Source organism: Cryobacterium sp. M25, from assembly GCF_002929635.1.
Lineage (GTDB): Bacteria > Actinomycetota > Actinomycetes > Actinomycetales > Microbacteriaceae > Cryobacterium > Cryobacterium sandaracinum.
The window spans coordinates 1-55,817 of sequence record NZ_PJJU01000040.1; the positions used below are offsets into that span (position 1 = coordinate 1).

Genomic DNA, 55,817 nt, shown 5'->3' on the forward strand with positions numbered 1-55,817 from the left:
TCGGGCGGCCCGCGACGGCCGGCGTGGCCGCCGCCCTGGCCGGCCTCGGCGCGGCCGAGCTGACGGCCGCCCTGCTCGCCCCGGTGGGCAGCCCGATCTTCGCCGTCGGCGCGCTGGTCATCGACCGCGCCCCGGCCTGGTTGAAGGAACTCGTCATCGCCCTGTTCGGCACGGCCGACAAGGTCGTACTGGTGTTCTGCGTCGCGCTCGGTGCCGTGGTGCTGGCCGCCGCCGCCGGGGTGCTGGAGTTCCGGTGGCCGCCGATCGGCCGGGTCCTCGTGGCCCTGGCCGGCGCGCTGGCCGTCTTCGCGGTGCTGTCCCGGGAGAACACCGCCGCCTTCGACGCGATGCCCGCAGTGCTGGCGATGGTCGTTTCGGCCGTGCTCCTCACGGTGATGGTCGCCCAGCTGCGCCGCACGCCCGCAGGCGCCGAGGCATCCGCCCCGGACCGCCGTCGGTTCCTGGTCTGGGCCGGGGCCAGCGCCGGCCTGGGCGTGCTCGCCGCGGCCGGCGGGCAGCTGATCTCGGCCGGTATCCGGGCGACGGATGCCGCGCGCGCGCGCTTCACACTGCCGGCCGCGGCCGTTCCCGGTGCCCCGATCCCAGACGGTGCCGCGCTGGACATCCCCGGCCTCACTCCGCTGATCACCCCGAACGCCGACTTCTACCGCATCGACACCGCCCTGCAGGTGCCCCGGATCGACCCGGGAACCTGGACGCTGACGGTCACCGGGATGGTCGAGAGGGAGATCGAGATCGACTTCGCCGAGCTCCTCGCCCTGCCCCTCGAGGAGAGCACGACCACTCTCGCCTGCGTCTCCAACGCCGTCGGCGGCGACCTGATCGGCAACGCGACCTGGCTGGGCTACCCGATCCGCCTGTTGCTGGCGCGGGCCCGGCCTCTCGCCGGGGCCGACATGGTGCTCTCCCGCAGCGAGGACGGCTGGACCGCGGGCACCCCGCTGGAGGTTCTCACCGACGACCGCAACGCGATCCTCGCGGTGGGGATGAACGGGGAGCCGCTCCCCCTCGAGCACGGCTACCCGGTGCGCATGGTCGTGCCCGGGCTCTACGGTTACGTGTCGGCCACGAAATGGGTGGTCGAGTTGAACGTGACCCGCTTCGACCGGGAGACCGCCTATTGGACGACGCGCGGCTGGACCGCCCGAGGACCGGTCAAGCTCTCCTCCCGGATCGATGTGCCGAGCCGTAACGCCGACATCGCGGCCGGACCGGTGATCGTGGCGGGTGTGGCCTGGTCGCAGTACGTGGGCATCCGCGGCGTGCAGGTGCAAGTTGACGACGGAGCCTGGAACGACGCGACCCTGGCCGACGCGATCTCGGCCGACACTTGGCGGCAGTGGAGCTGGGTCTGGCCGGCATCGGCCGGGCGGCACACCCTGCGGGTGCGGGCGACGGATGCCGCGGGCCTGGTGCAGACTTCTGTGCGCCGGGACGTGATCCCCGATGGGGCCACCGGCCTGCACGATATCCCGGTCACGGTCGCCTGAAGCGACCCCTCGCAGCCCCGCGACAGCCGGCCGGCGCGGGCGTATCTTCAACAGCGAAAACCACGCAGCGTGCCGGCGCATTGCCGTGCCCAGCTTGAGAGGACGGGAATCATGCACCGGAATGACGGATCGACAGTGCGCGCCGGCGGCTCACGTCGCCCCCCGGCAGCGGAGTAGACGCTTATGCCCACCCGGACGAAACTGACCCCCGCCGACCTGCGGCACTTCGAGAAGCTGCTCCGCCATCAGCGCCGCGACCTCGACATCGCGCTCGGCCGGATCGGCACCACCCTCGACGGTGTGATCGAGGCCAGAAACGCCGGCACCGCCGACGACGAGCACGATCCCGAAGGACCCACCCTGACCATGGAGTGGTCGCGCATCTCGGGTGTGCACAGCGACCTGGCGGCGCAGTCCGCGGCGATCGACCAAGCCTTGGCGCGCATCGCGGACGGCAGCTACGGGTTCTGCACCCGCCGGGGCGAACCGATCGGCCGGGAACGACTCGAGGCCCGGCCGTCCGCGGAGCTGTGCATCGACTGCGCGCGCGAGTTGGAGGCGCACCGCCGGGCCTGACCGAACCAATTCGACGGAGATTCTGGTCTCCAGAGCGGTTTTTGGTCATTCTGGGGCCGCTTTGGGCAAAATCTCCGTCGAATTCGTTCCGGAGGGAGCACCTGTGGCTCGGTCTCGGAGACAGCTCCTAGATCTCGTCGGCGACCGCCGCCGCGAACTGGGCGGTGTAGAGGGCGTGGTACGCGCCATTCGTTGCCAGCAGTTCCTCGTGCGTGCCCTGCTCGACGATCCGGCCGGCCTCCATCACCAGGATCAGGTCGGCGTCCCAAATCGTGGAGAGCCGGTGCGCGATCACGAAGCTGGTGCGGTCGGCGCGGAGGGCGCGCATCGCTTTCTGCACGAGCACCTCGGTGCGCGTGTCGACAGAGCTGGTCGCCTCGTCCAGGATCAGCACGCTGGGCTTGGCGAGGAACGCGCGGGCGATGGTGAGCAGCTGCTTCTCGCCGGCGCTGACGTTGCTGCCCTCGTCGTCGAGTACGGTGTTGTAGCCGTCGGGCAGCGTGTGCACGAACCGGTCCACGTAGGTCGCGCGCGCCGCGTCCAGGATCTCCTTCTCCGTGGCATCCGGACGCCCGTAGGCGATGTTGTCGCGGATCGTGCCGCCAAACAGCCAGGTGTCCTGCAGCACCATGCCCATGCGTCCACGCAGGTCGTCGCGGGTCATTCGGCGCTCGTCCACGCCATCGAGCGTGATCCGGCCGGCGTCGAGCTCGTAGAAGCGCATCATCAGGTTCACCAGGGTGGTCTTGCCTGCCCCGGTGGGGCCCACGATGGCCACGGTCTGGCCGGGCTCGGCCACCAGGCTGAGGTTGTCGATCAGCGGCTTGTCCACCGTGTAGCGGAACGAGGCGTTCTCGAAGACCAGCCGGCCGTGGGCGATCGTGGGTGCCTCGGCGCGCTCCGGGTCGGGGCTCTGCTCATCGGCGTCGAACAGGGCGAAGACCCGCTCGGCGGAGGCGACGCCGGACTGCAGCAGGTTCGCCATCGACCCGAGTTGGGCCAGCGGGTGGGTGAATTGACGGGAATACTGGATGAACGCCTGCACATCGCCGAGCTGCATGGCCCCGGATGCCACCTGGAGGCCACCGACGACGGCGATCCCGACGTAGACGAGGTTGCCGATGAATGTCATCGCCGGCATGATCAGGCCGCTGACGAACTGGGCGCCGAAGCTGGCCTCGTAGAGCTCGTCGTTCTTGGCCCGGAAGCGTTGCTCGACCTCCTTCTGGCGGCCGAACACCTTGACCAGGGCGTGGCCGGTGAAGGTCTCCTCGATCTGGCCGTTCAGCTCGCCGGTGTGGGTCCACTGTGCGACGAACAACTTCTGCGAGCGCTGGGCGATCAGGACGGTCGTGACCAGGGTCAGCGGCACTGTGACCAGGGCGATCAGGGCCAGGAGAGGCGAGAGCAGGAACATCATCACGATGACGCCCACCACGGTGAGCAGAGAGGTGACGGCCTGGCTCAGCGACTGCTGCAGGCTCTGTGAGACGTTGTCCACGTCGTTGGTGACCCGGCTGAGCAGCTCGCCTCGCTGCACCGTGTCGAAGTAGCGCAGCGGGAGGCGGTTGATCTTCGCCTCGATCTCGCTGCGGAGCCGGAACACGGTACGCTGCACGACGCCGTTGAGCACATAGGCCTGCACGTAGGCGAACACCGAGGACAGCAGGTAGAGCGCCATCGCCCAGAGCAGCACGGTGGAGAGCATCGCGAAGTCGATTCCCTGGCCGGGCGTCAGCGTCATCCCGCTGAGCAGGTCGGCCTTGCCGGTGTCGCCGGAGGCGCGCAGCTGGTCGATCACCTGGGCCTGGCTCAGGCCGGCAGGCAGGTCCTGGGAGATGACGCCGGAGAAGATCAGGTTCGTGCCTTCGCCGAGCAGACGCGGTCCGAGCACGGAGAACGTGACACTCGCGACGGCGAGAACCAGGACCAGACCGAGCCACAGACGCTCGGGGCGCAGCTTGCCGAGCAGCCGTTTCGCCGACGGGCCGAAGTTCATGGCCTTCTCGGCGGGGGCGCTCATACCGCCGAACGGACCGTGGCCGGGGCCCCGTGCGGGCGGGCGGGCCGAGGCCCCGGATGTCTGGCTCATACTGCTTCCTCCGCCGCCAACTGGGACGACACGATTTCCTGGTAGGTCTCGTTCGACTCGAGCAGCTCGTCGTGGGTGCCGCGGCCGACGATACGTCCGCCTTCGATCACCAGGATCTGATCGGCGCCGACGATGGTCGACACCCGCTGGGCGACGATCACCATGGTGGCGCCGCCCGTGCCGACGGCCAGTGCCCGGCGCAGCCGAGCATCCGTCGTTAGGTCGAGCGAGGAGAACGAGTCGTCGAAGATATAGAGTTCGGGCCGTTTGACCAGGGCCCGGGCAATGGCCAGGCGCTGCCGCTGCCCGCCGGACACATTCATGCCGCCCTGCGCGATCGGGGCATCGAGGCCGTCCGGCATCTCCGCCACGAAGTCGCGGGCCTGCGCGATGGTCAGTGCCTCCCAGAGTTCCGCCTCAGTGGCGTCGGGCTTGCCGTAGAGAAGGTTGCTGCGCACGGTGCCGGAGAACAGATACGGCTTCTGCGGCACCAGCCCGATGCTGCCCCAGAGCAGGTCAGGGTGGAGCTCGCGCACGTCCACCCCGTCGACCCGCACGCTGCCGTGGGTGGCGTCGAAGAGGCGAGGCAGCAGGTTGACCAGGGTGGTCTTGCCCGATCCGGTGCTGCCGATGATCGCGGTGGTCTGCCCCTGATGCACGGTAAAGCTCACGTCGGAGAGCACCGGCTGCTCGGCGCCGGGGTAGGCGAAGCCCACGTCCACGAGTTCCACCTCTCCGCGGCCGATACTGTCGACGACGGGGTGGCGCGGCGGGCGCACGCTGGACTCGGTCTCGAGCACTTCGCCGATCCGGTCGGCCGACACGGTCGCCCGCGGGATCATCACGGCCATGAACGTGGCCATCATCACGGCCATCAGGATCTGCATCAGGTAGCTGAGGAAGGCAACCAGGGTGCCGACCTGCATGGACCCGTCCTCGATCCGGAACGCCCCGAACCAGATCACGGCCACGCTGGAGACGTTCAGGACGAGCATGACGACCGGGAACATCAGGGCCATCAGGCGGCCGGCCTGAAGGGCGGTGTCGGTGACATCCGTGTTCGCCTTGCCGAACCGCACGGACTCGACGTCTTCGCGCACGAACGCCCGGATGACGCGGATGCCCGTGAGCTGTTCCCGCAGCACACGGTTCACCGTGTCGATGCGGGTCTGCATCAGGCGGAACAGCGGCACCATCCGCGCGATGATCAGCCCGACCGCGATCAACAGCACGGGCACGCTCACGGCGATCAACCAGGATAGCTGCGCGTCCTGCCGGACGGCCATGATCACGCCGCCGATGGACAGGATCGGTGCGGTGACCATCATGGTGGCAGTCATCAGCACGAGCATCTGCACCTGCTGCACGTCGTTGGTCGACCGGGTGATCAGCGACGGGGCGCCGAACCGGGTGACCTCCTGCTCGGAGAACTCGTCGACTCGGGTGAAGACAGCGCCGCGCAGGTCGCGTCCGAGCCCCATGGCGGCCTTCGCGCCGAAGTAGACGGCGACGATCGCGCACACGATCTGGAACAGGGTGATCAGCAGCATCAGACCACCGATGCGCAGGATGTACACGGTGTCTCCCGTGGCGACGCCCTCATCGATGATGTCGGCGTTGAGGGTGGGCAGATAGAGCGAGGCGATCGACTGGGCCAGCTGGAACACGACGACGGCTGCCAGCAGCCGCCGGTACGGCCGCAGGTATTTCACGAGCAGTTTCCAGAGCATCGGATCTCCTAGCAGGGGGCGTTCGGCGGCGTCGGGAAGCCGATGATGCCGTAGAGGATGAGGGCGGTGAGCTCATCGTCGTCGAAGTCGGGGCCGGCCGTTATGTGGGGCACGGATGCCGCAAGCGCGATCATCCGGATGACCTGCCCTGACCGCTCCGGGGCAACCGTGAGGCGCAGGAGGTCAGGAGCGAGCACGTCGGCGAGCAGCACGGTGAACTCGTGCGCGACGTCGTGGGTGTGGGGTCTGCCCATCGAGCCCACCGCCGTCATCAGCGCGAAGACCTGCGCGAAGCGGCGGCGCAGCAGGGAGACCATGGCGCGCACCCGTTCCTCGAGCGGGAGCTCACGGTCGAGCGCGGCAAGTTCGAGACGGAACGGCTCGGGGTCGAGCTGACGGTCCATGGCCGCCCGGAGCAGGTTGTCCTTGCTGTCGAAGGCTCGGAAGATGGTGCCCTCGGCGATCCCGGCGCACTGGGCGATCTGTCGAGTGGTGACGGTCTGGCCGTGCTCGATCAGCAGCGGCGTGACCGCGTCGAGGATCATCGACTGCCGGTCCTCGACGGACAGGGCTTTCGCGCGCGCAGGTTTGACGGACATCCCCCCAGCTTATATGAGTGAGCACTCACTCACAAGGTGGAATCGGGGTTCGGGTTCCAGAGAGGACGGTTCAGGCGAAGAGGTCCGAGATCCAGACCACGTCCTCGGGCGACGGCCTCCACGCGCTGCCCTCGGTGGCGTTCTGCAAGATCTGTTCCGGGCGGGTTGCTCCGGCGATGATGCTGGTGAGCCCCGGCTGGGCCAGCAGCCAGGCGAAGGTGGCGGCGAGCATGGTCACGCCGCGCTGGTCGCAGAACGCTTCGTACTTTTCGATGACGTCCCAAGGCGCGTTCCGGGCCAGGTGCGGCCGGACCATCATGATGCGGCTGTCGGCGGGGCCGCCCGCACGGGAGAACTTGCCTGTGAAGAGCCCGTTGTAGAGGGGGAAGAACGGCAGGAAGCCGAGCCCGTAGGCGTTGACGGCCGGCAGCACCTCGTCTTCGGCGTCACGCACCAGCAGGCTGTACTCGTTTTGCGCCGAAACGAACCGCGGATGCCCCGTCAGCCGGGCGGTGAACTCCGCCTCGGCGATCTGCCAGCCGGCCAGGTTGGAGTGGCCGATATAGCGCACCTTTCCCTCGCGGATGAGGTCGTCGAGGGTCTGCAGGGTCTCTTCGATCGGGGTGTTCGGGTCAGGCTGGTGCAGTTGGTAGAGGTCGATCCAGTCGGTCTGCAGGCGCCGGAGGGACGCCTCGACGGCCAGTCGAATGTAGCGACGTGAGCCGCGGGCGCCCCAGTCGGGTCCGTTCCGACCGTTCATGTCCATGCCGAACTTCGAGGCGAGCACGATCTGGTCGCGCTTGCCCCGCAGCGCGTAACCCATCAGGGTCTCGCTGAGGCCGCGTTCCGCGCCGTAGATGTCGGCCGTGTCCAACAGGGTGATCCCGGCGTCGACGGCCGCGTTGACGACGGCGGTGGTTCCGGCCTGGCCCTCCGTCGCGGTTCCGGCGCGTCCGAAGTTGTTGCAGCCCAACCCGATCGTGGACACCATGAGCCCCGAATTGCCCAGTCTGCGGTACTCCATCTGCTCCATCCCTCCACATTAGGCTCGCCGGCCTGTGCTAGACAGGACTCAACTACAAAGGGGTACCAGTGAGTCGTTTCACGCTCGGCGTCATGTCGCGTTCCGGTAAGCCGAATGAACGGCGCTTGCCCATTCATCCGTCACATGTCGAACGGATCGATCCGGACCTCCGGGAGCGAATGTTTCTCGAGCGCGGCTACGGCGAGCAGTTCGGCGTGTCGGACGAGCAGCTGGCCCCGCTCGTGGGAGGGCTTTGCTCGCGCGCGGACCTCATCCGGGAGTGCGACGTCATCCTGCTCGCCAAGCCTCTGCTGGCGGATGTCGCGGCACTGCGCGACGGACAGGTGCTCTGGGGCTGGCCGCACTGCGTGCAGGATGAGAAACTCACCCAGCTTGCCATCGACAAGCGGCTGACCCTGATCGCGTTCGAGGCGATGAACCACTGGACCGGAGGCGGCGAGTTCCACCTGCACGTGCTGCACAAGAACAACGAGCTCGCCGGGTATTGCTCCGTGCTGCACGCCCTGTCCCTGATCGGTTCGACGGGTGACTACGGCCGCAAGCAGCGTGCCGCGGTGATCGGCTTCGGGGCCACCGCCCGGGGCGCCGTGACGGCGCTCAACGCCCTCGGTGTCTACGATGTCACGGTGCTGACCAATCGCGACGTGACCGCGGTCAGCTCCCCGATCCACTCCGCCCAGATCGTGCAGCTCGACCACGGCGACGGCACGAACGGGAACTTCGCCCTGCCGGGAAACGAACGGGTGCCGCTGCCCGAGTTTCTCGCCGGCCACGACGTCATCGTGAACTGCGTGCTGCAGGACCCAAATGCCCCGCTCATCTTCCTGCGCGACGATGACCTCCCGATGGTGGCCCCGGGGTCGCTGATCATCGACGTGTCCTGCGACACCGGCATGGGTTTCAGTTGGGCGAAATCGACGACGTTCGACGAACCGACCTTCCGGGTCGGCACCAACGTCACCTACTACGCGGTCGACCACAGCCCGTCGTACCTCTGGAACTCCGCCACCTGGGAGATCAGCGAGGCGCTGTTGCCGTACCTGCGCGAGGTCCTTACGGGCGAGGCCGCTTGGACCGCCAACGAGACCCTTCGGCGGGCCATCGAGATCCACGAGGGGATCATCCGGAATCCCGACATCCTGGAATTCCAGCACCGCTCCCCCGAGTATCCCCACACCCGGCTCGCCTGAAGCCGGCCGGCTCCTCCCCAGCCCAGCCCGGCGCTCTTCCCACGCCAGGTCCGAAACCCGCGCTGTGCGCAGGGCGCCGCCGACTACAGTCGAGGCATGACGACCATCGGAACCTTCCTGATCCGGCTGCCCAGCCCCATTGGGCGGCTGGAACTCACGAGTGACGCCGAGCGCATCCTCTCCCTCTCCATCGAACGCGACGGACAGCTGCCCCTCGACGAGACCCCGGAAGCCCCGTCGCCCCTGCTCGACCGGGCCGCGCACCAATTGGCGGAGTACTTCGGCGGCACCCGCACGGTTTTCGACCTGCCCGTGGCGCCGAGCGGGGGCACTGCGTTCCAGCAGGGCGTCTGGCAGCGACTGTCCGAGCTTGGCTTCGGCGAGGCGACCTCGTACGGCGAGCTGGGACGATCGCTGGGCAAGCCGGGGTCCGGCCGGGCCGTGGGCGGCGCCGTCGGGGCGAACCCCGTTCCGATCCTGATCGGCTGCCACCGGGTGCTCGCCGCCGACCGTCGCATCACCGGCTACAGCGGCGGCAGCGGAGTGCCCACCAAGGTCTGGCTCCTCGACCACGAGGGCATCGAGCACCGCTCATGAGCACCCCGGCGACCAGCGCGCTGCCAGCCGAGGCCACGACATCCGCCTCACTGAAGCTCGGCGATGACGGGCTCATCCGCTGCGGCTGGGTCGGCGGCGACCCCGAATACCAGCGCTACCACGACGAAGAGTGGGGGCGTCCGCTCCGGGACGAGAGGCTGCTGTTCGAGAAGTTGTGCCTCGAGGGGTTCCAGGCCGGCCTGTCCTGGATCACCATCCTGCGACGTCGGCCGGCCTTCCGGGCCGCCTTTTACGACTTCGACGTCGACCGCGTGGCCGTGATGGACGACGTCGACGTCGCCCGGCTCCTCGCGGATGCGAGCATCATCCGGCACCGCGGCAAGATCGAGGCCACCATCCGGAACGCCCGGGTCACCCGAGACCTCGGCGAGAGCCTGACCGAGCTGATCTGGAGCTTCGCGCCCGAACCCCGCGGCCCCCGGCTGCGGGAGCTCGGCGAGGTCCCGGCGACCACAATGCAATCGATGGCACTGAGCCGGGAGTTGCGCACCCGGGGCTACACGTTCGTCGGCCCCACCACCATGTACGCCCTGATGCAGTCGGCCGGCCTCGTCGACGACCACCTGAGTGGATGCCATCGGTCGAACGACGCCTGACCACCACAACGCCGACGGCTGACGCTATGCCGACCGCCGCCCTGCCAGCCGCCGCGCTGCCCGACCACGGGCTGCCCGACCACGGGCTGCCCGACCGGCACTGTTGTGCGTGAGGTGCTCCTCGAGGCGAGTAAGTCCTGAACGATTGGTTCTGTCGCGCCCGCACTTCAGCCCTGACTGCACCGTGTGGACGCCGTTCATCACGGGCGGAGCGCCGTGTCCGGTGTCGAACCAATTCGACGGAGATTCTGCCGAAAATGAGCACATTTCTGGGATTTAGGGGATATTCGGGCCGAATCTCCGTCGAATTCGTTCGGGACGGAGTCGCCGCGAGGCCTCGGACTCAGACATACGGCGGTCGGAGCGCACGTTCACCCCCCTCCCTCTCGCGGTCACGGCTCTCCGACGTGTGCATCGAAAACAACCGCTTCGAAGCCCCCCATCCGCGAATCCTCATCGCCCCCCAGCCATCAGGACTCGCGCGTCTATCGGAGGGACGGCAGCAGGCCGAGTGCCCGTACGGCCTCGCGCTCCTCGATCAGCTCCGCGACGGACGCGTCGATCCTCGCCCGCGAGAACGCGTTGATAGCCAGGTCCGGCACGATCTGCCAGCGGCCGTCGACAGCCCGAACCGGGAAGGAACATACGAGCCCCTCCGGGACGCCGTAAGAGCCGTCGGAGCTGACGCCCGCCGAGGTCCACCGCTCACCGGTCCCGTTGACCCAGTCGTAAACGTGGTCGATGGCTGCGCTGGCCGCGGAGGCCGCGGACGATGCCCCGCGGGCCTGAATGATTTCGTAGCCTCGGTTCGCCACCCGGGGGATGAAGTCGTCGACGAGCCAGTCCTGCGCCACCAGCTCGGAGACCGGACATCCCCCGGCGGTGGCGTGGAAGACATCCGGGTACTGGCTGGCGGAGTGGTTGCCCCAGATGGTGAGACCGTCGAGTTCGGCGACGTGCACCTGCAGCCGGCTTGCTAGCTGAGCGATGCCGCGGTTGTGGTCCAGTCGCGTCATGGCGGTGAACCGGTCGGCGGGGATGTCGGGGGCGAAGGCACTGGTCACCAGGGCGTTGGTGTTGACGGGGTTGCCCACGACCAGCACGCGCACGTCGGATGCCGCGCCCGCGTTGAGGGCGGCCCCCACCGCACCGAAGATGCGGCCGTTGCTTTCGAGCAGCGCGACGCGCTCCATGCCGACGGCTCTAGGGCGGGATCCGACCAGGAGGGCGATGTTGACGCCGTCGAAGGCGCGCACGGGGTCTTCGGTGACCGTCACGGAGCGCAGGAGAGGGAACGCGCAGTCCTGCAGTTCGAGGGCGGTGCCCTCGGCTGCTGCGCGCCCCGAGGGGATCTCCATCAGGGTCAGGTTGACGGGAACGCTCGGGCCGAGGAGGTCTCCGGACGCGATCCGGAAGAGCAGCGAATAGCCGATCTGTCCGCCGGCGCCGGTGACGGTGACATTCATTGGTGTGGACACGAAAGCCAGCCTAGGGCCGGAATGTGCCCGCGTCAGCCTCGGGTTGCGGCAACCTCGGCGGCGACGACCAGATTCAGTTCCCGGACCGCTCCCGGGCGCAAATCGAAGCCTGCCCCCGGTGCCCAGTCGAGCAGCTCTACGGCGGTGTCGAAGGACCGACCGTGCCGGATCAGAGCCCGGGTGAAGTTCCCCTTGGCCGTCTTGTTGAAGTGGTTCACGGCTCGCGTCTGGCCGTCCGCCGTCTCCGTGACCACGCGCAGAAACACCGCGTCGGGCCGCACCGGCGCGGGGCCGAGCGCCACGTACCCGTTCGAGCGGAGATCCAGCAGGAGCCCCGCTGACCCCGCCAGAACGCAACCCACAGCGCCCGCCCAGTGCTTCTTCAGCGGCAGCTCCGGCAGCCTGGAATCGCAGGACAGCCGGTAGGCCGGGAGGAGATCGAGAGCGCCGACCGGCCCGAACAGGGCGGAATGCACGAGGACGTTCCGGCCTGCCCAGTCGCGTTCCAGCGGGGAGAGGCTGGCGGCGTCGAGGGCGTCATAGACGACGCCGGTGTACCGGTCGATGGCCGGCATTGTGGCGGCGGAGGACAGCACGCGATTGCGCTCCACCTCCGCGGACTGCGTGTGACCCAGTCTTAGGGCCGACATCATCGCATCCGGATGCTTCGCAAGCGACTGCAGCGCACGCACAAGTACCCGCCGCTTGGGTCCAAGCGACGGGTACGTGAGGCTCTGCAGGTCAAGCGGTAATTCGATGCCCCCGTGACGTTTCGTCTCGGACGGCGGCAGAAGGATCAGCACACTGACTAAACGAGTTCTGCCTTGCGAGCGACGATCGTGACCACATTGTTGGCGACCGACAGGAAGCCGTCCGCCGCCTCGGCGACGATTTTCTCGCCGCCGCCCAGGGTCACGCGCACCTCACCGCTGGCCAGGATGGCCAGCATGGGTTCGTGCCCGGGGAGGATTCCGATCTGGCCTTCGACGGTGCGGGCGACAACCATGCTCGCCTCGCCGGACCACACCTCGTGGTCCGCCCCGACGACGCTGACCTTGAGCGAAGAATCGGCCATGACTAGTCGTTCTCCTTCTGGATTTTCGCCCACTTCTCTTCGACGTCGGCGATGCCTCCGACGTTGAAGAAAGCCTGCTCGGCCACGTGGTCGAAGTCACCATTGGCAATCGCCGTAAAGGATTCGATGGTGTCCTTAAGCGATACCGTGGACCCCTCGACGCCCGTGAATTTCTTGGCCATGTAGGTGTTCTGCGACAGGAACTGCTGGATGCGGCGTGCGCGGGAGACGGTGACCTTGTCTTCCTCGGAAAGCTCGTCGACACCGAGGATCGCGATGATCTCCTGCAGTTCCTTGTTCTTCTGCAGAATCGCCTTGACGCGAACGGCCGTGTTGTAGTGATCGGCACCCAGGTAGCGGGGGTCGAGGATACGGCTGCTCGAGGTGAGCGGGTCGACGGCCGGGTAGAGGCCCTTCGAAGCGATCTCACGCGACAGCTCGGTGGTGGCGTCGAGGTGGGCGAACGTGGTCGCCGGGGCCGGGTCGGTGTAGTCGTCAGCAGGCACGTAGATGGCCTGGAGCGAGGTGATCGAGTGGCCACGGGTCGACGTGATGCGCTCCTGCAGGATGCCCATCTCGTCGGCCAGGGTCGGCTGGTAGCCCACAGCGCTGGGCATGCGGCCCAAAAGGGTCGACACCTCAGAGCCGGCCTGAGTGAACCGGAAGATGTTGTCGATGAAGAGCAACACATCCTGCTTGGCAACATCGCGGAAGTACTCGGCCATGGTGAGCGCGGAGAGGGCGACGCGCAGACGCGTCCCCGGCGGCTCGTCCATCTGGCCGAACACGAGGGCGGTCTTGTCGAAGACGCCCGCCTCTTCCATCTCGTGGATGAGATCGTTGCCCTCACGGGTGCGCTCACCGACACCGGCGAACACGGACACTCCACCGTGGTCCTGCGCGACACGCTGGATCATTTCCTGGATCAAAACGGTCTTGCCGACGCCGGCACCACCGAACAGGCCAATCTTTCCACCCAAGACGTACGGGGTGAGCAGGTCAATGACCTTGATGCCGGTCTCGAACAGCTGCGTCTTGGATTCCAGCTGGTCGAAGGGCGGCGGCTTGCGGTGGATGGGCCAGCGCTCAGTGATTTCGATCTTCTCGCCGGGCTCCGCATTGAGCACCTCGCCAATGGCGTTGAACACGCGCCCCTTGGTGACGTCTCCGACGGGAACCGTGATGGGCGAGCCGGTGTCCCGGACCTCCTGGCCACGAACCAGACCGTCGGTCGGGTTCAGCGCGATGGCGCGAATGAGGTCGTCGCCCAAGTGCTGGGCAACCTCCAGCGTGATCACGGTCGACACATCACCGATGACGATAGTGGTCTTCAGTGCGTTGTACATGCCCGGAATCGAGTCGTGCGGGAACTCGATGTCGACGACCGGGCCCGTGACCCGGGCGATCCGGCCCACGGCCACGGACTCGACCGGTGCATGGACTGGCGCGGTTGCGGTGTCAGTCATAGCTCTCTCTTCTCTGGTTTAGTGCTTGGCGGATGAAAGCGCGTCGGCTCCACCCACGATCTCGGAAATCTGCGACGTGATCTCGGTCTGCCGGGCGTTGTTGGACAGCCGGGTGTAGTCCTTGATCAGCTTGTCCGCGTTGTCGGAGGCCGATGACATGGCCTTCTGACGTGCGGCGTGCTCGGCTGCGGCGGACTGCAGCATGGAGTTGAAGATACGGCTCTCGATGTAGACGGGCAGGAGCGAGTCCAGCACCGTTTCAACGTCCGGTTCGAACTCGTAGAGTGGCAGGACCTGGTTATCACCAGGCTCCTCAACGCCATCGACGACCTCGAGGGGAAGCAGCCGGACAACCTGAGGAAGCTGGGTGACCATGCTGACGAACCGGTTGTAGACGACGTGAATCTCGTCGACGCCACCGTCGTCCGCTTCGCGGAGGAAGGCCTCGAGCAGCGCGTCGCTGATATCGCATGCGGTCTCGTACTGCGGCTGATCGGTGGAACCGGTCCAAATGCGCTCGGAGACGCGGCGGCGGAAATTGAAGTACGCCGCGGCCTTGCGACCCACCAGGAAGTAGACGATGTCTTTACCCTGGCTGCGCAGCAGCTCGCTGAGCGATTCGGCCTCACGCAGCACCTGCGAGCTGAACGCCCCCGCGAGACCACGGTCGGAGGCGAAGATGACGACCGCAGCGCGCTCGATCTTCTCCGGTTCGGTCGTGAGCACGTGGGCGACATTCGAGTACGTCGCTACCGCGGACACCGCCTGCGTGACGGCACGAGCGAACGGGGTTGACGCGGCGACGCGAGCCTTGGCCTTTTGAATGCGCGAGGCAGAGATCAACTCCATGGCCCGAGTGATCTTCTTAGTCGTCTGGGCAGACTTGATCTTCTGCCGGTAGACCCGAAGTTGCGCTCCCATGTGTCTCCTGTGCTTCCTTGTCAGTGCTGAATTGGTGCGGGCGATCGAGTGATGCCGGCCGCGCCCCGCGGCTCGAACGAGTCGGGAGCGCGGCCGATGTCACTTAGCGGCGGTGCTTGACGATCTTTTCCTGGTTGACCTTGTCAGCGGGAATCGCCTCGAAGACTTCCTTGCCCACCGAGGCGAGCGGCTTGCCCTCGCCCGTCTGGAATCCCTGCTTGAACTTGTCGACCTCGATCTCGAGCGTCGCGATGGTCGCGTCGTCGAGAACGTTGGTGTCGCGCAGTGTCGTGAGTACGCTCGTGGTGCGGCCCAGGTGGTCGAGCAGGCCACGCTCGAAGCGCAGGACGTCGGCCACGGGCACCTCGTCGAACTTGCCGTTCGTGCCGGCCCAGATCGAGACGACCTGGTCTTCGACGGGGTACGGCGAGTACTGCGGCTGCTTGAGCAGCTCGGTCAGGCGTGCGCCACGACCGAGCTGGCGACGGCTCGTCGCGTCGAGGTCGGAGGCGAACATCGCGAAGGCCTCGAGCGACCGGTATTGCGCCAGCTCGAGCTTCAGAGTGCCGGAGACCTTCTTGATCGACTTGACCTGAGCGTCACCGCCGACTCGGGAGACCGAGATGCCCACGTCGACCGCGGGACGCTGGTTGGCGTTGAACAGGTCGGACTGCAGGAAGATCTGGCCGTCGGTGATCGAGATCACGTTGGTCGGGATGTAGGCAGAGACATCGTTCGCCTTGGTCTCGATGATCGGCAAGCCGGTCATCGATCCGGAACCGAGGGCGTCGGACAGCTTGGCGCAACGCTCGAGCAGACGGGAGTGCAGGTAGAACACGTCACCGGGGTACGCCTCACGTCCCGGCGGGCGGCGCAGAAGCAGCGACACCGCACGATAGGCCTCGGCCTGCTTGGACAGGTCGTCGAAGATGACGAGGACGTGCTTGCCGGCGTACATCCAGTGCTGACCGATGGCCGAGCCGGTGTACGGGGCGAGGTACTTGAAGCCGGCCGGGTCGGAGGCCGGGGACGCGACGATGGTCGTGAACTCCATGACTCCGGCATCCTCGAGCGCACCCTTGACGGCGGCGATCGTGGAACCCTTCTGACCGATGGCGACGTAGATGCAACGAACCTGCTTGTTCACGTCGCCCGTCGCCCAGTTGGCCTTCTGGTTGATGATCGTGTCAATCGCGATCGCGGTTTTGCCGGTCTGGCGGTCACCGATGATCAGCTGACGCTGGCCGCGGCCGATCGGGATCATGGCGTCGATGGCCTTGATTCCGGTCTGCATGGGCTCGTGAACCGACTTGCGGTCCATCACGCCGGGTGCCTGTAGCTCCAGCGCGCGGCGGCCTTCGCTCTTGATCTCGCCGAGCCCGTCGATGGGCGCCCCCAGCGGGTCGACGACGCGGCCGAGATAGCCGTCGCCGACGGGTACGGAGAGGACCTCACCAGTGCGGTGCACCTCCATGCCCTCGACGATTCCGGCGAACTCGCCGAGAACGACGACGCCGATCTCGTCTTCGTCCAGGTTCTGGGCGAGGCCGAGGGTGCCGTCCGCGAACGTGATGAGCTCGTTCGCCATCACGCTGGGAAGGCCCTCGACGTGCGCGATGCCGTCGCCGGCCGTGGTGACGTAGCCAACCTCGGTCGTCGCGGTCTTGTTCGGCTCGTAGGACTTCACGAAGTCCTGGAGAGCGTCACGGATCTCATCGGGGCTGATCGTTAGTTCTGCCATCATCTTCCCTTTTCTGTACTGGGTGTACAGGTTCTGTCGTGCACGAGACGCTGCCGTCCCGAGGTGTGTGGTACTGACTGAAGCGGTCAGCCAGCGAGCTGGATTCTCAGATCTTTAAGACGGGTGGCAATGCTGCCATCGATGACGTCGTCACCGATTTGAACGCGGACGCCCCCGACAATTTCGGGGTCGACAACCTCGTTGATCGTGAGCCGACGCCCATAGCGCACCGTGAGGCTGGCTCGAAGGCGATCAACCTGCTCCGGAGCCAGCGCGGCGGCCGACGTGATCGTGGCGATCGAGCTGTTCGACTGGTCCGCGACGATGGATGCGGCGTAGCGCAGCAATTCCCCAATGCGGCGGCCGCGGGGCTGCTGCACCAGGTGCCGAACAATCGCGAGCGTCTGTTCGGAGACCTTGCCGGCCAGGAGGGCGTCAACAACACTCACCTTGGCCGATGTGGTGCCGAGCTTGGAGGCGAGGGCGAGTTCGAGCTCGCCGTTGGACGACACGGTCTTGCCGAACGCGAACAGTTCCTCCGCGACCTGCCCGGGGACCGTGGCCGAAGAGGCGATCACCCGCAGGCCGAGGTCTTCGATGCCGGCCAGAAGATCGGTGTGGTTCGACCAGCGTGCGGCGGAGGCGGCTTGAAGCAGCTCCAGCGCGGTCGGCGTCATTGCGCCCGAGAAGATTGCGCTCACGAGGGTGGCCTTCGCCGCCGTATCCGCTGACGGGTCGACCAAAGCCGACCGGAGCTGTGACGTGTGGCCAATCACACGACCGGAGTTCAACAAATTGACGCCGGTCGCGAGGTCGTTCGTTCCCCCGGGACGGGACAGAACCGCCCGTGTTGAGACTAAGGCTTCCCTGGTGGCGCTACCCATTACCGGACCACTTTCTCCGAGGCCTCGAGGTCAGCCAGGAATCGGTCGACGATGCCGCTGGCCTTTTCGTCGTCGGTCAGGCTTTCGCCGATGACGCCGGAGGCCAGGTCGATGGCCAGTGTGCCGACTTCGCTGCGCAGTGAAATCACTGCGGCCTGACGTTCGGCCACGATCTGAGCCTTCGCCGTCGCGGTTACCCGAGCGGCGACGATGACGGCCTGCTCCTTGAGCTCGTTCACGATCGTCTGTCCGTCGACGCGGGCGGCGTCGCGGATCCTGCCGGCCTCGGCCCTCGCCTCGGCCAGCTGGGTCGTGTACTGCTCGAGAGCTGCTTCGGCCTTGCGCTGGGCGTCGTCTGCCTTGGCGATGTTGCCCTCAATGGCCTCCGCACGATCGTCGAGGATCTGGCGGAAACGCGGGATCGCGAAGCGCACGAAGAAGACCATGACGACCAGGAAGACAACAGCCGACCAGGTGATGTCGTAGATGGCAGGAAGGAACGGATTCGTTTCCGCTTCTGCTGCCAGAACAAGCTCAGGCATGGTGGCGATCCCTAGACGAAGATGAAGAAGACGGCAACACCGATGAATGCAAGGAGCTCCGTGAACGCGATGCCGAGGAACATGGTGACCTGGAGACGGCCTGCGAGTTCGGGCTGGCGAGCCATGGCTTCAACGGTCTTTCCGGCGACGATACCGATGCCGATACCCGGGCCGATCGCGGCAAGACCGTAGCCTACGGTGGCGATATTGCCGGTGATCTCGGCAAGAATGGTGGATTCCACTATGTGTGTCCTTTCAATCGAAAACGGCGTCGGTCGACGCAGTTGTGTGTGTCAGTGCTCTTCAGCCACGGCCTGTTGGACGTACACCGCGGTCAAGAGGGTGAAAATGTACGCCTGGAGGATGAACACGGCGAACTCGACGAAAGTGAAGATGAACCCGAACGCCAGCGTCCCGATTCCGAAGAGCCCCAACCAGCCACCTGCAGTGAAGATGAAGAAGCTCGTCGCCCCGAAGCACAGCACGAGCAGGAGGTGCCCGACCATCATGTTGAGCAGGAGTCGCAAAGCGAGCGAGATCGGCCGCACGATAAAGATATTGATGAACTCGATCGGGGCGAGCAGGATGTAGATCGGCCACGGCACACCGGCCGGGAAGAGCGAGTTCTTGAAGAACTTGGCGGCGCCGAGCTGCTTGATACCCGCGTAGATGAACACGACGTAGGCGACGAGACCGAGCAGCAGGGGCATGCCGATGAGTGCCGTGCCCGAGATATTCAGGGCCGGGATTACGCCCGTGACGTTCATCGCAAGGATGCCGAAGAACATGCCGGCTAACAGGGGCAGGTAACGGCGACCCATCTCCTTGCCGAGGATCTGATCGGCGATCTGCACCTGGACAAAACCCAGTACAAGCTCGGCGATGCTCTGACCGCGGCCAGGGACCCGGGATGGTTTGCGCAGGGCGAGCCAGAAGAGCAGGAGCATCACGGCTATGGCGAGGATGCGGACCAGGATGATCCGGTTAATCTCGAAGGGCGTGCCCTCAAAGAACAACGCGGGGAGACCAAGGAACTCACTGATGCCCGGAGCCTGAAACTCATCGCCGGTAGCCATGGGAACCAGTAAGTTCGCAGCGTAATACAACAGCGCTATCTCCTGTTTCTGTGCGGATGCACAACGGCGACAATGGTCAAGTGTGGTCTTTGGCACAGTGGATCACACTGCGGCCTGTGACAGTTTTTTGACTCTATCAACTTTCGCTCACGGCGACTAATCGACCGCCCCTGTTCCGGTCAGGACCTGGGGTGGTCGGAGTTTTTCGGGAGCACGGCGTCACTCACGTAGCCCAGATGGGAGCGGAAGACCACCAGGACGTCGACGATCATGGTGCCGATGGCTCCGGCAATGACGGTGATGAACAGAACTGTCGTCTGCACGAAGGTAGCATCACGAAGCAGAGCGAGTATCACGATGAACACGACGATTTTCAGCAGCCATGCCCCCATCACGATGCCGAAAAAAGCGGCAATGTCGAACCGCATGGCCCCGATGATGCTCACGGCAGTGATCGAAGCGAACAGCACGGCAAGCGCGGTGCCGATGAAGGCACTGATGAGGCCTTCGGTTGACGCGAAAAGGTAGCCGAGTCCGCCGCCGACGATCGCGATGGCAATCGCGAGGAAGCCTGTGTATCGAAGGACTGCGGTCAGGACCCCCCTGGCGTTCGATGGCACCGCTCGGAGCGTGGTGGGCAAGCTGGTGGGATCGGGTGCGTTCATACGTTCTCCTCCACCGTCGCCGACGCCTCATCGAGGCGGTCGAGTCGGGCGATTTCTTCTCTGTGTTCGGCCGTTCGGGCGAGCTGGCTGGCGGACTCGACGGCCTTGCGCCGACTCAATGGAGACAGCGTGACGAGGGTGCAGATCAGCAGCCCGACGATCAGGAAAATTGTGGCATACCAGGTGGGCAGCCCGAAATACACCGGGAGCAGAAAGTAGAGCAGGCAACCGACGGATGCCGCCGCGGTCCAGCCGTAGAAGATCAAAACGGCATGCAGGTGCGAATGGCCCATGTCCAGTAGCCGGTGGTGCAGGTGCTTGCGGTCGGCGCTGAAGGGTGATTTGCCGGCCCGGACGCGCCGGAACACCGCCAGACCGAAGTCGAGAAGCGGAATGATCAGGATGGCGACGGGCAGGATGATCGGGATGAACGCCGGGAAGAGCTGCGACCGGTTCACGGCGGTCGGGTCGACCTGGCCCGTGATCGCGATCGCGGACGTGGCCATCAGCAGACCCACCAGGAGGGCGCCCGCATCACCCATGAACAGTTTCGCCGGCCGCCAGTTGAGCGGCAGGAAGCCGATGCAGGCACCCACCAGGACGGCAGCGATCAGTGAGGCGAGGTTGAAGTAGTTGCTCGGGGAGGTGTCCCGGGCCAGCAGGTAGCTGTAGAGGAAGAACACGCCGTTCGCGATGAGCGCGACGCCGGCCACGAGTCCGTCGAGCCCGTCGATGAAGTTGATCATGTTCATCACGATCACGATCACGATCACGGTGATCAGGATCGACATCCAGGACGACCCGACGGTCAGCCCGCCGATCGGCAGCGACAACACCTGCACGCCCTGCCAGGCGATGAGGCCGGCAGCGATGAACTGCCCGGCCAGTTTGGTCATCCAGTCGAGGTCCCAGAGGTCGTCGGCCACTCCCAGCAGCACGATCAGCAGGGCTGCACCCAGGATGGCGAGGATCTGCTGGGGGTCACTGAAGATTAGTCGCAGCGGCGCGAAGCGGGCCGCAACCAGGTAGGCCACACCGAAGGCGGCGACGATGCCGACGAAGATCGCGATTCCGCCGAGGCGGGGCGTAGGCCGCGTGTGCACATCGCGCTCGCGGATCTTCGGGTAGAGGCGGTAGCGGTGACTGAGCTTGAGTACAAGAACTGAGAACCCGAAGGTCACCAGGGCCGAGACCAGGCTGAGCAGGACGAAGACGGTCATGGCTAGCGTGCGTCTGCCGCGGGATCGACCGGTTCGGCCCTCACTTCGGTGGCGGGCTCGGTGGCCGGCTCGGTGGTGGTTTCGGCAGCGGGCTTGTCCGCAGGCGCGCCGAACCCGATCGGCGCGAGCGCCTCTCCGATGACGGCTTCGATGGCCTCCCGTGAGATCACGCCGTTCCGCACGATGACGACCTTGCCACCGTTGGAGTCGAAGCCGGAGGCATCCACGATGGTCGACGAGGTATCCCCCGGCCGGTCGCCGATGGGTTCGTAGCCGAGTCCGGCCGTTCCGCCGTCGAGGTAGACGGCCACGCTGCCGCCGAGCATCTCTTCGGCGCCTTCCGCGTCGATCGCGGAGGGCCGGCCGCTGGTGTTGGCGGATGACACGGCCAAGGGTCCCGTCTCGGAGAGGAGGTCGAGGGCAACCGGGTTGCTCGGCATCCGCAGGGCCACCGTGCCGCGGGTGTCACCGAGGTCCCAGGCGAGCGACGGCTGGGCGTTCAGCACCACCGTCAGACCACCGGGCCAGAACGCGGAGACGAGCTCGCGCACCGGTTGCGGAATGTTCTGGGCCAGGGCGTCGAGGGTGGGAATTCCGGGGATCAGCACGGGCGGCGGCGAGGAACGGTCGCGGCCCTTGGCGTCGAGAAGGCGCTGCACCGCCTCCGGGTCGAAGGCGTCCGCGGCGATGCCGTAGACCGTGTCGGTGGGGATGACAACGAGCGCGCCGCGGCCGATGGCCGAGCGCGCGAGCCTCATGCCGGCCGCGTATTCCGTGTCAACCGAGCAGTCATAGATGCGAGTCATTGTGCCTGATTCTACTGCAGCCCCCCAGAGGGAACCGCCCTCACCGATCGGCGGGAACGGGGGCGAGGGCCGTGGTGGCGCGGTCGCGGGTGGTGTAGTCGCGGTGAGTGGCCGGGACGCGCCAGCCGTCGGCGGCCAGGAGGGCACGGATCTGCGCCCCCTGCAGCTCACCGTGCTCGATCACGATCTGGCCGCCAGGACGCAGGAGGCGCAGGGCCGTGCGGGAGACGTGCCGCACCACGTCGAGCCCGTCGGGGCCGCCGAACAGGGCGCGGGCCGGGTCGAAGAGGCGTACCTCGGGGTCGCGCGGGATCGCATCCGTCGGAATGTAGGGCGGGTTGGAGATGACCACGGCCACGGTTCCGTCGAGTTCGGTGAGCGCGTCGGTGAGGTCGCCGAACACCAGCGTGGCATTCGGCGCGGCTACCTGCTCGAAGTTGCGGGAGGTCCAGGGGAAGGCCTCCGGCGAGTTCTCGACCGCCCAGATGCGCGCGTTCGGCACCTCGACCGCCAGGGAAAGGGCTATCGCGCCGCTGCCGGTGCCGAGGTCCACCCCGATCGGCTCCGCGTCGGGCAGTGCCCGGAGCGCGTCGATGGCGAACTGCGCCACCTGCTCCGTCTCGGGGCGGGGAACGAACACGCCCGGTCCGACGAACAGGTCGAGGGAGCGGAAGGGTGCCCGCCCGGTGATGTGCTGCAGCGGCTCGCGCAGGCAGCGGCGACGAACGAGTTCACGGATGGCCGCGGCATCCGTGGCGCCCAGGGCGGTGCGCAGGATGGCGGCGGCCTGCACCTGGCCGCGGCTCTGGGCGAGAACGTGACCGATCAGGAGATCGGCGTCGACGTCGGGGTCGCTGATCCCCGCCTGGGAAAGGGAGTCGATGGCCCGGGTGCGCAATTCGGCAATGTCGGTGGGAACAATGTCGGTAGGAATTGAGCTGATGGGAATGGAATGGTGGCCGTGCGGAGTTGTCACGTATTGAAATGTAACGCACGCACACGCCCAATGCCGGAGCCGTAGGCTGGGCGAGGTTCCTGACCCCGATCGAAAGGCGACCACCGATGCCCGCACAGATTTACTCCGATATCACTGCTGCAGTCGGCAAGACCCCTCTGGTCAAGCTAAACCGACTCACCGCCGGCCTCGACGCGACCGTGCTGGTGAAACTGGAGTTCTACAACCCCTCGGGCAGTGTGAAGGACCGGATCGGGATCGCGATCGTCGATGCGGCCGAGGCCTCGGGCGAGCTGGCTCCGGGTGGAACCATTGTCGAGGGCACCAGCGGCAACACCGGGATCGCCCTCGCCATGGTGGGCGCCGCCCGCGGGTACACGGTCATCCTGGCGATGCCGGAGACCATGAGCCGCGAACGCCGCCAGCTGCTGCGCGCCTACGGCGCCCGGATCGTGCTGACGCCGGGCTCCGACGGCATGCGCGGCGCGGTCACGAAGGCCGAGGAAATCGCGGCCGCCACCCCCGGGGCGATTTTGGCCCGCCAGTTCGACAACCCGGCCAACCCGGCCATCCACTACGCGACCACCGGCGTCGAGATCTGGGACGACACCGCGGGAGCCGTCGACATCCTCGTCGCCGGAATCGGCACCGGAGGGACCATCACGGGCACCGGCCAGCTGCTCAAGGAACGCAAGCCATCCGTACGCATCGTCGGCGTCGAGCCGATCGACTCCCCCATCCTCACCGGCGGCAAGCCCGGACCGCACAAGATCCAGGGTCTCGGCGCCAACTTCATACCGAACGTTCTCGACACGCACGTCTACGACGAGGTCACCGACGTCACGCTCGCCGACTCCGTGTCCACGGCGCGCGCGCTGGCAACGGATGAGGGCATCCTCTCCGGCATTTCCGGTGGATCGGCTGTCTGGGTGGCAATCGAACAGGCCAAGCGCCCCGAGAACGCCGGCAAGACCATCGTGGTCATCATGCCGAGTTTCGGCGAACGGTACCTCTCCACGGTGCTCTACGAGGACCTGCTGGACTAGTCGGCGAAACCGGGCCGGCGACGCAGCGAATGGGTGTCTTTTCGAGCATCCGTGAGGACCTGGCGATGGCGCGCGCCCACGACCCGGCCGCCCGCAGCAACATCGAGGTGTTCCTGGCGTACAGCGGTCTGCACGCCGTGTGGTCGTATCGAGTGTCCCACCGGCTGTGGGAGGCCGGATTGCGGCTCCCGGCCCGGCTCCTGTCGCAGTTCACCCGGTTCCTGACCGGGATCGAGATCCACCCCGGCGCCCGCATCGGCCGGAGGCTGTTCATCGACCACGGCATGGGCGTGGTGATCGGGGAGACCTCGGACATCGGCGATGACGTGATGCTCTACCACGGGGTCACCCTCGGCGGGAAGACCCGGCACGGGGTGGCCCGGGGGGAGAAGCGGCACCCCACCCTGCACGACGGGGTGACGATCGGCGCCGGCGCCAAGGTGCTCGGGCCCATCGTCATCGGCGCCTGGAGTACCATCGGCGCCAACGCGGTGGTGACCCGGGATGCCCCACCCAAGTCGCTGCTGCTGGGGATCCCGGCCATCGTGCAGCCGGCCAAGACCGATACCATCGAATCCGCCCGCGGGCTGCTGCCCGGCGACGACTGAGGGACAGAGACCAATGACCACCGATACCGCCGCCCTCACCCTCCCCGTACTCGACCTCTCGCGGCTTGACCGGGGCGATGCGGAGGCGGAGGCTTTTCGGGCCGATCTGCGGGAGGCCACCCACTCCTTCGGGTTCTTCTACCTGACCGGTCACGGCGTGCCCTCGGACCTCACGGATCGGGTCATGCGCACCGCCCGAGCCTTCTTCGCCCTCCCCGAAGCCGACAAGATGGCGATCGAGAATCTGAGGAGCCCGCACTTCCGCGGCTACACCCGCGTGGGCGGCGAGCTCACCCAGGGTACGGTTGACTGGCGCGAGCAGATTGACATCGGGCCGGAGCGCCCGGCACTTCCGCGGCCCACGGATGCCGACTACCGGCGTCTCGAGGGACCGAACCAGTGGCCGTCCAATCTCCCCGCGCTACGAGAAGTGATGACCCTCTGGCGCGAAGAGCTCACCGCGGTCGCCCTCCACCTGATGCAGGCCTGGGCGCTGTCGCTCGGTGCCGACGAGAACGTGTTCGACGCGGCCTTCGCCGAGAAGCCGTTCACCCTGATCAAGATCGTGCGCTACCCCGGCAAATCCGATCCCACTCCCCGGCAGGGCGTCGGCGCGCACAAGGACTCCGGGGTGCTGACCCTCCTGTTTGTCGAACCCGGCAAGGGTGGCCTGCAGGTGGAGAAGGATGGCGACTGGATCGACGCTCCCCCGCTCGACGGCGCCTTCGTGGTCAACATCGGCGAGCTGCTGGAGGTGGCCACGAACGGCTACCTCAAGGCCACCGTGCACCGGGTGATCTCGCCTCTGATCGGAGACGACCGGGTCTCGATTCCGTTCTTCTTCGGCCCCGCGCTCGACGCGACCATCCCGCTGCTCAGCCTGCCGGACTCCCTCGAGGCGCCCGGGGTCACGGCCGACCCGAACAACCCGATCTTCTCCACCTACGGGGAGAACGCCCTGAAGAGCCGACTGCGCGCGCACCCGGACGTGGCGGCCATCCACTACTCCGACCTCGCCGAGTAGCCACCGCAGCCGCCGCTGCCGGCGCAGCGATCGTCGCTGCCTAGTGGCGCTACGGCTGGAGGCGCTCCAGCGCCCAGCCGCCGCCCTCCAGTGCCGTGAAACGCAAGCGGTCGTGCAGCCGGGACGTGCGGCCCTGCCAGAACTCGATCGCGTGCGGAATGACCCGGAACCCGCCCCAGTCGGTGGGCCGCGGGATCTCCATGTCGTCGGGGTAACGCCGCTCGACCGCGCGCACCTGCTCTTCGAGCAGTTCGCGGCTCACGATCGGTTCCGATTGCTCACTGGCCAGGGCGGCGATGCGGGCGGGCCGCGGACGACGCGCGAAATAGGCGTCGCTGACGGCGGCATCCGTGGCGTGGGCAGTGCCGTAGACGATCACCTGGCGCTGCATCGGGTACCAGGGGAATAGCAGCGTCACACCGGAATTCTTCCGAAGCGCGCGCCCCTTGCGCGAGTCGTAGTTGGTGACGAACTCGAACCCGCTTCCGTCGAGCCCCTTGAGCAGAACCGTGCGGCTGCTCGGCCGCCCGTCGGGGTCGATGCTGCCGACGACCATGGCGTTCGGCTCATACAGCCCGGCCCCCTCAGCGGCCGCCAACCAGGTCGCGAACTCGAGCATCGGGTCAGAGTTCACCTGCGCCTCGGTCAGGCCCACAGCGCCGTAGTCGGTGTGACTCGTCAGGGATTCCATCAGCATCCTCGCCTCGTTGTCGAACGGTGGATGCGAAAAGCCCCGCCGCCGTTCTCTCCAGACTACGAGAGACCGGCGGCTGGGCAACCGCTGCGTGCGGGGTTGGTCAGTCGTGATCACCGATCTCGGCCAGCCGGGTGGCTTCGTCGGCCGTGATGCAGGAGTCGATCACGGCGTCGAGGGCGCCGTTCATGACCGTGTCCAGGTTGTAGGCCTTGTAGCCGGTGCGGTGGTCCGCAATCCGGTTCTCCGGGAAGTTGTACGTGCGGATGCGCTCGGACCGGTCCATGGTGCGGATCTGGCCCTTGCGCACGAGGGAGGCGGCGGCGTCGATTTCTTCCTGCTGCCGGGCAAGAACGCGGGCACGCAGAACGCGCATGCCGGCTTCCTTGTTCTGCAGCTGGCTCTTCTCGTTCTGCATGGCCACGACGATGCCGGTCGGAAGGTGGGTGATGCGCACGGCGGAGTCGGTCGTGTTCACGGACTGGCCGCCGGGGCCGCTCGACCGGTACACGTCAATCTTGAGGTCGTTCGCACTGATCTCGACCTCTTCGGGCTCGTCGACCTCAGGGAAGACGAGCACTCCGGCGGCGGAAGTGTGGATGCGTCCCTGCGACTCGGTGGCCGGCACTCGCTGAACGCGGTGCACGCCCCCCTCGTACTTGAGGTGCGCCCAGACGCCCTCGGCAGGGTCGCTCGCGTTGCCCTTGATGGCGAGCTGGATGTCTTTGATGCCGCCGAGGTCGCTCGTGGTCTGCTCGATGATCTCGGTTTTCCAGCGCTTCGACTCCGCATAGTGCAGGTACATGCGGAGCAGGTCGGCGGCGAATAGTGCGGATTCCGCACCGCCCTCCCCCATCTTGATCTCCATGATCACGTCGCGGGCGTCGAGCGGGTCGCGCGGAATCAGCAGGCGCCGCAGCTTTTCGGCCGCGTTTTCCAGCTGCTCGACCAGACCGGGGATCTCCGCGGCGAAGTCGGCGTCCTCGTCCGCGAGTTCCCGCGCGGCATCGAGGTTCTCGCCGATCTCTTTCCACTCGTGCCAGGCCGCGATGATGCGGCTGAGCTCGGCATAACGACGGTTGACCTTCTTCGATCGGGCTGGGTTCGCGTGCAGCTCGGGATCCGCCAGCTGAGACTGGAGCTCATCGTGCTCAGCCAGCAGAGTCAGGACAGACTCGAACATCAGTGATCCTTGTCTGACCCACCGAGGGTGGGCATCGACTTCTGAACCTGCATCAGGAACTCGACGTTGGACGTGGTCTCCTTCAGACGACCGAGGATGACCTCCAGTGCCTGCTGCTGTTCTAGCCCGGCGAGGGCGCGTCGCAGTTTCCAAGTGATCTTGACTTCGTCCGCGCTCATCAGCATTTCTTCACGCCGGGTGCCGGATGCGTTGACATCCACCGCGGGGAAGATGCGCTTGTCGGCCAAGTGGCGCGACAGGCGGAGCTCCATGTTGCCCGTGCCCTTGAACTCCTCGAAGATAACCTCGTCCATCTTGGATCCGGTCTCCACCAGGGCGGAGGCGAGGATGGTGAGCGAGCCACCGTTCTCAATGTTGCGCGCCGCGCCGAAGAAACGCTTCGGCGGGTACAGCGCGGACGCGTCGACGCCGCCGGAGAGGATCCGGCCCGACGGCGGGGCCGTCAGATTGTAGGCGCGGCCCAGGCGGGTGATCGAGTCGAGCAGCACGACGACGTCGTGGCCCAGTTCGACGAGACGCTTGGCGCGCTCGATAGCGAGCTCGGCGACCGTGGTGTGGTCTTCGGCGGGACGGTCGAAGGTGGAGGCAATGACCTCACCCTTCACCGTGCGCTGCATGTCGGTGACCTCTTCCGGACGCTCATCGACCAGGACGACCATGAGGTGGACCTCGGGGTTGTTCGTGGCAATGGCGTTTGCGATCTGCTGCATGACGATGGTCTTGCCGGCCTTGGGCGGTGCGACAATCAGGCCGCGCTGTCCTTTGCCGATCGGGGCGACCAGGTCGATGATCCGCTGCGTCAGCTTGCCCGGCTCGGTTTCGAGGCGCAGCCGCTCCGTCGGGTACAGCGGGGTGAGCTTCTGGAACTCGACGCGGTTCGCGGCCTCTTCGACGGTCAGGCCATTTATGGAGTCGACCTTGACGATCGCGTTGTACTTCTGGCGTCCGCTCTGATCGCCTTCGTGCGGCTGGCGGATGGAGCCGACGACGGCGTCGCCCTTGCGCAGGTTGTACTTCTTGACCTGGCCGAGCGAGACGTAGACGTCGCTCGCACCCGGCAGGTAGCCGGAGGTGCGCACAAACGCGTAGTTGTCGAGGATGTCGAGGATGCCGGCGACGGGGATCAGCACGTCGTCGTCGTTCAGCTCCGGCTCGAAGTCGTCGCCGGTGGTGACGCCGCGACGCTTGCGGTCACGGAAACGGTTGCGGTTGCTACGGCCGTTCAGGTCGTCTTCGAGTCCGGCGCGGTCGGGACCGGCGTTGCGCTCCTGACCCTGACGCTCTTGGCCCTGGTTGCGGTCCTGGCGGTCCTGACCCTGACGCTCCTGGCGGTCCTGGCGGTCCTGGGCGCGATCCTGGCTCTGCTGGGCATGGCGGTCCTGACCCTGGTTGCGGTCCTGACCCTGGTTGCGGTCCTGATTCTGATGGTCCTGGCTCTGGCCCTGGCCGCGGTTGCCGGTCTGGCGTTGCTGACGGGCGGTCTCCTCACCGCGCTCGGCGCTACGCTCGGCGCCCTGCGTGCGGTCGCCCCCGCGGCTGCGGTTGCGGTTGCGGCCCTGTCGGGGCTGTTCCGTCTGCTCGGACAGTTCGCCCTGATCGGCGTGGTCGCCGCGCTCGGTCGATTCGGCCTGATCGGTGACGACGGTCTCGACCGGGGCGTGCTGCTCGGTTCCGGTCTCGGTGCCGGTATCGGTGCCGGACTGGGTTCCTGTCTCCGTGGCGAATTCGTCGGCGTTGTTGCGCGCGTCGATGCTGTTGCGGGCGCCGCCGTTGCGGCCACCGCGTGAGCTACCGCGACGCGACCGGCCGGAACCGGTGGTCTCGGGTGCCGCCTCGGTGATCTCGGGGATCTCCTCGGCCACGACTGCGGTCTCGGCGACCGCCTCAAGCGGGGCAGCAGCCTCGGTGATTGTTTCAGTCTCAACGGTGGGGGCCTCGGTGTCCACGATGGGGGCGGCGGCGGCTTCGGCCGCTGCCTTCACGGTGACCGACGTGGCACGTTTGCGAGCCTGGCGGACCGGCTTCGTGGCCGGGGCTACGGTCTCGGTCACGGGTGACTCCGGCAAGGCGCCGGCATAGGTGGTGGGGGCAGTGGTGCGGCGGAGGGTCGCGGCGTCATCCGGAACGATCATGCCGATGCCCAGGTCGCCGTCAGCGTTGACGTGCGCCACGGCGGGAGCCGTGGTCGCGGTGGAGGCGCGGCGGGACACGCGCTTGCGCGGCGCGGCAACGGTGACGTTGGCAGCAACGTCGGTGGTCGAGGCCGCGTCGGTCGAGGCGTCGGCCGCGGGAATCGCCTCTTCGACGGGAACGGCGGCCGTGGTGTCGGCGGCCGTGGTGTCGGCGGAGACACCCGAGGATGCGCTCTTGGCCTGCTCGGCGGTGATTGCTCCTACGAGCTCTCCCTTGCGAAGCTTTGATGCACCCGGGATACCCAGCTCGAGCGCCAGAGCCAGAAGCTCGGCGACGCGAAGGGTGGTGAGGTGCGAGGAATCCGCACCGGGGGTGAGGAGGTTGACGTCAGTCACGAAAAATGTCCTTTCCCCTGGCGTCATGCGTGCTGGCCAGGGAAGCTGTTGCAGCGTCTCACGCGCTGCGGGTGGTCCAATCCCAAAGTGATGTGGATTGAAGTGAACACACACAGCTACGCATAGATGATGCGATAGCAGTGAGTTACAGGGAATGCACCGGAGAAGAGAGCCGGGCGTTACGCGGTTCCATCGGGTGCACTTTTACTGTAGCAGAACGTAAGAACGCCGAGGACCGACCGGATACGGCGTGTCCTTGGCTTTCAGATACTCCTTGACATGAGTGAGTCCTCACAGCCGTCAGCGATGAGTCACCGCTGCCGGGTCCAACCGGCTCGGTGCTCCGGCCCGCGTCCCGAACGAATTCGACGGAGATGTTGGCTCACCGAGAAACAACAGATCAAGCTCGCCTGGGTCGTTCACACCAACCCGGCCCTGGGCCGGGCCTACTACCTCAAGGAAGGCCTCCGGCTGGTCTTCAAGCTGCCCCGCGACGAAGCCGCCGAGGCTTTGGATAAGTGGATTAGCTGGGCGCGCCGCTGCCGGATCCCGTCGTTCGTGAAACTCCAACGCTCCATCGTCAAGCACCGGGCCGCGATCCTTGCATCGATCGAGCACGGCCTCTCCAACGGCCGCATCGAGTCCATGAACACCAAGATCCGACTGCTCACCCGAATCGCCTTCGGCTTCAAATCACCCGACGCCCTCATCGCCCTCGCCATGCTCAGCCTCGGCGGCCACAAACCCGCACTCCCGGCCGGGATTAACCCACGGTTACGACAGGAGAGCCGAGATTCTGCCCGAATCGGCCCTGAAAACTCCGAAAAGGCAGTTGTGAACGAGAATCTCCGTCGAATTGGTTCACCACCGGATCGGGCGCTGCGCCTTCGAGGAACACTGCCCGGGCGGTGCAGTCGACTGACCGACCGGGAGCGACACAACCGATCGATTCGGACTCGCTTCTCTAACGCTCGGTGCGGGTGACGGTTGCACCCAGCACGTCGACGGCCAGCATCAGCGCCTGCCAGGGCGTTTCGGACTCGGCGGCGACGAGCTCGGCCGCGACGAGTCGCTGCCCTGGGTCACTGGCCAGCACCAGGATCGATGGGCCGGCGCCGGAGACGACGGCGGCGAAGCCGTGCTCCCGGAGCAGGGTGATCAGCCGGTTGGTCTCCGGCATGGCGGCGGCACGGTAGCTCTGGTGCAGTTTATCCTCGGTGGCCGCGAGGAGCAGTTCGGGGCTCTGGATCAGGGCCGCGATCAGCAGGGCCGAGCGCGACAGGTTGAAGACGGCGTCTTCGTGCGGCACGCTCTCGGGCTGCAGGCTGCGGGCGAGCGCCGTGGACATGGCGTGCTCCGGAACGAACACGAGCGGCTTGACGCCGCGGTGCACCATCAGCTTCTTGTGGCGCGGTCCGTCGGGTGTCATCCACGCGATCGTGAGACCACCGAACAGGGCGGGCGCCACGTTGTCGGGGTGCCCCTCCATCTCAGTCGCGAGGGCCAGGAGCGCCTCCGCGTCGATGTCGACGATGCCCTCGAGCAGGCCCTTCGCGGCCATGATCCCGGCGACGATGGCGGCGCCGGACGAGCCCATGCCGCGGCCGTGCGGGATCTCGTTGTGGGCAACGAGGTTCAGTCCGGGCAGTTCCTGGCCGTAGGCGGCGAAGGCGTGGATGAGGGCGCGCACGACGAGGTTGGTCTCATCGGTGGGCACCACGCCTTCTCCGACGCCGTGCACCTCGACCGTGACGCCCGGCTCATCGCGAACGGAGACCTGGAGGTGGTCGTGGTGTGCCAGGGCCAGACCCAGGGTGTCGAAACCGGGGCCGAGGTTGGCCGTGGTCGCCGGCACCTGCACGGTGACGGAACGGCCCGAGAGCACCGACTTGCCGGAGAGGGCCTCGGCGATGGTCATTTCTGGACCAGCCCGAGGACGCTGGCGATTTCGGCGGTGTCGACAGGCACGATGGTCGGCTTGACGTCGGAGCCGTCCGCGGTGCGGAGCGCCCACTGCGGGTCCTTCAGACCGTGGCCGGTGACCGTGAGTACCACGGTGGAGCCGGCCGGGATGAGCCCGGCTTCGGCGCGTTCGAGCAGGCCGGCGACGCTGATCGCAGAGGCCGGCTCGACGAAGATGCCGACCTCGGCCGACAGGATGCGGTAGGCCTCGAGGATCTTATCGTCGCTGATCGCGCCGAAGTAGCCGTCGGTCAGGGTACGCGCGGCGAGGGCGAGGTCCCAGGATGCCGGGTTGCCGATGCGGATGGCGCTGGCGATGGTCTCCGGGTGGTCGACGCGGTGGCCGAGCACGATCGGGGCGCTGCCAGCAGCCTGGAACCCGAACATGCGCGGCAGCTTCGTAGTGGCGCCGCGCTCGAGCTCTTCGGTGTACCCGCGTGTGTAGGCGGTGTAGTTGCCAGCATTGCCGACGGGGACGATGTGGATGTCCGGCGCGTCTTCCAGCACCTCGACGACCTCGAAGGCGGCCGTTTTCTGGCCTTCGATCCGGTCGGGGTTGACCGAATTGACCAGGTGCACGGGGTAATTCGCGGAGAGGTCGCGGGCGATGTCGAGGCAGTCGTCGAAATTGCCCTGCACCTGCAGCAGCTGCGCGTTGTGTGCGATGGCCTGGCTGAGCTTGCCCATGGCGATCTTGCCCTCGGGCACCAGCACGACGGCCTGGATTCCGGCGTGGGTCGCGTAGGCGGCGGCCGACGCGGAGGTGTTGCCGGTGGACGCGCAGATGACGGCCTTGGCACCGTCTTCGACGGCCTTGGAGATGGCCATGGTCATGCCGCGGTCCTTGAAGGAACCGGTCGGGTTCATGCCCTCGTACTTGATCCAGACCTTCGCGCCCGTGCGAACGGAGAGCGCCGGAGCCGGAATCAGCGGGGTGCCCCCCTCGCCGAGAGTGATGATGGGCGTCGCATCCGTGATGTTGAGGCGGTCCGCGTACTCGCGCAGCACGCCGCGCCACTGCCGGGAAGCCGTCTTCACGACTGGTTTCGGCAGAGTCTCTCGTTCGCTGGACATCAGGCTCCTTCAACTCTCAAAACGGATGCGACATTGGTGACGAATCTGTTCGCGGCGAGGTCTGTCACGGTGGCCGCCAGGGCGGCCTCCGTAGCCTCGTGCGTTCCGATAACTAGGGTAGCCGTGGCGGAGACGGCGGAGCGACTCGCGGTGCCCGGCTGGGCCGGCGTCATCGACTGCTCGACCAGTGCCAGGGACACGCCGTGGTCGCTGAACACGCTGGCGAGCGTGGCGAGAACGCCGGGTTCGTCGGTGACTTCCAGGGTGACGGCGTAGCGCGTGACGATCTGGCCGATGTCGAAGACCGGCAGGTCGGCGTGCTGGGACGCGGGAACGCCGGGGCCACCGGCGATGTGGCGGCGGGCCAGTGACACCAGGTCGCCGAGCACGGCGGACGCCGTCTCCACTCCCCCGGCGCCGGCGCCGTAGAACATCAAGCTGCCGGCCGACTCCGCTTCGACAAAGACCGCGTTGTTGGCGCCGTGCACGGAGGCGAGCGGGTGGCTGCGGTGAACCATGGCCGGGTAGACCCGGGCGGAGACGCCCTGCTGGCCGCTTTCGGCGTCGACGAGGCGTTCGCAGATGGCGAGCAGCTTCACGACGTAGCCGGCCTTACGGGCTGAGTCGATCTGCGCGGGCGTGATGGCGGTGATGCCCTCGCGGTAGACGGATGCGAGCGGCACGGTCGTGTGGAAGGCGAGGCTGGCCAGAATGGCCGCCTTCTGCGCCGCGTCGTACCCGCCGATGTCGGCGGTCGGGTCGGCCTCGGCGTAGCCGAGGTCGGTGGCCAGGGCGAGAGCCGCCTCGAGGGTGTCCCCCTCAGTGTCCATCCGGTCGAGGATGAAGTTGGTGGTGCCGTTCACGATGCCGAGGATGCGGTTGACCTGGTCGCCGCCGAGACTCTCGCCGAGCGGCCGAACGATCGGGATCGCACCGGCCACGGCCGCCTCGTACTTGAGCTGTGCGCCGACCTGGTCGGCGGCGGCGAAGAGTTCGGGCCCGTGGGTGGCCAGCAACGCCTTGTTGGCGGTGACGACATCCGCCCCCGATTTGATCGCCATCAGAATGTATGAGCGTGCGGGCTCGATGCCGCCCATCAACTCGATGACGACGTCGGCGCCGAGGATCAGGGTCTCGGCGTCGGTGGTGAACAGCTCGCGGGGCAGGTCGACGGTGCGCTCGGCGTCGACGTCGCGCACCAGGATGCCGACGAGCTCGAGGCTGGCACCCACCCGGTTGGCGAGTTCTTCACTGTTTTCGAGCAGCAGCCGGGCGACCTGGGCGCCGACGGAGCCGCCTCCCAGCAGTGCGACGCGCAGATTGCGGTATTCGATCATCGGGCGGGTTCCTTCGGTAGATCGGTCGAGCCGGTGGTCGAGCCGGTGGTCGAGCCGGTGGTCGAGCCGGTCGAGCCCGAGACCCCGGTGTCGCGGGCGAGCAGGTCGGCGATAGTCTCGCCGCGCACCAGCATCCGCGGGATGCCGTCGGCCACCGCGACCACGGCCGGCCGGCCGAGGAAGTTGTAGTTGTTCGACAGCGACCAGCAGTAGGCGCCGGTGGCCGCGACGGCCACCAGGTCGCCCGGGGCCACGTCGCCGGGGAGATAGTCAGCGTCGACGACGATGTCGCCGCTCTCGCAGTGCTTGCCGGCGAGGCGCACCAGCACCGGGTCGGCCGCCGACACGCGGCCGGCGAGCCGCACGGTGTAGTCGGCGCCGTAGAGGGCGGGGCGGGCGTTGTCGCTCATGCCTCCGTCGACACTGACATAGAGGCGCGGGTTGCCGGCCACGTCGACGGACTTGGTGGTTCCGACCTCGTAGAGGGTGATTCCGGCCGGGCCGATGATGTAACGTCCCGGCTCGAAGGCGACCACGGGCACCGGGATGCCGAGGGCGCTGCACTGCGCGGCGACGATGTCGGCCAGGATGGCCGCGAGCTCGCCGATCGGGGTGGGGGTGTCGGCCAGGGTGTAGGCGATGCCGAAGCCGCCGCCGAGGTTCAGCTCGGGGACGGGGCCGCCTGCGAGCAGGGCGGCGTGCACGGCGAGGAGGCGCGACGCGGATTCGGCGAAGCCGTCGGCGCCGAAGATCTGCGAGCCGATGTGGCAGTGCAGGCCGCGGAAGCCCAGGCTCGGCTCGGCCCGGATGAGGCCCACCAGCGCCGCGGCGTCATCGAGCGTCACGCCGAACTTCTGGTCTTCGTGCGCCGTGGCGAGGAATGCGTGGGTGTGCGCGTGCACGCCGCTGTTCACGCGCAGCCGAACGGCCTGCACGATGCCGTGCCGGGCGGCGGCCGCGGCGACGCGCCCGATTTCGACCAGGCTGTCGATCACGATGGTGCCGACGCCGACGCGGCAGGCCTCGTCGATCTCGGCCAGGGATTTGTTGTTGCCGTGATAGCCGAGCCGGTTCGGCGGGCTGCCGGCCGCCAGCGCCACGGCGAGTTCGCCGCCGCTGCAGACGTCGATGTTGAGACCTTCGGCCAGCATCCAACGGGCGATCTCGGTGGACAGGAACGCCTTGCCGGCGTAGTAGATGTGCACGCTCGTGCCGATGCGGGCGAACTCGGCCTCGAAGGCGGCGCGGAGCGAGGCCGCGCGGGCGCGGGCATCCGTTTCGTCGACCAGATAAAGAGGAGTGCCGAATTCGGCGGCCAGGGCGGAGGCGGTGCAGCCGCCGATGAGGAGTTCCCCCTGCGGGGTGCGGTCGATGGTGGCCGGCCAGAGGCCATCGGCGAGCGCATTGGCGTCGTCGGGCAGGCAAAGCCAGTCGGGGGCGAGCGGGTTGGTGGCCACGGGTGAAAACCTCACGGGAAATGTCGAGTGGGTGTCTCACTGAGTGGCGAGCGAACCCGGATTGGTCCCTGAAGCCAGTGAACGGATGCCGTCGGCTGCGACCGGGGACCTGTCCCGAGTGTAGCGAACGCCGCCGGTGCGCACCGAATCGCGTTACGTCCCGCTGCGTGGCGGGCTGCGCGGGCTGGGCAGCGGGGCGGGCCGCGATCAGACCAGCGCGGCGGTTTCGGCCACGTCGACGATCCACGCCTCCGGGTCGCTCATGACCGACGAGCCGCTGCTAGTCCAGATGCGCCGCATCTTGAGGAGCATCTTCTCCGCCTCCCGGACGGAGCCCAATTCCAGGTCGACCATGACGAAGTTCGGAACAGTCACCGAGCGGAGGATCGTGTAGCGGATCACCCCCGATCCGCGGCGGTCGGCCGGGTCCAGGTCGAAGGCGCGTTTCCAGCGGTCATAGTCGGGCACTGGGTGCTGAATGCGCAGGACAGTCATGGAGCCTCCTCGAACAAGCGAATGCGCGACCGGCGGTTCCTTCCAGCCTACGACCCCGCGGTCACCGTGTCAGGCCCCGGTTTGGTCACGGTTCGAACGGTCCGCGAGCGGCGCGGCGTGCCGCTCACGGCTCAGCCCGCTCCGCAGCCGCCGAGGGTTGTCAGCGACTGACGGCTCAGCGTCAACGAGCTCGACTGCAGCGTGAGTCGCGCTCGATCCGCGGTCACGTTCACTCCGGCGAGGGTGACCCCCTCGGGGAGGTACTGGGCCACGCAGATGCGGAGCGGTTCCTCACCCAGAACACGAGACAGCAGGTTGCCGGCGTCGATGCTGCCGCCGCCTGAGGTGACGCTGGCACCGCTCGGCGTGAGCAGCAGTGCGTCGGCGCCCACGCTCGGCGTCGCCGAGGCGCGGTAGCCGATCGGGAAGCCGAGCACCTCCAGGCTGCCGCTGTAGCTGATCTCGTCCTTCCCGAGTTCGACGCCGGCGTCGGGGACATTGCTCGGCAGAGCCTGGCTCAGCAGGGTGTTGAGGGAGTCGGGTTCGAGGTCGATGATGCCGCGCACGTCGCCGACGGGCTGGGATTGGTCGAGCGGGACATCCGTCGCCACGACGTGCACGGATGCCGGCACGCCGTCCACGGTCAGGGTGCCTGATTCCAGGGCCACCCGGTCGAAGCTGCCGCCGAGGTACTGCGCGATGACCGACAGGCCTCCGATGGAGACGGCCACGTCCCCGGTCACGGTGTCGGGCAGGTTCGAGGCGATCTCCTGCTCGATCTGGCCCTCGGCGTAGCTGCGCAGTCCCCCGTCGACGAAGAAGAAAGCAGCGACGAGCCCGACCACGACCAGACCCGCGACGATGAACGCCCCGAGCCCGCGACGACGGGATTTCCTGGCGGACGCGTCCATGCCTACATGCGTTCCGGTGCGGAGACGCCGAGCAGGCCGAGGCCGTTGCGGATGACCTGGCCGGTGGCGTCGTTGAGCCAGAGCCGGGTGCGGTGCAGGTCGGTGATCGGTTCGTCGCCGAGCGGGATCACCCGGCAGCTGTCGTACCAGCGGTGGTAGTAGCCGGCAACCTCTTCGATGTAGCGGGCGATACGGTGGGGCTCGCGCAGTTCGGCGGCCTGCGCGACGACGCGCGGGTATTCCTGCAACACGCCGAGCAGGGCCGATTCGCTGTCGTGGGTGAGCAGCTCTGGGGCGAATGCGGTGCGTTCCACCCCCGCGGTGGCCGCGTTGCGGGCGACTGAGCAGGTACGGGCATGCGCATACTGCACGTAGAAGACCGGGTTCTCGTTGGTGCGCTTGCCGAGCAGGTCGAGGTCGATGTCGAGCTGGGTGTCGCTGCTGGACCGCACCAGGGAGTAGCGGCCGGCGTCCACGCCGACGGCGTCGACGAGGTCGTCGAGGGTGACGATCGTTCCGTTCCGTTTGCTCATGCGCACCGGTTCGCCGTTGCGCAGCAGGTTGACCATCTGTCCGATCAGGATCTGCAGGTTCACGCCGGGCACGTCGCCGAACGCCTCGACCATGGCCATCATGCGTCCGACATAGCCATGGTGGTCGGCGCCGAGCATGATCAAGTTCTGGTCGAAACCGCGCTCACGCTTGTCGAGGTAGTAGCCGAGGTCGCCGGAGATGTAGGCCGGTTCGCCGTTGGAACGGATGATGACGCGGTCGCGGTCATCGCCGAACGTGGTCGTGCGCAGCCAAATGGCCCCGTCTTCTTCGAAGATGTGGCCCTGTTCGCGCAGCCGTTCGATGGCCCGGTTGACGGCGCCGGACTCGTGCAGGGAGTCTTCGTGGAAGTACACGTCGAAGTCCACGCCGAAGCCGTGCAGCTTCTCCTTGATCTCGGTGAACATCAAATCGACGCCGACGCTGCGGAAGACTTCCTGCTGCTCATCGCGGGCCAGCACCGCGATGTCGCCTTCGTGGCTGGCCACGACCTGGTCGGCGATGTCTCCGATGTAGGCGCCGCCGTAACCGTCTTCGGGGGTGGGCTCGCCCAGGTAGCCGGCGAGCACGCTGCGGGCGAAGCGGTCGATCTGCGAGCCGTGGTCGTTGAAGTAGTACTCGCGGGTGACGTCGGCGCCCTCCGCCTGCAGCACCCGGGCCAGGCTGTCACCCACGGCCGCCCAGCGCACGCCGCCCATGTGGATGGGGCCGGTGGGATTGGCGGACACGAATTCGAGGTTGATCTTGAGGCCGTCGTAGAGGTGCCCGGTGCCGTAAGCGGGGCCCGCATCGACGATGGTCTTGGCGAGTGCGCCGGCGGCGGCGGCCTCGAGACGGATGTTGATGAAGCCGGGTCCGGCGACGTCCACCGAGGCCACGTCGGGAAGCTGTTCCAGGCCGGCAGCCAGTTCGGCGGCCACCTCGCGCGGGTTGGAGCCGAGTGGCTTGGCGATCTTCATCGCGATGCTGGAGGCCCAATCACCGTGGTCGCGGTTTCTCGGACGCTCGAGGGTGACATCCGCCCCGGTCAGGTTGACGTCGGTCACGTCGATTCCGGCCTCGCGTCGACGCTCGCTCAACTGGAGGATGAGGTCGAGCAGGGATTGGGAAAGCTCAGCGGGAGTCACGACAAGCAAGCTTACCGGCCCGGTCACAGACAACCCTCTTGGTAAGGTCAAGCGTGACTCACTCCCTCTCGCCCAGACTCCCGCGCGGACGGCTCCTGCGCACCACCCTTCTCCTTGCCACCGGCACGGTCGCCGTCGTGGCGCTGGCTGCCTGCGGTTCGGGTTCCACCCCGGAAAGCAGCCCGTCGGCAGCGTCGCCATCATCTACTCCCGGGTCGACGTCGGACGCGACGCAGACACCGGGGCCCACCGCGACGCCGACGCCCACCCCCACGGCAGCAGGCACCCCGGTCACATTTACCTGCGACCAGGTGCTCACCCTCGACGACGTCTACGCCTTCAACCCGAGCTACGGCACCGCCCCCGGTTTCGAGCCGACCATCGCCGCGGGTCAGACGGCGGCAGAGTACCAGGGGCTGAATTGCGGACTGCTCAATCAATCCAGCGACGGAACGATCGAGGTCTCGGTGACCCAGCCCAACGACGTGCTGCTGTCGCAGCTGAAGAACGATGCCATCAGCTCCAGCCAGATCGTTCCCACGTATGGCACGCCGCCCGCCGTCGAGGGCTATTTTTCGGCTGCCGGCGGCACTGGTGTGGCTCAGGTCTTCACCTCCACCTACTGGATCACGGTGGGCTCGAGCGAGTTCGTCGAGCCGGGCGACGCCGAGTCACTCGTTTCCGCGGCGATCGCGAACCTGCAGTAACACGCCCGGGCGGACCGCGCGGCGGAACCCACCTGAACCTGCCCGAACCTGCCGAATTCGGCCTTTCCGGTCGAGTTCGGGTGGTGTGCCGGGCGGGCTCGACCGCATCCGTCGAACTCGATGCGGAACATCGCCTGCCCGGATGCTGATAACCTAGTGTTTTCCCTGGCCCCCATAGCTCAGGGGATAGAGCACTGCCCTCCGGAGGCAGGGGCGGCAGTTCGAATCTGCCTGGGGGCACAACAGTCAGAGTTCGTGCGAACACTCGGGTCGCGGGCTAATCGGTGACAAGATCTGAAGGCTTTGTTACGCCGTTTGCCCACACTGGCCCACAGTTTCTCGCCGCCGACTCGTGGCCCTGGCGTTCGACTACGCCAGGATGCGTGACCCGGTAGGTGTGCGGCATGAAGCCCTCGCCGACGAGGCTCGGCGTCGCTATGCCGTGGTCGCACCGGTCACCCGCGCTACCGACAGGTCAGCGATGACCATTGAGCCACACCGGGGCGGGACCGCCGCCATCCGATGGGTACGCAGATCAGCTGAGGAGCGCGACGGGATCACGTGGACGTCGGCGCCCGCGGCGGTCGGTCGGGTCTGGGAGCACGTCGTCGGAGCCCCACCGCAACGACTCGAGACCGCGGTACTTACAGACGATGGCCGGGGAAGGGCTGCCACCAAGACCTTCCCCCCGTTCGAATCCGGAGGCAGCGAGGTTGCTGTGCCCCGGCCCCTCCGGAATCGCGTGCAACGCGGAGAATACCGCTACCGCCTCTGAAGCTCCGGGCCCGGTGGTGGACCGGTTCGACGGAGATTCTGGTCTGAAACCACATTTTTGGGTTTCCTGGGGCAGTTTCGGGCAGAATCTCCGTCGAATTCGTTCGGGAGAGAGTTGCTGCTCAGCCTGTGACGAGAAGACACGGGAGTCCCGGAACGCTCGCTCGGGAACCACGGACCGCTCCCTCAGAAGTCGCGGAACCCATGCTCATCCCGCGTCGCGGTCGATCGCCTGTGCCGGTTTGGGAGCAACTGCCCCGCCCCTCCCTCGAAACCCGGTGACGGCCCGTCCGGAGATTCCCGCGACGCGGGTCGAGCCCGTCGAGACCAAGAGCTACAGCGCTGCCCGCTTGCTCGGCAGTGCCACCAGCGTCTGCTCTGGATCTACCTCGACCGGTGGCCCAAGCCAGTACTGCGTTCCGGTGCGGCTGATCGTCCAGTGCTGGTTGTGCAGCAGCAAATGGTGGGGATGACAGAGGAGTACCCCGTCAGCGAGGTCCGTATACCCGTTGTTTTTGAGCCACTCGTTGATGTGGTGCGCTTCTGCCCACGCTGGCGGTTTCTCACAGTCGACCCAGAGACATCCGCCGTCACGCACGGCCATCGCGGCGCGCTGTTTCTCCGTGAAGAGTCGTTCGTCGCGGCCGACGTTGATGATCTGGCCGTTGTCGTCGAATTTGATGCCGCGGGTGCCGGTGTCGCAGAGCAGCCGGTCGATGGTTTCCTGCGAGATCGGGACCGGGTTGCCCTCGATCTGCCCGTGGCCGGCCGGTGCGGCCGGCTGCCGCGCGTCTGCTTCCTGCGCGTCTGCTTCCGGCTTGAGCGCCTTCTCGGTCACGATCACGCGCACCGAGGGTCGGCGCCCGCCGAAGACCCGGCCCGGGTCGGCCTCGCCGGCGATCTTCAGCAGCTGCACCAGGGAGTCAGCGGCGATCTGTTCGGTCGTGCGGGGGTCGTCTTGCATCTTCTTGGCCCAGGCCGCCCGCTCCGCGTCCACGAATCGCACCCCGCCGCGGCGCGGGCCCGTGATCGAGTCGAACGTGGAGAGCATGAACTCACCGTCTTCGGGGGCAAACAGCCCGCTGAGTCGTACGTTGCCGTTGCCCAGCCGGTAGACCCGCAGGTAGCGGTCGTCGTAGGCCTGCTTCTCCCGGGCGGCGATGCCGGCCTCGTCAAGCTGGTCGCGCATCCGTCTCGCCCGTTTGAACACCTGATCGGTATTCAGTGACGACGCCTCCGCCAGGAGCGCCTCCAGCGCCACCGCGAGCTTCTCGGCGGTGACCGAGGCGTCGATCTGGCCCAGCCCCGCGCGGATCGACTCGGCCGCGTCGACGGAGAGGGTTCCGGCGGTGACGGCCCGGGCGATCGGCGCCTGCCACGGCACCTTCGCCTCGAATTCGGCGACCTCGGCGGCATCCCTGTCGGGCGAGGAGAGCGCCGCCTCGACGAGCCTGTCGGCCGCCTCCGCATCCGCCAACATCGTGCCGACTGCGACCAGCTTGTACGCGTCGCCCTTGGACGAGCCGGTCGAGTTCTGGATCAGGGCCTCCGGCGAGAGGTACCCCTGCTGCGCCGCCAGGCCCGAGTGCCCGAGCTCCGGTCGGGAACGCTCGGCGATGGTCGCCGCCATCCAGGCAGCATAGGTATCGACGAGACGGCGGATCGAAGCGATTCGCTTCTGACCGGCCAACACCTCGGCATCAGGAAGGGCCGAGAAGTCAGCGCATGACGAGCCCAGCAGGGCCACGGCATCGGCCGCCTGCCTGAGGTCTTCCGCGAGGTTGGTCATGTTACGAGGATACCTCATTGCGTACACATAGTCGAGAGTTTGTCGGATGGTTGAGGATTTTTGGAGGTTGAGATTCGAAGTCCTGTTCATCGATCTTGGAGGTATCGCTTCGGGTCTCGCCCAGCTCGACCACCGGGTCGGGAGCTCTCTGAGGCTGGGCGGCCGCCCCGTTGTCCCCGGGAAAAGCCGGGCCTACCATGTGTCGCAGCCCCACTTCGGGGACCGAGCGTCGTTGCCGTGCCTCGGCGGGTTGCCGCACACAGGTCTCGGGCATTGCTCCGGATGTCCGCGTCCTGCACATCACAGGACGGGACTGACCATGAGCACGTATCTGTTTGAAGCGAACTACGTGGGCGAAGGTATCAGGGGCCTCATGCGCGAAGGCGGCACCGGCCGTCGGGAGGCGCTGGTCGCAGCCCTCAAATCGGTGGGTGGGTCGGTCGAGAGTTTCTACTACACCTTCGGGGAGACCGACGTTCTGGGGGTCATCGAGGTTCCGGAGCCGTCCGACGCCGCCAAGAAAACGCCGGCGTATCGGGCTCCCGGCCAGTAGGTCTGCAGCGGCGTTCTCCCGCTCTAGCGCAGCATCCATGGGCACTCGGATGCGGTGACGCCCCGAGCCGGATGGCCATCGGCTGACACCTACTCCGCCCAGTTGCCCGGAACGACGACGACCAGTCTGCAGCGCGGACATCGGTGACAGGACTCGAGCCCCTGAGCGGTGTCCACACCGTCGGGGGTCATTTCGGCCCCGCACGCCGGACACACCGGGCCGTCACCGTCGAGGGCGAACTCTTCCATTACTCCAGTCTGCGGCGTCCGTGCGGGCCGGTGCCGCGGCAACCGTCTCGCGCGCATCGTGCGCCGTTGCGCGCGTGGCACGCAAGGCGCGCAGCGGCGCAGCTCCGGCGCGACGCCGACTGGCGGCGACGCGGAAAGGGAATCGGGACGCGACGCGGAAAGGGAATCGGCACGCGAAGCGGAAAGGGAAACAGTGCGGGAACGACCGGGCCCTGTGCCATGCTGACCGAATCGACGATCGGGGGCTCTCAGTGGTGCGTGACCACGGCTCCAAAGACGCGTACTCGCTGGCCCAGCGCGATCCGGCCTACCTCGCGGCGGTTCGGGTCGCTTACTCGGGAGAGAAGAACGTGCTCAACGCCCTGTGGTGGGCGACTCACCCCGCCGAGGCGGCACCGGATGGCTCACCGTCCCCGGCAAACCAGCTGCGCGACCTCCAGAAGCGCGTCTTCTCGGCGAACGGCGACTCCGTCGGCGATCCGAAGGCCACCGCCGCACTGCGGGAGCTGCAGGCCACGGTGGCCGCCGACCGTGCCGCGATCGCCGCCGCGATCCGTGCGGCCGAATTCGCGGTCAACACCCAGCCGCCCCGCTCCCCCGGTGAGTCGACGGCACCGAGGAAGACTGGTCCCCGGACGATGCACGAGGGGACGTCCGAGGGTTCGCTTCAACCGTTTTTCGAGGAGGTACTCGACGAGACTGCGCTGCCCGCCAGGGGACGCGACCGCAACGCTCTCCTGGTTCTCGGCATCCTTGTCGCACTGGGTGTCGGTTTCGTCGTCGGCACTCTAACGAATGCCTCGCTCGTCACCGCATCGCCTTCTGCGGATCCCGTGAACGCGGAGGACACCTGCGGCCAAGTGAGTGACGTTGTGACGCTGATGCACAATGCGTACGGTTCGCTGCTCGCAGAGCCCTCAACCCAGCAGGAGTTCGAGGGAACCGCACGGCTCGTTGCGCGGCTGAGCGCCCGCGTGGACACCGTGCCCGGCTCCGCGGTGGCGGACCAGGTGGAGGCCCTGAAGGGCCTGCTGCCGTCGTCGGCCAGCGAGCAAATCGATCCGCTGTCGACAGAGTGGGGGCAGGCTCTGGCCCGTGTCAGCGCGGCCTGCAGCGCTGCCGGGTTCGACATCAGCGTGGACGCCTGGATTGGCGGCTGACGGCACCGGCCCGGTCGGGAGCGCGATTTCTCGGATGCATGGACCTTCGGTTTGATGAGCTGGACTTTCCGTCTTGGCCGCCCGCTCCGCGCGATCAGGCGGTGCGCTCTACGCCCGCCAGAATCGCGGTGCCGAGCTCGGCCGGCCCGGTGAACTGGAGCCAGTGCCCGGTGGGCAGGTCCACGTACTCGACGTCGTGCAGGCGGGCCAGCTCCGCCACAAACGGATACCCGGCGGCGATCCACTCGGTGAGCAGCGCGGACGATCTCGCAGGAGCGGTGCGGAGGCATGGGCTGCCGGGGGACATCCGGTGCGCCCGCAGCACTAACCTCGGAGATTTTCGCGACACGCCGCTCAGGCCCCCGAACCGGCGTTTCCCGAAAATCTCCGCGATTACGTGACGACGGATGCCTGTCAGCGAGCCCGTGTTCCACGAGCGCTCGCACGGCGAATCCTTCCTCCACCTCGTCGCGGCACGGTCCCGCTACCCGGGCTTGTGGATCCTCGACGAGCCGGAGTCGGCCCTCTCCTTCACCGGTTCTCTCGCCCTGATCCGCCACCTGCAGGACATCCTGGACGCGGGCGGATCCCAGGTCATCCTCTCGACGCACTCCCCGATCCTGGCGTCGCTCCCGGGCGCCGCCATCTACGAGGTCGGGCCCTGGGGTTACCGCCCGTGCGCCTGGGAAGACCTTGACCTGGTGCGCGACTGGCGCTCCTTCCTGGAGGCCCCGGAGCGCTACCTGCGGCACCTGTTCTGACCCGGGGCAACCGATGGCCACCGGCCGCGACCGGCACCCGCTCTCACCATCGGTCGGGCCTCAGTTCTGCAGGAACGTGGTGACGTACGCCACCGTGTCGGCCGGGCTGACCCCCAGCTCCCGCAGCCGTTCGACATAGTTCTTTGCCGCGCCGAGCGCCTGCTGTTCGACCGAGTCCGGTGCGGCCTTGACGAAGGAACCGGCCCTGCCGCGGGTCTCGATGAACCCCCCAGCCTCGAGTTCCTTGTAGGCACGCGCCACGGTGTTCGGCGCGAGCACCAGGTCAGCGGCGAGCCTGCGCACCGTGGGCAGGCGTGTTCCCGCGACCATGTCCCCGCTCCGGATGTGCGCAATGACCTGCACGCGCAGCTGGTCGAACGGCGGCGTCGCCGAACGCGGGTCGATGCGGAGAATCACTGCGGGCCGACCGGGCGCGAACCGGCATCCGCGTGGAGGGTTCGCCGAAAGTGCCGCCGTGACGAGGTGAGAACGGATGCGGCGGCGACCAGATCCAGGATCGCGGCCGAGCGAAGCGAATCGAAGATCATGTCGGACCACACGTCACCGAGCATCGAAACCCCGTTATGTTCTTCGTTTTGTGTCAGCCTATCAATACAATCATAAGCACACAACAGGGATCCCGACGTCGGATACACGGTTGACCGCCGAATTCACCCCGTCCGGTCGAGTTCGCCCCGGCTCGGCTCAGTTCAGCGGGCCAGCATGTCCGGCAGCAGCGGCGAGAAGATCACGACGAAAGCCAGCACATTCAGGGCCACCGTGCCCCAGAACGCCTGCCGAAAACCGGCCTTCTTGGTTTTGTGCCGCAGCACCTGCTGCGCCACGATCGCGCCCGGCCAGCCGCCGGCGAATCCGAGCAGCAGCAGGGTGTTCTCCGGCACCCGCCAGCGCGCGGCGACCGCTGCGGACTTGTCCACGGCGTAGGCGACGAAGCAGGCGAGGCTGACGGCCAGGTAGAACGCGGCCACCCAGATCGAGACCGGTCGGTAGGCGTCGACGACGAGGTAGATCGACGTGAAGGCGACGATGGCGAGGTAGGCGACGGCTCCCGAACCGGTGCGGGCGGGCATCCGTCGCCGCGTGCCGGTCTGCCTCGTGCGTGGGGACTGCCGCCTGGGCCTGGTCTGTCTCATCTGTGTCTCCTCGCGGCAGCAGCTCAGTCGAGGAAGTCGCGAACGACGGTGTCGAGGGCCGCGACCGTCAACGCGATCGAGCCGATGTCGATGCGCTCGTCGTTGCCGTGGAACAGCTGCCGGAAGGTGCCGTAGTCCCAGTGCCGGCCGAGCAGCGCGAAACCGTAGGCAGGGACGCCGCGGCGGCGGTAGAACCGCGCATCGGAGCCGCCGACGCTGAGCACCGGGAGCAGGTCGGCGTCGGGGTAGGCCCGGCGCACGGCCTTGCCGAGCGAGTGGAACAGCGGCGTGTCGACCGCGGACCGGGTGGCCGCGGCGAATTCGTCGCCCTCGATCGTGACCTCGTCGGCCAGGTCGCCGAGCGCCTCCCGCAGGTAGGCGTCGACGTCGGCGGCTGACAGGTCGGGCAGCACCCGGATATCGAGGGTGATCGTGGCGAGCGCGGGGATGACGTTGTCCTTCACCCCGGCCCGCACGATGTTGGGCGAGATGGTGGTGTGGGTGGATGCGTGCGCGAACCCGGCCAGGCTGCCGAGCTCGTTCAGGGCGCCGTCGATGCGGTGCGGGTCGAGCAGTCGGGCGGCAAGGTCGGGTTCCAGTTCGAGGGCCTGCACATATCGGCGCCAGTCGGCGGTGATCTGCACCGGAGCGCGGTAGCGGGCCAGGAGCCCCACGGCATCCGCCGCGATCACCGCGGCGTTGCGCGCGCCCCACGGGGCCGACCCATGGCCGGGGGTGCCGCGCACGGAAAGGCGCCGACCGGCGATACCTTTTTCGCCGACGGCCGTCGAGATCAGCGGCCGCGGCCCGACCATGGCCCCGCCGGACTCGGTGAGCACGGCGTCCGCGTCGATCAGATCGAGCCGGTGCTCGGTGAGCCATTCCACGCCGAAGTGGCTGCCGTCTTCCTCGTCGGCAACCGCGGCGAAGATGAGGTCGCCGCGCGGCCGGAACGGTCCGGTCGCAATGGCCCGGGTGACGACCGCGTAACTGGCGGTCAGGTAGAGCATGTCGAGGGCGCCGCGTCCCCAGATCTCGCCGTCGATGATCTCGGCGCCGAAGGGGTCGCGGCTCCAGCCGCCGTCGTCGACCGGCACCACGTCGAGGTGGCCGACCAGGGCGAGCGTGGGCGCCGTGGGATCGGTGCCCCGGATGCGAGCGATCAGGGAGGCGCGGCCCGGATGCGGTTCGACCACCTCGAGGTCGAGTCCCGACCCGGAGAAGAACCCCTCGAGCGTACGCACGCTGCGAATCTCGCCGCCCGAATCGGGAGTGCCGTCGTTGACGCAGGCGTTGCGGATGAGGTCGCGCAGCAGGTCCACCGTCTGGCGGGTCAGGGCTTCATGGTCGCTCATGCGCATGCTGGACGGATATGGTGCGCGACAGTCGATTCCATGGTGGCGGCCAGTCCTTTTGTAAAGTGCCTGAACTCTACCGGGTGAGATCGGCCGCGGCGCACGCCTGGGCGGCGGCCGCCCGGGAAACCGCGTAGCGGATGTGCACCCGGAGCGGTGAGCCGACGGGAATCTTCGGATGCTGGAACTCGGCGGTCGCGGTCATCCCGAGTCGTTCCATCACGGCCCGCGACGGTTCGTTGATGACGGCCGTGATCGCCTGCACCTGTTCGAGCTCGAGCCGCCCAAAAGCGACATCGAGGGCCGCCCGGGCGGCTTCGGTGGCGTAGCCCTGGCCCCAGAAGGAGCGGGCCAGCCGCCAGCCGACCTCGAGCCCGCCGGGTCCGGGGATGAACGCGGGCACGGGAGCGAGCCCGGTGAAGCCGATGAAGTCACCCGTCGACTGTTTCTCGAGCGCCCAGAGCCCGTAGCCGTGCGTCTCGAAGAGCCGGTCGGCCCGGCCGGCGAGCGCGTCGCTCTGGGTCCGGGTCAGCCGAGACGGGAAGTACCGCATCACCTCCGGGTCCTCCCCCATCGCGGCGAACGGCGCCAGGTCTGACTCACGCCAACGGCGCAGCAGGAGGCGGGCGGTGCGGGTCTCGAGCGGCATCCGTCCAGACTAGTGACCCGGACCCCTGCGGGTGGTCAGGGAATCCAGTTGAACTCGTCCGGGTCGGGGCCGGTGCGCTCGTCGCGGTTCAACGCTGTGATCGCAGCCAGGTCGTCGGCAGTCAATTCGAAGTCGAAGAGCGCGAAGTTCTCCTCGACCCGGCTGCGGGTGACGGACTTCGGGAACACGATGTCGCCACGCTGCAGGTGCCAGCGCAGGGTGACCTGAGCGGCAGAGCGGCCCAGGCGGCCGGCGATGGCCGTGATCACGGGGTCGCCGAGCACCCTGCCCTGTGCGATGGGCGACCACGCTTCGGTCACGATGCCGTGCTGCGTGTTGAACGCGCGCACGCTGTCCTGGGTCAGGTACGGGTGCACCTCGATCTGGTTGACGGCCGGCACTGTGCCGGTCTCGTCGAGGAGGCGCCGCAGGTGCTGCGGCTGGAAGTTGGAGACGCCGATGGTCTTCACCCGCCCGGAGGCGTGCATCTCCTCCAACGCCTTCCAGGTCTCGACGAAGTCGCCGACGGCCGGCAGCGGCCAGTGAATCAGGAAGAGGTCGAGGTAGTCGAAGCCGAGGGTCTCGAGCGTCTGCTCGAAGGCGGCCAGGGCATCAGTTCGGGAGTGGAAGCCGTTGTTGAGCTTGCTCGTGACGAAGACGTCAGTCCGATCCAGGCCGGATTCGCGCACGGCCTCGCCGACGCCCTGCTCGTTGCCGTACATCTCGGCGGTGTCGATGTGGCGGTAGCCCACCTCGAGGGCGGCGAGCGTCGACCGCCTGGTGTCGGCCGGCTCAATTTGGTACACGCCGAACCCGAGCTGCGGGATCGTCTCTCCGTTGTTGAGGGTGATGCGGGGAATGGATGTCGTCGGTGCTGCGGTCATGTCGTAGAGCTCCTTCTGTCGACGAGGCGCACGGAGAAGACTGCGCGCCCCACCCTGAACTAAACGGCGCACGGTGAAGCGAATTCCCGTTCAGGGCCGATCGACAGGCTCGAGACCCGGCGGGCGCCGGCGAGGTGCTCGACGACCTCGACCTGACCAACGGGGGTGTCGTCGATGATCTGCAGCCCGCGGCAGATGCCCAGCCAGCCGGCCGCCGTGACAGTGGGCAACAGTGATACTCCTGCCTGGGCGGTGGACGGGCCTGTGTCGCCGTCCTATGCTCAATCTGGGAACGCCCGAGTGTCGATGGTGGTGTGAGGATGGGGTCCATGCGGTCACGGTGGTTGATTCCGGTCGCGGTTGCGGCGGTTCTGAGCTTTGCGATGTCCAGCGCGTCGGCGCCCACGGCGGCTTGGGCGCAAAACCCGGTCGACTTCGGCGCCAGCCACATCGTCGACACGGTCGACGCCGTCACCGCCCGCGCCGACGAGGTCACGGCCGCGTTCGACGAGCTCTATTCCGAGACCGGGGCCGACCTCTTCGTGGCCTATGTCGACAGTTTCACCGGGGTCGAGGACCGCGAGCAGTGGGCCGACCAGACGGCTGACAACAACGGCTTCGGCACCAACGACGTGCTGCTGGCCATAGCGACGGATGACCGCCAGTACCAACTTTCCGTGGCCCCCGACTCCGCCCTGACGGATGCCCAGCTCCAGGAGATCGAGACCGTCGCCATCGAGCCGGCTCTGCGCCAAAACGACTGGGCCGGCGCCGCGATCGCCGCAGCCGAGGGTTTCTCCGCGGCTCTGCGGGGCGAGCCGGTCTCGGCCGGCGAGATCACCCCCGGGGACGAAAGCCCCGGCGGCGGTGCCGGCGGGTTCCTCATCGTCGTGTTCGTGGTCATCGCCGTGCTGGTGCTTCTGGTCGCCGGAGCGGTCATCCTGCTCGCCCGACGCGGGCGGGGGCGTACCCTGCCAGCCGGAGCCGGAGCGCCGACCGGGCTGCAGGCCCTGCCGACGCCCGAGCTCAAGCGGCGAGCCTCGAGCACCCTCGTGCAGACCGACGACGCGATCCGTTCCAGTGAGCAGGAGCTCGGCTTCGCGATCGCCCAGTACGGCACGGAGGTCACCACCGCCTTCCGGGCCGCGCTCGAAACGGCGCAGAAGCAGCTCAGCCAGGCGTTCACCCTGCAGCAGAAGCTCGACGACGCCGAGCCGGACTCCGAAGAGCAGGCGCGCGCCTGGTACGCCGCGATCATCGACCTCTGCAGCCAGGCCAACCTCACCCTCGATGCGCAGGCCGACGACTTCGACGAACTGCGCCAGCTGGAGAAGAACGCGCCGGAGGTCTCCGCTGCCGTGTCCCAGGGCGCCGAGGCCGTGCGGGCCCGGCTCGCCGGCAGCGAGGAGAGCCTGGCGGCCCTGGCCGCCCGGTACACCGACGTGGCGCTCGGCACGGTTGCCGACAACCCGGCCGAGGCCCGCGAGCGTCTCGCCTTCACGGAGACCGCTCTGGCCCGGGCCACCACCCGGCTGGGTGCCGGCGATACGGCGGCCGCGGCCGTGGACATCCGTGCGGCCGAGGTATCGGTCGACCAGGCGCGGTTGCTCCTGGACGCCGTGGACCGCCTGGGCACCGACCTCGCCGGCGCGATCCGGCAGATGGCGGCCACGGTCGCCGAGCTGCAGACCGATCTGGTGACCGCGCGCGGCCTGCCCACGTCGACCGAGGCCGCCGCCGCGCTGCCGGGAGTGATCAGCCAGACCGAACAGACCCTCGCCGAGGTGCGCGCTCGCTCCGCGGCCGGCCGGATCAACCCGCTCGAGGTGATGGCGATGCTCGACGCCGCCAACACCGCGATGGATGCCGCGCTGCAGGGCGTGCGGGACGCCGAGGCGCAGGTCCAGCGTGCCAGGGCCGCCCTCAACCAGAACCTGCTCGCCGCGCGCGGGCAGGTGTCGGCCGCGGAAGACTTCATCAGCGCCCGGCGCGGGGCGGTGGGCGCGGAGGCGCGCACCCGGGTCGCCGAGGCTGGCAGGGTTCTCGTGGAGGCCGAATCGCTGGCCGCCACCGACCCGGGTGCCGCTCTCGCCGCCTCGCAACGGGCCAACTCCCTGGCCGCGGCCGCCATCGTCGGCGCCCGGAACGACGTCGACGGGTTCGCCGGCCAGGTTCCGGGCGGCCACGGTCCCGGCTACCGAGCCGGCGGCAGCGGCGGGAACGGGGTCATGGGGGCCGTGCTCGGCGGCATCCTGATCAACACAATCCTCTCCGGCGGCGGGGGTGGCGGGGGTGGCATGTTCGGTGGCGGCGGCGGCGGCCGCGGCGGCCGCTTCGGCATGCCCGGCGGCTTCGGCATGCCCGGCGGCTTCGGCGGTGCCGGTTCCCGCTCACGCCGGGGCGGGGGCGGGCGGTTCTAGAAACCGGCGCCGTCGCAGCCGTTTCAGCCGTTTCAGCCGTCGCAGCCGTCGCAGCCCGCACGGCGGCCCACACGTCTTGACCAGCACAAACCGACACACTGGAGGTCAGCCGATGCTCCGGAACTCGAAAGGACACCGCACAATGACGAAACAGTCCATATTTGGCCGTATCTCCCAGTTGGCGAAAGCGAACATCAACGCGCTTCTGGACTCCGCCGAGGACCCGCAGAAGATGCTCGACCAGATGGTTCGCGACTACACCAACAGCATCGCCGACGCGGAGAGCGCGATCGCCGAGACGATCGGCAATCTGCGCCTGCTCGAGGACGACTACCGGGAAGACGTCGAGGCCGCGACCGAGTGGGGTGGCAAGGCCCTGGCCGCGAGCCGCAAGGCCGACCAGCTGCGCACCGCCGGAAACGCGGCCGACGCCGACCGTTTCGACAACCTCGCCAAGGTCGCCCTCGGCCGTCAGATGCAGTCGGAGAAAGAGGCGAAGCTGGCCGAGCCTCAGATTGCCTCGCAGACGGCCGTCGTGGCCCAGCTCAAGGACGGCCTCAACAAGATGAAGGAGAAGCTGAACCAGCTCTCCGCCAAGCGCAGCGAACTGATCGCCCGGTCGAAGACCGCCGAGGCGCAGACCAAGGTGATGGATGCCGTCAAGAGCATCGACCTGATGGACCCCACCAGCGAGGTCAGCCGCTTCGAGGACAAGATCCGCCGCGAGGAGGCCCGCGTTCGGGGCGCCAGCGAGCTGGCCGCGTCGAGCCTGGACGCCCAGTTCGAGAGCCTCGAGGACCTCGGCGAGCTCACCGAGGTCGACGCCCGCCTCGCCGCGCTCAAATCCGGCGGCGCCGGCTCCATCACGCAGTAGCCTTCAGCCTCCAGCGCAACCGAGCGCCGACGGGAACATCCCGTCGGCGCCCGGCGTTGTACCTAGCATGACAACTCTTGGAATCATCGGCGCCGGCAACATCGGCAGTCAGCTCGCACGACTCGGCGTGGCCAACGGATACGACGTGGTCGTGAGCAATTCGCGCGGCCCCGAAACCCTCACTGACCTGATCGACGAGCTCGGCCCGCACTCCCGCGCCGCGACCCCCGCCGAGGCCGCCGCGGCCGGCGACCTCGTGGTCGTGACCATCCCGCTGAACCAGATCCACACCCTGCCCACGACGGAGCTGGCCGGCAAGCTCGTGATCGATACGAACAACTACTACCCGCAGCGCGACGGCGACATCGCCGCACTCGACGACGAGAGCACCACCACGGCCGAGCTGCTCCGCGATCGCCTGCCGGAGTCCACGATCGTAAAGGCGTTCAACCACATCTATGCCGCCGATCTCACCGAGCACGGTCAGCCGGCCGGGTCCGTCAACCGGCGCGCCCTGGTCATCGCCAGCGACGACGCCTCCGCCGCCGCTACCGTGACCGCACTGCTGGACCGCTTCGGCTACGACACCGTCAACGTCGGCGCGCTCAGCGAGGGCTGGCGCATCCAGCGGGACACCCCCGGCTACGGCCCGCGCTTGAACGCGGCCGAGTTGCGGGACGCGACGGACGCCGCTGCGCGCTACCGCGATCAATAGGCGCTGCGCGTAGATCGGCCCGATCCAGCACGAAAATCCCGCGCGCGGGGAAGCTCTGGGAGCATACTGAAGTATGGCTCCCTCCTTCGTTGTCGTGCCACAGTGGCAGGGTTCGGTTTCTCCGCGCGCGATGCGCCTGAGTGACGGGGCGGAGGCGATCCGAGGTGATCTTCCCTCCTCCGTCACCCGTGAAGTGGAGGTGCCGGTCGAGGCCGGCGATTCTCTCGACACCGGCATCGACCGCTTCTCCACCCTGATGATGGTGCGCGAACGCCTCACGGCTGCACTGCGCGGCGGCGCTGGCCCGGTGGTCACGATCGGCGGCGACAACGGGGTGTCCCTGGCGGCCGTCGAGCATGCGTCGCGGCAGCATCCTGATGACCTGGCCGTGGTCTGGCTCGACGCCCACCCCGACCTGCACACCCCCGACACCTCACCGTCCGGAGGTTTCACGGGGATGGTGCTGCGCGCCATCACCGGCGAGGGTGCCGACGGCCTGACCCTCGACCCGGGTGAGCGCGTTCCTCTGGAACGCGTCGTGATCGGCGGCGCGCGCGCCATCGACCCGGCCGAGGACGCTCTGATCCAGGACCGCGGAATAGTGAGTCTCCCGGTCGAGGACCTCGACCCTCCCGACGCGCTCGTCGCGGCCCTGCGCGCCACGGGCGTGGGCACCTTCTACCTACACCTCGACCTGGACGTGCTCGACCCGTCGGCGCTGGCCGGCCTGGCCGACCTCTACCCGTTCGGGCTGAGCGTCGACACCCTGAACCGGCTGATCACCGCCCTGCGCGCCGAATTCGAACTGGCCGGCGCCACCATCGCCGGCTTCGCCCCGGCCTCGCCGGGGGCCGCCACCGACGACCTGCCGAGCATCCTGCGCATCATCGGCGCGCTGACCCGCCCTGCTCAGCCATAGCATGTTACCGACGCGCCAGCGTCACGAGGCCAAGGGAGGCATCCGTGAACGAGCAGCACTCCGTTTCCGATCCGTCGAGGATCATCACCGAGAGGCGCGGGCACGTGCTGCTCATCGGGTTCAACCGCCCGGAGAAGCGCAACGCCGCCGATCTGGCGCTGCTGACGCAGTTGGCCCTCGCCTACGGTGAACTCGACCGCGACCCTGAGCTGCGGGTCGGCCTCGTCTACGCGGTCGGCGACCACTTCACCGCCGGCCTCGACCTGGCCGACATCGGCCCCCGGCTTGGCCCCGACGGCCTCGACATGGTGCCGCCCGGCGGCATCCATCCGTGGCAGGTCGACGGGCCAAGCGTGTCCAAGCCCGTGGTGATGGCCGTGCAGGGCACCTGCCTCACCCTCGGCATCGAGCTGATGCTCGCGAGCGACATCTCCGTGGCGTCAGAGTCCACCCGCTTCGGCCAGATCGAGGTGGCGCGCGGCATCCTGCCGTTCGGCGGCGCGACCATCCGCTTCCCGCGCGCGGCCGGCTGGGGCAACGCCATGCGCTGGATGCTCACCGGCGACATGTTCGACGCCCGCGAAGCCCACCGCATCGGGCTCGTGCAGGAAGTCGTGCCGGACGGCACCCAGTTCGAGCGCGCGCTGGAATTGGCCGAGCGGATCGCCGCCCAGGCCCCGCTGGCCGTGCAGGCCACGCTGGCCAACGCCCGCACGGCCGCGCGGGAGGGTGCCGCGGCCGCCGAGGCGGGGCTACAGCCGGCCCTGGCCCGCCTGGCCGCGACCGAAGATTCCCGCATCGGCATGGAGGCATTCGTCAGCCGTCGGCCGGCTACTTTCGTGGGTCGTTAGGCTGGCAGCACCACCTCATCGGAACTACAGCACCACTCATCTGCACCACTGACCTAAGGAGAGACGGATGTCTGCCGCCGCCAGCACCACCCCACCTGACCCTTCCGCCAAGAGCTACGACGTCATCGTGATCGGCGCCGGCTCGGCGGGTGAGAACGCCGCCGACCGCACGACGCAGGCAGGCCTCCGCACCGTGATCGTCGAGGCCGAGCTGGTCGGCGGCGAGTGCTCCTACTGGGCCTGCATGCCGTCGAAGGCGCTCCTGCGCAGCGGAGCGGCCCTCGCCGCAGCCCGGCGCGTCGGCGGTGCGGCCGAGGCCGTGACCGGCGACCTGGACATCGCGGCCGTTCTGCGCCGCCGCGACTCCTTCACGAGCAATTGGTCCGACGAGGGCCAGGTGCGCTGGCTGGAGAAGACCGGGATCACCCTGGTGCGCGGCCACGCCCGCCTCACCGGCGTGCGGGAGGTGACCGTGACCGCTGACGACGGCACCACGACCGTGCTGGTCGCGGCGCACGCCGTGGTCGTCAGCACCGGGTCGGCGGCGCTGCTGCCCGATATTCCCGGTTTGGCAGCCGTGTCGCCGTGGACCAGCCGCGAGGCCACCAGCGCCCCCGGAATCCCGGACAGTCTGGCGATCATCGGCGGCGGCGTGGTCGCCGCCGAGATGGCCACCGCCTACGCCGGGCTCGGCGCCGAGGTCACGATGATCGTTCGGAGCGATTTGCTCGGCGGTCAGGAGCCCTTCGCCGGTGAACTCGTGCTCGCGGCCCTCCGGGGGGCGGGCGTCACCGTGCTGACCGGGGTGTCGACCACCGGGGCGGCCCGCACCGCCGACGGCGACGTGACCCTCACCCTCTCCAACGGCAGCGGGGTCACCGCGACCGAGGTACTCGTGGCCACCGGCCGGGTTCCCCGCAGCGCGGATGTCGGGCTCGAGACCGTGGGCCTCACACCGGGCGACTGGCTCGAGGTCGACGACACCCTGCTAGTGCGGGGCACCGCGCCGGACCTGACCGGGGACTGGCTGTATGCCGTCGGCGACATCAACCACCGGGCCCTCCTCACCCACCAGGGCAAGTACCAGGCCCGCGCGGCCGGTGACGTGATCGCGGCCCGGGCCGCCGGCAGGCCCGTCGACGACGCCCCGTGGGGATCGCACGTCGCCACAGCCGACCATGCCGCCGTGCCGCAGGTCA

55 protein-coding genes, 1 tRNA gene and 2 pseudogenes (1 of these 58 running past the window's edge) are annotated in these 55,817 nt (G+C 67.7%); 20 read left to right on the top strand and 38 right to left on the bottom strand.

Annotation, left to right across the window (positions count from 1 at the left end; all coding sequences use genetic code 11):
* Both CXY81_RS04130 and CXY81_RS04135 read left to right on the top strand, forming a co-directional pair.
* The coding region (locus tag CXY81_RS04130) for a molybdopterin-dependent oxidoreductase (protein WP_233193977.1) at positions 1–1,511 on the top strand (1,511 nt) is incomplete at its 5' end.
* Positions 1,512–1,694: 183 nt separating this feature from the next.
* Positions 1,695–2,087, top strand: coding sequence for a TraR/DksA C4-type zinc finger protein (locus tag CXY81_RS04135; protein WP_104169798.1), 393 nt, complete (start codon positions 1,695–1,697; stop codon positions 2,085–2,087).
* A gap of 127 nt (positions 2,088–2,214) precedes the next feature.
* On the opposite strand, the gene CXY81_RS04140 is transcribed toward CXY81_RS04135, so the two are convergent.
* From CXY81_RS04140 to CXY81_RS04155, 4 genes are all read right to left on the bottom strand, one after another.
* The gene (locus CXY81_RS04140) at positions 2,215–4,179 is read right to left on the bottom strand and encodes an ABC transporter ATP-binding protein (RefSeq protein WP_104194069.1); all 1,965 of its coding nucleotides are present in this window, start codon (positions 4,177–4,179) and stop codon (positions 2,215–2,217) included.
* Positions 4,176–5,909 (bottom strand): ABC transporter ATP-binding protein, encoded by a 1,734-nt coding sequence (locus tag CXY81_RS04145; RefSeq protein WP_104194070.1) that lies wholly within the window; start codon positions 5,907–5,909, stop codon positions 4,176–4,178. Before CXY81_RS04145 ends, CXY81_RS04140 begins: the two co-directional genes overlap by 4 nt.
* 8 nt (positions 5,910–5,917) lie before the next feature.
* On the bottom strand, positions 5,918–6,508 hold the full coding sequence (locus tag CXY81_RS04150; protein WP_104099714.1) for a TetR/AcrR family transcriptional regulator: 591 nt from the start codon (positions 6,506–6,508) through the stop codon (positions 5,918–5,920).
* 70 nt (positions 6,509–6,578) lie between these two features.
* Positions 6,579–7,541 (bottom strand): aldo/keto reductase, encoded by a 963-nt coding sequence (locus CXY81_RS04155; RefSeq protein ID WP_104194071.1) that lies wholly within the window; start codon positions 7,539–7,541, stop codon positions 6,579–6,581.
* 83 nt (positions 7,542–7,624) lie between these two features.
* Here CXY81_RS04155 and CXY81_RS04160 point away from each other — a divergent pair, with 83 nt between their 5' ends.
* The 3 genes from CXY81_RS04160 (at position 7,625) to CXY81_RS04170 (ending at position 9,957) form a co-directional block, all read left to right on the top strand.
* Positions 7,625–8,743 (top strand): N(5)-(carboxyethyl)ornithine synthase, encoded by a 1,119-nt coding sequence (locus CXY81_RS04160; protein WP_199182955.1) that lies wholly within the window; start codon positions 7,625–7,627, stop codon positions 8,741–8,743.
* A gap of 96 nt (positions 8,744–8,839) precedes the next feature.
* On the top strand, positions 8,840–9,340 hold the full coding sequence (locus CXY81_RS04165) for a methylated-DNA--[protein]-cysteine S-methyltransferase (RefSeq protein ID WP_104169792.1): 501 nt from the start codon (positions 8,840–8,842) through the stop codon (positions 9,338–9,340).
* A complete protein-coding gene (locus CXY81_RS04170; protein WP_104169791.1) occupies positions 9,337–9,957 on the top strand; it encodes a DNA-3-methyladenine glycosylase I in 621 nt (206 codons plus the stop codon). The genes CXY81_RS04165 and CXY81_RS04170 overlap by 4 nt, the downstream gene beginning before the upstream one ends.
* 485 nt (positions 9,958–10,442) lie before the next feature.
* On the opposite strand, the gene CXY81_RS04175 is transcribed toward CXY81_RS04170, so the two are convergent.
* From CXY81_RS04175 to prmC, 14 genes are all read right to left on the bottom strand, one after another.
* On the bottom strand, positions 10,443–11,423 hold the full coding sequence (locus tag CXY81_RS04175) for a malate dehydrogenase (RefSeq protein WP_104194073.1): 981 nt from the start codon (positions 11,421–11,423) through the stop codon (positions 10,443–10,445).
* 44 nt (positions 11,424–11,467) lie between these two features.
* A complete protein-coding gene (locus CXY81_RS04180; protein ID WP_104194074.1) occupies positions 11,468–12,238 on the bottom strand; it encodes a YaaA family protein in 771 nt (256 codons plus the stop codon).
* 5 nt (positions 12,239–12,243) lie between these two features.
* Entirely contained in the window at positions 12,244–12,510 is a 267-nt protein-coding gene (locus tag CXY81_RS04185; RefSeq protein ID WP_104169788.1) for a F0F1 ATP synthase subunit epsilon, read from the bottom strand.
* 2 nt (positions 12,511–12,512) lie between these two features.
* Positions 12,513–13,976 carry a F0F1 ATP synthase subunit beta gene (gene atpD / locus CXY81_RS04190; protein WP_104194075.1) on the bottom strand — a complete coding sequence of 488 codons (1,464 nt, stop codon included), beginning with the start codon at positions 13,974–13,976 and terminating at the stop codon, positions 12,513–12,515.
* 18 nt (positions 13,977–13,994) lie between these two features.
* Positions 13,995–14,897 carry a F0F1 ATP synthase subunit gamma gene (locus CXY81_RS04195; RefSeq protein ID WP_104169787.1) on the bottom strand — a complete coding sequence of 301 codons (903 nt, stop codon included), beginning with the start codon at positions 14,895–14,897 and terminating at the stop codon, positions 13,995–13,997.
* Positions 14,898–15,000: 103 nt separating this feature from the next.
* Positions 15,001–16,638, bottom strand: a complete 1,638-nt coding sequence (gene atpA / locus CXY81_RS04200) for a F0F1 ATP synthase subunit alpha (protein ID WP_104099721.1) — start codon at positions 16,636–16,638, stop codon at positions 15,001–15,003.
* An 86-nt stretch (positions 16,639–16,724) separates the two neighbouring features.
* Entirely contained in the window at positions 16,725–17,522 is a 798-nt protein-coding gene (locus tag CXY81_RS04205) for a F0F1 ATP synthase subunit delta (RefSeq protein ID WP_104194076.1), read from the bottom strand.
* The gene (locus tag CXY81_RS04210; protein ID WP_104194077.1) at positions 17,522–18,064 is read right to left on the bottom strand and encodes a F0F1 ATP synthase subunit B; all 543 of its coding nucleotides are present in this window, start codon (positions 18,062–18,064) and stop codon (positions 17,522–17,524) included. Before CXY81_RS04210 ends, CXY81_RS04205 begins: the two co-directional genes overlap by 1 nt.
* 11 nt (positions 18,065–18,075) lie before the next feature.
* Positions 18,076–18,306, bottom strand: coding sequence for an ATP synthase F0 subunit C (gene atpE / locus CXY81_RS04215; protein WP_174720104.1), 231 nt, complete (start codon positions 18,304–18,306; stop codon positions 18,076–18,078).
* A 51-nt stretch (positions 18,307–18,357) separates the two neighbouring features.
* Entirely contained in the window at positions 18,358–19,140 is a 783-nt protein-coding gene (gene atpB / locus CXY81_RS04220) for a F0F1 ATP synthase subunit A (RefSeq protein ID WP_104169784.1), read from the bottom strand.
* Positions 19,141–19,319: 179 nt separating this feature from the next.
* A complete protein-coding gene (locus CXY81_RS04225) occupies positions 19,320–19,805 on the bottom strand; it encodes a hypothetical protein (protein WP_104194078.1) in 486 nt (161 codons plus the stop codon).
* A complete protein-coding gene (locus CXY81_RS04230; protein ID WP_104194079.1) occupies positions 19,802–21,025 on the bottom strand; it encodes an MraY family glycosyltransferase in 1,224 nt (407 codons plus the stop codon). Before CXY81_RS04230 ends, CXY81_RS04225 begins: the two co-directional genes overlap by 4 nt.
* Before the next feature lie 2 nt (positions 21,026–21,027).
* Positions 21,028–21,831, bottom strand: coding sequence for an L-threonylcarbamoyladenylate synthase (locus tag CXY81_RS04235; RefSeq protein ID WP_104194080.1), 804 nt, complete (start codon positions 21,829–21,831; stop codon positions 21,028–21,030).
* Positions 21,832–21,871: 40 nt separating this feature from the next.
* A complete protein-coding gene (gene prmC, locus CXY81_RS04240; protein WP_233193981.1) occupies positions 21,872–22,753 on the bottom strand; it encodes a peptide chain release factor N(5)-glutamine methyltransferase in 882 nt (293 codons plus the stop codon).
* A gap of 140 nt (positions 22,754–22,893) precedes the next feature.
* On the opposite strand from prmC, the gene cysK reads away from it, so the two are divergent.
* From cysK to CXY81_RS04255, 3 genes are read left to right on the top strand one after another with little or no spacing between them, the layout of a single operon-like run.
* The gene (gene cysK / locus CXY81_RS04245; protein WP_104194081.1) at positions 22,894–23,832 is read left to right on the top strand and encodes a cysteine synthase A; all 939 of its coding nucleotides are present in this window, start codon (positions 22,894–22,896) and stop codon (positions 23,830–23,832) included.
* 29 nt (positions 23,833–23,861) lie between these two features.
* A complete protein-coding gene (epsC, locus tag CXY81_RS04250; RefSeq protein WP_104194082.1) occupies positions 23,862–24,440 on the top strand; it encodes a serine O-acetyltransferase EpsC in 579 nt (192 codons plus the stop codon).
* A 13-nt stretch (positions 24,441–24,453) separates the two neighbouring features.
* Complete coding sequence (locus CXY81_RS04255) at positions 24,454–25,464, top strand: isopenicillin N synthase family oxygenase (protein ID WP_104194083.1); 1,011 nt, start codon at positions 24,454–24,456, stop codon at positions 25,462–25,464.
* A 49-nt stretch (positions 25,465–25,513) separates the two neighbouring features.
* Here CXY81_RS04255 and pdxH read toward each other — a convergent pair whose 3' ends face one another.
* From pdxH to rho, 3 genes are all read right to left on the bottom strand, one after another.
* Complete coding sequence (pdxH, locus tag CXY81_RS04260) at positions 25,514–26,155, bottom strand: pyridoxamine 5'-phosphate oxidase (RefSeq protein ID WP_174843646.1); 642 nt, start codon at positions 26,153–26,155, stop codon at positions 25,514–25,516.
* Between the two features lie 106 nt (positions 26,156–26,261).
* The gene (prfA, locus tag CXY81_RS04265; RefSeq protein WP_104194084.1) at positions 26,262–27,341 is read right to left on the bottom strand and encodes a peptide chain release factor 1; all 1,080 of its coding nucleotides are present in this window, start codon (positions 27,339–27,341) and stop codon (positions 26,262–26,264) included.
* Entirely contained in the window at positions 27,341–29,890 is a 2,550-nt protein-coding gene (gene rho, locus CXY81_RS04270) for a transcription termination factor Rho (RefSeq protein ID WP_369828338.1), read from the bottom strand. The genes prfA and rho overlap by 1 nt, the downstream gene beginning before the upstream one ends.
* 321 nt (positions 29,891–30,211) lie before the next feature.
* Between rho and CXY81_RS04275 the strand changes: the two are divergent.
* Positions 30,212–30,646 (top strand): annotated as a pseudogene (locus CXY81_RS04275) (transposase); the annotation flags it as partial.
* 208 nt (positions 30,647–30,854) lie between these two features.
* Here the strand turns inward: CXY81_RS04275 and thrB are convergent.
* From thrB to argS, 7 genes are all read right to left on the bottom strand, one after another.
* Positions 30,855–31,808: a homoserine kinase gene (gene thrB, locus CXY81_RS04280; protein ID WP_104194086.1), complete on the bottom strand. Its 954-nt coding sequence runs from the start codon at positions 31,806–31,808 to the stop codon at positions 30,855–30,857.
* On the bottom strand, positions 31,805–32,926 hold the full coding sequence (thrC, locus tag CXY81_RS04285) for a threonine synthase (RefSeq protein ID WP_104194087.1): 1,122 nt from the start codon (positions 32,924–32,926) through the stop codon (positions 31,805–31,807). Before thrC ends, thrB begins: the two co-directional genes overlap by 4 nt.
* The gene (locus CXY81_RS04290; RefSeq protein WP_104194088.1) at positions 32,926–34,263 is read right to left on the bottom strand and encodes a homoserine dehydrogenase; all 1,338 of its coding nucleotides are present in this window, start codon (positions 34,261–34,263) and stop codon (positions 32,926–32,928) included. The genes thrC and CXY81_RS04290 overlap by 1 nt, the downstream gene beginning before the upstream one ends.
* Positions 34,260–35,720, bottom strand: a complete 1,461-nt coding sequence (gene lysA, locus CXY81_RS04295; protein WP_104194089.1) for a diaminopimelate decarboxylase — start codon at positions 35,718–35,720, stop codon at positions 34,260–34,262. The genes CXY81_RS04290 and lysA overlap by 4 nt, the downstream gene beginning before the upstream one ends.
* A gap of 207 nt (positions 35,721–35,927) precedes the next feature.
* Positions 35,928–36,215, bottom strand: a complete 288-nt coding sequence (locus CXY81_RS04300; protein WP_104169771.1) for a hypothetical protein — start codon at positions 36,213–36,215, stop codon at positions 35,928–35,930.
* Positions 36,216–36,346: 131 nt separating this feature from the next.
* Entirely contained in the window at positions 36,347–37,126 is a 780-nt protein-coding gene (locus CXY81_RS04305) for a DUF2993 domain-containing protein (protein ID WP_104169770.1), read from the bottom strand.
* A gap of 2 nt (positions 37,127–37,128) precedes the next feature.
* Complete coding sequence (gene argS / locus CXY81_RS04310; protein ID WP_104169769.1) at positions 37,129–38,805, bottom strand: arginine--tRNA ligase; 1,677 nt, start codon at positions 38,803–38,805, stop codon at positions 37,129–37,131.
* A gap of 53 nt (positions 38,806–38,858) precedes the next feature.
* Here argS and CXY81_RS16010 point away from each other — a divergent pair, with 53 nt between their 5' ends.
* Both CXY81_RS16010 and CXY81_RS04320 read left to right on the top strand, forming a co-directional pair.
* Positions 38,859–39,512 (top strand): iron ABC transporter ATP-binding protein, encoded by a 654-nt coding sequence (locus CXY81_RS16010; protein WP_146067613.1) that lies wholly within the window; start codon positions 38,859–38,861, stop codon positions 39,510–39,512.
* Positions 39,513–39,680: 168 nt separating this feature from the next.
* A tRNA-Arg gene (locus tag CXY81_RS04320) sits at positions 39,681–39,752 on the top strand.
* Positions 39,753–40,620: 868 nt separating this feature from the next.
* Here CXY81_RS04320 and CXY81_RS04325 read toward each other — a convergent pair.
* Entirely contained in the window at positions 40,621–42,075 is a 1,455-nt protein-coding gene (locus tag CXY81_RS04325; protein ID WP_158251995.1) for a DUF222 domain-containing protein, read from the bottom strand.
* A 319-nt stretch (positions 42,076–42,394) separates the two neighbouring features.
* On the opposite strand from CXY81_RS04325, the gene CXY81_RS04330 reads away from it, so the two are divergent.
* Positions 42,395–42,628 (top strand): GYD domain-containing protein, encoded by a 234-nt coding sequence (locus CXY81_RS04330; protein ID WP_104194091.1) that lies wholly within the window; start codon positions 42,395–42,397, stop codon positions 42,626–42,628.
* A gap of 89 nt (positions 42,629–42,717) precedes the next feature.
* On the opposite strand, the gene CXY81_RS16315 is transcribed toward CXY81_RS04330, so the two are convergent.
* Positions 42,718–42,876 (bottom strand): hypothetical protein, encoded by a 159-nt coding sequence (locus tag CXY81_RS16315; RefSeq protein WP_158251996.1) that lies wholly within the window; start codon positions 42,874–42,876, stop codon positions 42,718–42,720.
* Positions 42,877–43,127: 251 nt separating this feature from the next.
* On the opposite strand from CXY81_RS16315, the gene CXY81_RS04340 reads away from it, so the two are divergent.
* Entirely contained in the window at positions 43,128–44,036 is a 909-nt protein-coding gene (locus tag CXY81_RS04340; protein ID WP_104194093.1) for a hypothetical protein, read from the top strand.
* Positions 44,037–44,130: 94 nt separating this feature from the next.
* On the opposite strand, the pseudogene CXY81_RS04345 reads toward CXY81_RS04340, so the two are convergent.
* A pseudogene (locus CXY81_RS04345) lies at positions 44,131–44,298 on the bottom strand (alpha/beta hydrolase); the annotation flags it as partial.
* A 145-nt stretch (positions 44,299–44,443) separates the two neighbouring features.
* Between CXY81_RS04345 and CXY81_RS04350 the strand changes: the two are divergent.
* Positions 44,444–44,797 (top strand): AAA family ATPase, encoded by a 354-nt coding sequence (locus tag CXY81_RS04350; RefSeq protein ID WP_174843669.1) that lies wholly within the window; start codon positions 44,444–44,446, stop codon positions 44,795–44,797.
* Positions 44,798–44,857: 60 nt separating this feature from the next.
* Here CXY81_RS04350 and CXY81_RS04355 read toward each other — a convergent pair whose 3' ends face one another.
* The 7 genes from CXY81_RS04355 to CXY81_RS16325 form a co-directional block, all read right to left on the bottom strand.
* Positions 44,858–45,214 carry a GntR family transcriptional regulator gene (locus CXY81_RS04355; RefSeq protein WP_369828339.1) on the bottom strand — a complete coding sequence of 119 codons (357 nt, stop codon included), beginning with the start codon at positions 45,212–45,214 and terminating at the stop codon, positions 44,858–44,860.
* The gene (locus tag CXY81_RS16320) at positions 45,211–45,369 is read right to left on the bottom strand and encodes a hypothetical protein (RefSeq protein ID WP_158251997.1); all 159 of its coding nucleotides are present in this window, start codon (positions 45,367–45,369) and stop codon (positions 45,211–45,213) included. Before CXY81_RS16320 ends, CXY81_RS04355 begins: the two co-directional genes overlap by 4 nt.
* A gap of 138 nt (positions 45,370–45,507) precedes the next feature.
* Positions 45,508–45,951 (bottom strand): DUF1294 domain-containing protein, encoded by a 444-nt coding sequence (locus CXY81_RS04360; protein ID WP_104194094.1) that lies wholly within the window; start codon positions 45,949–45,951, stop codon positions 45,508–45,510.
* Between the two features lie 23 nt (positions 45,952–45,974).
* Complete coding sequence (locus CXY81_RS04365; RefSeq protein ID WP_104194111.1) at positions 45,975–47,306, bottom strand: M20/M25/M40 family metallo-hydrolase; 1,332 nt, start codon at positions 47,304–47,306, stop codon at positions 45,975–45,977.
* Positions 47,307–47,382: 76 nt separating this feature from the next.
* A complete protein-coding gene (locus CXY81_RS04370; RefSeq protein WP_104169761.1) occupies positions 47,383–47,955 on the bottom strand; it encodes a GNAT family N-acetyltransferase in 573 nt (190 codons plus the stop codon).
* Between the two features lie 35 nt (positions 47,956–47,990).
* A complete protein-coding gene (locus CXY81_RS04375; protein WP_104194095.1) occupies positions 47,991–48,839 on the bottom strand; it encodes an aldo/keto reductase in 849 nt (282 codons plus the stop codon).
* Between the two features lie 59 nt (positions 48,840–48,898).
* Positions 48,899–49,069: a hypothetical protein gene (locus CXY81_RS16325; protein WP_158251998.1), complete on the bottom strand. Its 171-nt coding sequence runs from the start codon at positions 49,067–49,069 to the stop codon at positions 48,899–48,901.
* 99 nt (positions 49,070–49,168) lie between these two features.
* Between CXY81_RS16325 and CXY81_RS17285 the strand changes: the two genes are divergently transcribed.
* The 6 genes from CXY81_RS17285 to CXY81_RS04405 all read left to right on the top strand — a co-directional run.
* A complete protein-coding gene (locus CXY81_RS17285; protein WP_104194096.1) occupies positions 49,169–51,259 on the top strand; it encodes a TPM domain-containing protein in 2,091 nt (696 codons plus the stop codon).
* A gap of 142 nt (positions 51,260–51,401) precedes the next feature.
* Positions 51,402–52,133 carry a PspA/IM30 family protein gene (locus tag CXY81_RS04385; RefSeq protein WP_104194097.1) on the top strand — a complete coding sequence of 244 codons (732 nt, stop codon included), beginning with the start codon at positions 51,402–51,404 and terminating at the stop codon, positions 52,131–52,133.
* Between the two features lie 67 nt (positions 52,134–52,200).
* Positions 52,201–52,848 (top strand): NADPH-dependent F420 reductase, encoded by a 648-nt coding sequence (locus CXY81_RS04390; protein ID WP_104194098.1) that lies wholly within the window; start codon positions 52,201–52,203, stop codon positions 52,846–52,848.
* A gap of 73 nt (positions 52,849–52,921) precedes the next feature.
* The gene (locus tag CXY81_RS04395) at positions 52,922–53,767 is read left to right on the top strand and encodes an arginase family protein (protein ID WP_104194099.1); all 846 of its coding nucleotides are present in this window, start codon (positions 52,922–52,924) and stop codon (positions 53,765–53,767) included.
* Between the two features lie 44 nt (positions 53,768–53,811).
* Positions 53,812–54,618 (top strand): crotonase/enoyl-CoA hydratase family protein, encoded by an 807-nt coding sequence (locus CXY81_RS04400; RefSeq protein WP_233191189.1) that lies wholly within the window; start codon positions 53,812–53,814, stop codon positions 54,616–54,618.
* 67 nt (positions 54,619–54,685) lie between these two features.
* Positions 54,686–55,817: the 5' portion of an NAD(P)/FAD-dependent oxidoreductase gene (locus CXY81_RS04405; RefSeq protein WP_104194100.1), read on the top strand. Its footprint extends 341 nt past the window's final position; 1,132 of the gene's 1,473 nt are visible here — the first part of the coding sequence; it begins with the start codon at positions 54,686–54,688; its stop codon lies beyond the right edge, outside the window.

What these genes read in the sequence shown, in the direction of transcription:
- CXY81_RS04375 (WP_104194095.1), bottom strand. Translation starts at nt 48,839, where the DNA reads ATGACCGCAGCACCGACGACATCCATTCCCCGCATCACCCTCAACAAC.
- thrB (WP_104194086.1), bottom strand. Translation starts at nt 31,808, where the DNA reads ATGACCATCGCCGAGGCCCTCTCCGGCAAGTCGGTGCTCTCGGGCCGT.
- CXY81_RS04325 (WP_158251995.1), bottom strand. Translation starts at nt 42,075, where the DNA reads ATGACCAACCTCGCGGAAGACCTCAGGCAGGCGGCCGATGCCGTGGCC.
- prfA (WP_104194084.1), bottom strand. Translation starts at nt 27,341, where the DNA reads ATGTTCGAGTCTGTCCTGACTCTGCTGGCTGAGCACGATGAGCTCCAG.
- CXY81_RS04365 (WP_104194111.1), bottom strand. Translation starts at nt 47,306, where the DNA reads ATGAGCGACCATGAAGCCCTGACCCGCCAGACGGTGGACCTGCTGCGC.
- CXY81_RS04225 (WP_104194078.1), bottom strand. Translation starts at nt 19,805, where the DNA reads ATGAACGCACCCGATCCCACCAGCTTGCCCACCACGCTCCGAGCGGTG.
- CXY81_RS04210 (WP_104194077.1), bottom strand. Translation starts at nt 18,064, where the DNA reads ATGCCTGAGCTTGTTCTGGCAGCAGAAGCGGAAACGAATCCGTTCCTT.
- CXY81_RS04300 (WP_104169771.1), bottom strand. Translation starts at nt 36,215, where the DNA reads ATGACTGTCCTGCGCATTCAGCACCCAGTGCCCGACTATGACCGCTGG.
- epsC (WP_104194082.1), top strand. Translation starts at nt 23,862, where the DNA reads ATGGGTGTCTTTTCGAGCATCCGTGAGGACCTGGCGATGGCGCGCGCC.
- CXY81_RS04165 (WP_104169792.1), top strand. Translation starts at nt 8,840, where the DNA reads ATGACGACCATCGGAACCTTCCTGATCCGGCTGCCCAGCCCCATTGGG.
- CXY81_RS04350 (WP_174843669.1), top strand. Translation starts at nt 44,444, where the DNA reads ATGCCTGTCAGCGAGCCCGTGTTCCACGAGCGCTCGCACGGCGAATCC.
- thrC (WP_104194087.1), bottom strand. Translation starts at nt 32,926, where the DNA reads ATGTCCAGCGAACGAGAGACTCTGCCGAAACCAGTCGTGAAGACGGCT.
- CXY81_RS04370 (WP_104169761.1), bottom strand. Translation starts at nt 47,955, where the DNA reads ATGCCGCTCGAGACCCGCACCGCCCGCCTCCTGCTGCGCCGTTGGCGT.
- CXY81_RS04330 (WP_104194091.1), top strand. Translation starts at nt 42,395, where the DNA reads ATGAGCACGTATCTGTTTGAAGCGAACTACGTGGGCGAAGGTATCAGG.
- CXY81_RS04205 (WP_104194076.1), bottom strand. Translation starts at nt 17,522, where the DNA reads ATGGGTAGCGCCACCAGGGAAGCCTTAGTCTCAACACGGGCGGTTCTG.
- CXY81_RS04170 (WP_104169791.1), top strand. Translation starts at nt 9,337, where the DNA reads ATGAGCACCCCGGCGACCAGCGCGCTGCCAGCCGAGGCCACGACATCC.
- CXY81_RS04230 (WP_104194079.1), bottom strand. Translation starts at nt 21,025, where the DNA reads ATGACCGTCTTCGTCCTGCTCAGCCTGGTCTCGGCCCTGGTGACCTTC.
- CXY81_RS04235 (WP_104194080.1), bottom strand. Translation starts at nt 21,831, where the DNA reads ATGACTCGCATCTATGACTGCTCGGTTGACACGGAATACGCGGCCGGC.
- CXY81_RS04390 (WP_104194098.1), top strand. Translation starts at nt 52,201, where the DNA reads ATGACAACTCTTGGAATCATCGGCGCCGGCAACATCGGCAGTCAGCTC.
- atpD (WP_104194075.1), bottom strand. Translation starts at nt 13,976, where the DNA reads ATGACTGACACCGCAACCGCGCCAGTCCATGCACCGGTCGAGTCCGTG.
- CXY81_RS04290 (WP_104194088.1), bottom strand. Translation starts at nt 34,263, where the DNA reads ATGATCGAATACCGCAATCTGCGCGTCGCACTGCTGGGAGGCGGCTCC.
- CXY81_RS04195 (WP_104169787.1), bottom strand. Translation starts at nt 14,897, where the DNA reads ATGGGAGCGCAACTTCGGGTCTACCGGCAGAAGATCAAGTCTGCCCAG.
- atpB (WP_104169784.1), bottom strand. Translation starts at nt 19,140, where the DNA reads ATGGCTACCGGCGATGAGTTTCAGGCTCCGGGCATCAGTGAGTTCCTT.
- CXY81_RS04160 (WP_199182955.1), top strand. Translation starts at nt 7,625, where the DNA reads ATGTCGCGTTCCGGTAAGCCGAATGAACGGCGCTTGCCCATTCATCCG.
- CXY81_RS04255 (WP_104194083.1), top strand. Translation starts at nt 24,454, where the DNA reads ATGACCACCGATACCGCCGCCCTCACCCTCCCCGTACTCGACCTCTCG.
- CXY81_RS04305 (WP_104169770.1), bottom strand. Translation starts at nt 37,126, where the DNA reads ATGGACGCGTCCGCCAGGAAATCCCGTCGTCGCGGGCTCGGGGCGTTC.
- CXY81_RS04155 (WP_104194071.1), bottom strand. Translation starts at nt 7,541, where the DNA reads ATGGAGCAGATGGAGTACCGCAGACTGGGCAATTCGGGGCTCATGGTG.
- CXY81_RS04185 (WP_104169788.1), bottom strand. Translation starts at nt 12,510, where the DNA reads ATGGCCGATTCTTCGCTCAAGGTCAGCGTCGTCGGGGCGGACCACGAG.
- pdxH (WP_174843646.1), bottom strand. Translation starts at nt 26,155, where the DNA reads ATGGAATCCCTGACGAGTCACACCGACTACGGCGCTGTGGGCCTGACC.
- CXY81_RS17285 (WP_104194096.1), top strand. Translation starts at nt 49,169, where the DNA reads ATGCGGTCACGGTGGTTGATTCCGGTCGCGGTTGCGGCGGTTCTGAGC.
- CXY81_RS16315 (WP_158251996.1), bottom strand. Translation starts at nt 42,876, where the DNA reads ATGGAAGAGTTCGCCCTCGACGGTGACGGCCCGGTGTGTCCGGCGTGC.
- CXY81_RS16320 (WP_158251997.1), bottom strand. Translation starts at nt 45,369, where the DNA reads ATGCTCGGTGACGTGTGGTCCGACATGATCTTCGATTCGCTTCGCTCG.
- CXY81_RS04385 (WP_104194097.1), top strand. Translation starts at nt 51,402, where the DNA reads ATGACGAAACAGTCCATATTTGGCCGTATCTCCCAGTTGGCGAAAGCG.
- CXY81_RS04135 (WP_104169798.1), top strand. Translation starts at nt 1,695, where the DNA reads ATGCCCACCCGGACGAAACTGACCCCCGCCGACCTGCGGCACTTCGAG.
- cysK (WP_104194081.1), top strand. Translation starts at nt 22,894, where the DNA reads ATGCCCGCACAGATTTACTCCGATATCACTGCTGCAGTCGGCAAGACC.
- atpA (WP_104099721.1), bottom strand. Translation starts at nt 16,638, where the DNA reads ATGGCAGAACTAACGATCAGCCCCGATGAGATCCGTGACGCTCTCCAG.
- CXY81_RS04360 (WP_104194094.1), bottom strand. Translation starts at nt 45,951, where the DNA reads ATGAGACAGACCAGGCCCAGGCGGCAGTCCCCACGCACGAGGCAGACC.
- CXY81_RS04150 (WP_104099714.1), bottom strand. Translation starts at nt 6,508, where the DNA reads ATGTCCGTCAAACCTGCGCGCGCGAAAGCCCTGTCCGTCGAGGACCGG.
- CXY81_RS04145 (WP_104194070.1), bottom strand. Translation starts at nt 5,909, where the DNA reads ATGCTCTGGAAACTGCTCGTGAAATACCTGCGGCCGTACCGGCGGCTG.
- CXY81_RS04395 (WP_104194099.1), top strand. Translation starts at nt 52,922, where the DNA reads ATGGCTCCCTCCTTCGTTGTCGTGCCACAGTGGCAGGGTTCGGTTTCT.
- CXY81_RS04175 (WP_104194073.1), bottom strand. Translation starts at nt 11,423, where the DNA reads ATGAATGTCACCGTCACCGGCGCCGGCGGACAGATCGGCTATTCGCTG.
- CXY81_RS04140 (WP_104194069.1), bottom strand. Translation starts at nt 4,179, where the DNA reads ATGAGCCAGACATCCGGGGCCTCGGCCCGCCCGCCCGCACGGGGCCCC.